The organism is Mesorhizobium sp. BH1-1-5 (assembly GCF_020165615.1).
In the GTDB taxonomy this organism is placed as follows: domain Bacteria; phylum Pseudomonadota; class Alphaproteobacteria; order Rhizobiales; family Rhizobiaceae; genus Mesorhizobium.
This window is the reverse complement of sequence record NZ_JAIUIM010000012.1, coordinates 113,042-170,712: the sequence shown is the minus strand read 5'-3', so window position 1 is coordinate 170,712 and position 57,671 is coordinate 113,042. Positions and strand designations below refer to the sequence as shown.

49 protein-coding genes (2 of these 49 running past the window's edge) are annotated in these 57,671 nt (G+C 63.3%); 20 read left to right on the top strand and 29 right to left on the bottom strand.

Annotated elements, in window-relative coordinates:
- The 8 genes from LB572_RS17990 to LB572_RS17955 form a co-directional block, all read right to left on the bottom strand.
- Window positions 1-1,093, bottom strand: partial view of an SMP-30/gluconolactonase/LRE family protein gene (locus LB572_RS17990; RefSeq protein ID WP_224668633.1) — the 5' portion only. The gene continues 23 nt to the left of window position 1, outside the view; 1,093 of the gene's 1,116 nt are visible here — the first part of the coding sequence; its start codon is at window positions 1,091-1,093; its stop codon lies off the left edge, out of view.
- Window positions 1,094-1,121: 28 nt separating this feature from the next.
- Window positions 1,122-3,254: an ABC transporter permease gene (locus LB572_RS17985; RefSeq protein WP_224668632.1), complete on the bottom strand. Its 2,133-nt coding sequence runs from the start codon at window positions 3,252-3,254 to the stop codon at window positions 1,122-1,124.
- Window positions 3,255-3,320: 66 nt separating this feature from the next.
- Window positions 3,321-4,349: a sugar ABC transporter substrate-binding protein gene (locus LB572_RS17980; protein ID WP_140802224.1), complete on the bottom strand. Its 1,029-nt coding sequence runs from the start codon at window positions 4,347-4,349 to the stop codon at window positions 3,321-3,323.
- A gap of 59 nt (window positions 4,350-4,408) precedes the next feature.
- A complete protein-coding gene (locus tag LB572_RS17975; protein WP_224668631.1) occupies window positions 4,409-5,443 on the bottom strand; it encodes an ABC transporter permease in 1,035 nt (344 codons plus the stop codon).
- A gap of 39 nt (window positions 5,444-5,482) precedes the next feature.
- Entirely contained in the window at window positions 5,483-6,811 is a 1,329-nt protein-coding gene (locus tag LB572_RS17970; protein ID WP_224668630.1) for a pyruvate dehydrogenase complex dihydrolipoamide acetyltransferase, read from the bottom strand.
- Window positions 6,812-6,844: 33 nt separating this feature from the next.
- On the bottom strand, window positions 6,845-8,953 hold the full coding sequence (locus tag LB572_RS17965) for a pyruvate dehydrogenase complex E1 component subunit beta (RefSeq protein ID WP_224668629.1): 2,109 nt from the start codon (window positions 8,951-8,953) through the stop codon (window positions 6,845-6,847).
- A 520-nt stretch (window positions 8,954-9,473) separates the two neighbouring features.
- The gene (locus LB572_RS17960) at window positions 9,474-9,923 is read right to left on the bottom strand and encodes a VOC family protein (RefSeq protein WP_224668628.1); all 450 of its coding nucleotides are present in this window, start codon (window positions 9,921-9,923) and stop codon (window positions 9,474-9,476) included.
- A 17-nt stretch (window positions 9,924-9,940) separates the two neighbouring features.
- A complete protein-coding gene (locus LB572_RS17955; protein WP_224668627.1) occupies window positions 9,941-10,690 on the bottom strand; it encodes an SDR family NAD(P)-dependent oxidoreductase in 750 nt (249 codons plus the stop codon).
- 178 nt (window positions 10,691-10,868) lie between these two features.
- Between LB572_RS17955 and LB572_RS17950 the strand changes: the two genes are divergently transcribed.
- The 6 genes from LB572_RS17950 to LB572_RS17925 all read left to right on the top strand — a co-directional run bounded on the left by LB572_RS17950 (window position 10,869) and on the right by LB572_RS17925 (window position 19,418).
- Window positions 10,869-11,825 (top strand): LysR family transcriptional regulator, encoded by a 957-nt coding sequence (locus LB572_RS17950; protein ID WP_224668626.1) that lies wholly within the window; start codon window positions 10,869-10,871, stop codon window positions 11,823-11,825.
- A 344-nt stretch (window positions 11,826-12,169) separates the two neighbouring features.
- A complete protein-coding gene (locus LB572_RS17945) occupies window positions 12,170-12,961 on the top strand; it encodes an enoyl-CoA hydratase-related protein (RefSeq protein WP_224668625.1) in 792 nt (263 codons plus the stop codon).
- 1 nt (window position 12,962) lies between these two features.
- Entirely contained in the window at window positions 12,963-14,480 is a 1,518-nt protein-coding gene (locus LB572_RS17940; protein ID WP_224668624.1) for a 3-hydroxyacyl-CoA dehydrogenase, read from the top strand.
- A 20-nt stretch (window positions 14,481-14,500) separates the two neighbouring features.
- Window positions 14,501-16,678, top strand: a complete 2,178-nt coding sequence (locus LB572_RS17935; RefSeq protein WP_224668623.1) for a dehydrogenase E1 component subunit alpha/beta — start codon at window positions 14,501-14,503, stop codon at window positions 16,676-16,678.
- A gap of 27 nt (window positions 16,679-16,705) precedes the next feature.
- Window positions 16,706-18,316, top strand: coding sequence for an ABC transporter substrate-binding protein (locus tag LB572_RS17930; RefSeq protein ID WP_412033570.1), 1,611 nt, complete (start codon window positions 16,706-16,708; stop codon window positions 18,314-18,316).
- A gap of 142 nt (window positions 18,317-18,458) precedes the next feature.
- The gene (locus LB572_RS17925; RefSeq protein WP_140802234.1) at window positions 18,459-19,418 is read left to right on the top strand and encodes an aminotransferase class IV; all 960 of its coding nucleotides are present in this window, start codon (window positions 18,459-18,461) and stop codon (window positions 19,416-19,418) included.
- Window positions 19,419-19,505: 87 nt separating this feature from the next.
- Here LB572_RS17925 and LB572_RS17920 read toward each other — a convergent pair whose 3' ends face one another.
- Window positions 19,506-20,075: a malonic semialdehyde reductase gene (locus tag LB572_RS17920; RefSeq protein ID WP_224668622.1), complete on the bottom strand. Its 570-nt coding sequence runs from the start codon at window positions 20,073-20,075 to the stop codon at window positions 19,506-19,508.
- A 139-nt stretch (window positions 20,076-20,214) separates the two neighbouring features.
- On the bottom strand, window positions 20,215-21,432 hold the full coding sequence (locus LB572_RS17915; protein ID WP_224668621.1) for an aminotransferase class III-fold pyridoxal phosphate-dependent enzyme: 1,218 nt from the start codon (window positions 21,430-21,432) through the stop codon (window positions 20,215-20,217).
- Window positions 21,433-21,783: 351 nt separating this feature from the next.
- On the opposite strand from LB572_RS17915, the gene LB572_RS17910 reads away from it, so the two are divergent.
- The 4 genes from LB572_RS17910 (at window position 21,784) to LB572_RS17895 (ending at window position 25,767) form a co-directional block, all read left to right on the top strand.
- Window positions 21,784-22,842: a polyamine ABC transporter substrate-binding protein gene (locus tag LB572_RS17910; RefSeq protein WP_224668620.1), complete on the top strand. Its 1,059-nt coding sequence runs from the start codon at window positions 21,784-21,786 to the stop codon at window positions 22,840-22,842.
- Window positions 22,843-22,992: 150 nt separating this feature from the next.
- Window positions 22,993-23,832, top strand: a complete 840-nt coding sequence (locus LB572_RS17905; protein ID WP_140802238.1) for an ABC transporter permease — start codon at window positions 22,993-22,995, stop codon at window positions 23,830-23,832.
- Window positions 23,829-24,635, top strand: coding sequence for an ABC transporter permease (locus LB572_RS17900; protein ID WP_224668619.1), 807 nt, complete (start codon window positions 23,829-23,831; stop codon window positions 24,633-24,635). Before LB572_RS17905 ends, LB572_RS17900 begins: the two co-directional genes overlap by 4 nt.
- A 1-nt stretch (window position 24,636) precedes the next feature.
- Window positions 24,637-25,767 carry an ABC transporter ATP-binding protein gene (locus tag LB572_RS17895; protein WP_140802240.1) on the top strand — a complete coding sequence of 377 codons (1,131 nt, stop codon included), beginning with the start codon at window positions 24,637-24,639 and terminating at the stop codon, window positions 25,765-25,767.
- A 143-nt stretch (window positions 25,768-25,910) separates the two neighbouring features.
- Here LB572_RS17895 and LB572_RS17890 read toward each other — a convergent pair whose 3' ends face one another.
- From LB572_RS17890 to LB572_RS17880, 3 genes are read right to left on the bottom strand one after another with little or no spacing between them, the layout of a single operon-like run.
- Window positions 25,911-26,558, bottom strand: a complete 648-nt coding sequence (locus LB572_RS17890; protein ID WP_140802241.1) for a class II aldolase/adducin family protein — start codon at window positions 26,556-26,558, stop codon at window positions 25,911-25,913.
- Window positions 26,555-27,895 (bottom strand): 3-oxo-tetronate kinase, encoded by a 1,341-nt coding sequence (gene otnK, locus LB572_RS17885; protein ID WP_224668618.1) that lies wholly within the window; start codon window positions 27,893-27,895, stop codon window positions 26,555-26,557. Before otnK ends, LB572_RS17890 begins: the two co-directional genes overlap by 4 nt.
- A gap of 45 nt (window positions 27,896-27,940) precedes the next feature.
- On the bottom strand, window positions 27,941-28,741 hold the full coding sequence (locus LB572_RS17880; RefSeq protein ID WP_224668617.1) for a shikimate dehydrogenase family protein: 801 nt from the start codon (window positions 28,739-28,741) through the stop codon (window positions 27,941-27,943).
- Between the two features lie 271 nt (window positions 28,742-29,012).
- Here LB572_RS17880 and LB572_RS17875 point away from each other — a divergent pair, with 271 nt between their 5' ends.
- On the top strand, window positions 29,013-30,329 hold the full coding sequence (locus tag LB572_RS17875) for an LLM class flavin-dependent oxidoreductase (protein ID WP_224668616.1): 1,317 nt from the start codon (window positions 29,013-29,015) through the stop codon (window positions 30,327-30,329).
- Window positions 30,330-30,482: 153 nt separating this feature from the next.
- Here LB572_RS17875 and LB572_RS17870 read toward each other — a convergent pair whose 3' ends face one another.
- Together LB572_RS17870 and LB572_RS17865 are read right to left on the bottom strand one after the other, a co-directional pair.
- Entirely contained in the window at window positions 30,483-31,160 is a 678-nt protein-coding gene (locus LB572_RS17870) for a TetR/AcrR family transcriptional regulator (protein ID WP_140802244.1), read from the bottom strand.
- A gap of 163 nt (window positions 31,161-31,323) precedes the next feature.
- Window positions 31,324-32,358: a LysR substrate-binding domain-containing protein gene (locus LB572_RS17865; protein WP_224668615.1), complete on the bottom strand. Its 1,035-nt coding sequence runs from the start codon at window positions 32,356-32,358 to the stop codon at window positions 31,324-31,326.
- A 214-nt stretch (window positions 32,359-32,572) separates the two neighbouring features.
- Here LB572_RS17865 and LB572_RS17860 point away from each other — a divergent pair, with 214 nt between their 5' ends.
- From LB572_RS17860 to LB572_RS17850, 3 genes are all read left to right on the top strand, one after another.
- On the top strand, window positions 32,573-33,091 hold the full coding sequence (locus LB572_RS17860; RefSeq protein ID WP_224668614.1) for a flavin reductase family protein: 519 nt from the start codon (window positions 32,573-32,575) through the stop codon (window positions 33,089-33,091).
- 155 nt (window positions 33,092-33,246) lie between these two features.
- Window positions 33,247-33,591, top strand: a complete 345-nt coding sequence (locus LB572_RS17855; RefSeq protein WP_224668613.1) for a hypothetical protein — start codon at window positions 33,247-33,249, stop codon at window positions 33,589-33,591.
- 80 nt (window positions 33,592-33,671) lie between these two features.
- Window positions 33,672-34,328 (top strand): DsbA family protein, encoded by a 657-nt coding sequence (locus tag LB572_RS17850; protein ID WP_224668612.1) that lies wholly within the window; start codon window positions 33,672-33,674, stop codon window positions 34,326-34,328.
- 70 nt (window positions 34,329-34,398) lie between these two features.
- On the opposite strand, the gene LB572_RS17845 is transcribed toward LB572_RS17850, so the two are convergent.
- The 8 genes from LB572_RS17845 to LB572_RS17810 all read right to left on the bottom strand — a co-directional run bounded on the left by LB572_RS17845 (window position 34,399) and on the right by LB572_RS17810 (window position 43,086).
- A complete protein-coding gene (locus LB572_RS17845; RefSeq protein WP_140802249.1) occupies window positions 34,399-35,382 on the bottom strand; it encodes a transketolase family protein in 984 nt (327 codons plus the stop codon).
- 1 nt (window position 35,383) lies between these two features.
- Window positions 35,384-36,268 (bottom strand): transketolase, encoded by an 885-nt coding sequence (locus LB572_RS17840; RefSeq protein ID WP_224668611.1) that lies wholly within the window; start codon window positions 36,266-36,268, stop codon window positions 35,384-35,386.
- Window positions 36,269-36,328: 60 nt separating this feature from the next.
- On the bottom strand, window positions 36,329-37,636 hold the full coding sequence (locus LB572_RS17835; RefSeq protein ID WP_224668610.1) for an LLM class flavin-dependent oxidoreductase: 1,308 nt from the start codon (window positions 37,634-37,636) through the stop codon (window positions 36,329-36,331).
- A 195-nt stretch (window positions 37,637-37,831) separates the two neighbouring features.
- A complete protein-coding gene (locus LB572_RS17830) occupies window positions 37,832-39,097 on the bottom strand; it encodes a CaiB/BaiF CoA transferase family protein (protein WP_224668609.1) in 1,266 nt (421 codons plus the stop codon).
- Window positions 39,098-39,139: 42 nt separating this feature from the next.
- The gene (locus LB572_RS17825) at window positions 39,140-40,174 is read right to left on the bottom strand and encodes an ABC transporter ATP-binding protein (RefSeq protein ID WP_140802253.1); all 1,035 of its coding nucleotides are present in this window, start codon (window positions 40,172-40,174) and stop codon (window positions 39,140-39,142) included.
- Complete coding sequence (locus LB572_RS17820; RefSeq protein ID WP_224668608.1) at window positions 40,167-41,219, bottom strand: ABC transporter ATP-binding protein; 1,053 nt, start codon at window positions 41,217-41,219, stop codon at window positions 40,167-40,169. Before LB572_RS17820 ends, LB572_RS17825 begins: the two co-directional genes overlap by 8 nt.
- Window positions 41,216-42,031 carry an ABC transporter permease gene (locus LB572_RS17815; RefSeq protein WP_412033573.1) on the bottom strand — a complete coding sequence of 272 codons (816 nt, stop codon included), beginning with the start codon at window positions 42,029-42,031 and terminating at the stop codon, window positions 41,216-41,218. The genes LB572_RS17820 and LB572_RS17815 overlap by 4 nt, the downstream gene beginning before the upstream one ends.
- Window positions 42,032-42,072: 41 nt before the next feature.
- Window positions 42,073-43,086: an ABC transporter permease gene (locus LB572_RS17810; RefSeq protein WP_140802256.1), complete on the bottom strand. Its 1,014-nt coding sequence runs from the start codon at window positions 43,084-43,086 to the stop codon at window positions 42,073-42,075.
- Window positions 43,087-43,283: 197 nt separating this feature from the next.
- Between LB572_RS17810 and LB572_RS17805 the strand changes: the two genes are divergently transcribed.
- The 5 genes from LB572_RS17805 (at window position 43,284) to LB572_RS17785 (ending at window position 49,238) form a co-directional block, all read left to right on the top strand.
- Window positions 43,284-44,135: an IclR family transcriptional regulator gene (locus tag LB572_RS17805; RefSeq protein WP_224668606.1), complete on the top strand. Its 852-nt coding sequence runs from the start codon at window positions 43,284-43,286 to the stop codon at window positions 44,133-44,135.
- Window positions 44,136-44,154: 19 nt separating this feature from the next.
- Complete coding sequence (locus LB572_RS17800) at window positions 44,155-45,459, top strand: acetoin dehydrogenase dihydrolipoyllysine-residue acetyltransferase subunit (protein ID WP_224668605.1); 1,305 nt, start codon at window positions 44,155-44,157, stop codon at window positions 45,457-45,459.
- Window positions 45,460-45,548: 89 nt separating this feature from the next.
- On the top strand, window positions 45,549-46,709 hold the full coding sequence (locus LB572_RS17795; RefSeq protein WP_140802259.1) for an acyl-CoA dehydrogenase family protein: 1,161 nt from the start codon (window positions 45,549-45,551) through the stop codon (window positions 46,707-46,709).
- Window positions 46,710-46,860: 151 nt separating this feature from the next.
- A complete protein-coding gene (locus LB572_RS17790; protein WP_224668604.1) occupies window positions 46,861-48,246 on the top strand; it encodes an aminotransferase in 1,386 nt (461 codons plus the stop codon).
- An 89-nt stretch (window positions 48,247-48,335) separates the two neighbouring features.
- Window positions 48,336-49,238 (top strand): DMT family transporter, encoded by a 903-nt coding sequence (locus tag LB572_RS17785; protein WP_224668603.1) that lies wholly within the window; start codon window positions 48,336-48,338, stop codon window positions 49,236-49,238.
- 33 nt (window positions 49,239-49,271) lie between these two features.
- Here the strand turns inward: LB572_RS17785 and LB572_RS17780 are convergent, their stop codons facing one another.
- From LB572_RS17780 to LB572_RS17760, 5 genes are all read right to left on the bottom strand, one after another.
- Entirely contained in the window at window positions 49,272-50,543 is a 1,272-nt protein-coding gene (locus tag LB572_RS17780; RefSeq protein WP_224668602.1) for a four-carbon acid sugar kinase family protein, read from the bottom strand.
- 122 nt (window positions 50,544-50,665) lie between these two features.
- Window positions 50,666-52,108 (bottom strand): NAD-dependent succinate-semialdehyde dehydrogenase, encoded by a 1,443-nt coding sequence (locus tag LB572_RS17775; protein WP_412033569.1) that lies wholly within the window; start codon window positions 52,106-52,108, stop codon window positions 50,666-50,668.
- Window positions 52,109-52,312: 204 nt separating this feature from the next.
- On the bottom strand, window positions 52,313-53,185 hold the full coding sequence (locus tag LB572_RS17770; protein WP_318014044.1) for an SMP-30/gluconolactonase/LRE family protein: 873 nt from the start codon (window positions 53,183-53,185) through the stop codon (window positions 52,313-52,315).
- A gap of 132 nt (window positions 53,186-53,317) precedes the next feature.
- A complete protein-coding gene (locus tag LB572_RS17765) occupies window positions 53,318-54,364 on the bottom strand; it encodes a threonine/serine dehydratase (RefSeq protein WP_224668600.1) in 1,047 nt (348 codons plus the stop codon).
- Between the two features lie 82 nt (window positions 54,365-54,446).
- Window positions 54,447-55,262, bottom strand: coding sequence for an SDR family NAD(P)-dependent oxidoreductase (locus LB572_RS17760; protein WP_224668599.1), 816 nt, complete (start codon window positions 55,260-55,262; stop codon window positions 54,447-54,449).
- Window positions 55,263-55,404: 142 nt separating this feature from the next.
- Between LB572_RS17760 and LB572_RS17755 the strand changes: the two genes are divergently transcribed.
- Window positions 55,405-56,685 carry a cytochrome P450 gene (locus LB572_RS17755; protein WP_224668598.1) on the top strand — a complete coding sequence of 427 codons (1,281 nt, stop codon included), beginning with the start codon at window positions 55,405-55,407 and terminating at the stop codon, window positions 56,683-56,685.
- A 115-nt stretch (window positions 56,686-56,800) separates the two neighbouring features.
- Here the strand turns inward: LB572_RS17755 and LB572_RS17750 are convergent, their stop codons facing one another.
- On the bottom strand, window positions 56,801-57,671 hold the 3' portion of the coding sequence (locus LB572_RS17750; RefSeq protein ID WP_224668597.1) for a hypothetical protein. It continues 488 nt past the right edge of the window; 871 of the gene's 1,359 nt are visible here — the last part of the coding sequence; its start codon lies off the right edge, out of view — the gene reads right to left on this strand; it ends in the stop codon at window positions 56,801-56,803.

The following is a 57,671-nucleotide window of genomic DNA, read 5'->3' as shown; positions in this document are numbered from 1 at the left end:
CCTGCATGATCTTGCCATTACCCTTGGAAGCGACGAACACCTGGTGCCCGTCCGTCGCCACGCCGGTGATGCCGTGGCACGTCCCGCCGACGCGGCTGTGCAGGCTTGATTCCGGCTCGAGCTCATCGTCGAGGAAGACGACCAATCCGTAGGAGCGTGGCGGCGCCCACGCCTTCAGGCTGCCATGTTTCTTCAACCCGCCGCCCTGGACCGGTTCCAGGTAGTGCCCCTCCGACCGCAGCGCGGGCGCGATCCAGAATGCCGGCTCGATCCGCTCGATCATCTTGCGCCGGTAGGAGTCCTCGGTCAGCACGAAATCGACCAGTTGCGTGCGTAGCGCGAACATGGCGAGGCAGTAGCCGGTCCCGCAGGGAACGATCCGTGCGGGATAGCCGGGAAGGTTCTGCTGCACCGGCACGGGACGCGGCCTCGCTCCGGCAGGCCCCATTGGCAGTCTGAGCAGGTCGTGCGTCCAGGCTTCGGACACGATCAGCGAGGAGCCGTCGAGCGCCACGCAGATTCCGTTCGGATAGCCTAGCCCGTCGGCGATCACGTCGACCTGCCCGCCGCCGGCGCCGATACGCAAAACGCGGCCGGAACGCCGCTTCTGCATCAGGTCATAGGCCCAGCGGTCAGGCGTGTTGTCGCGCGAACCGTCACAGACGTAGATGTCGCCCTCCGGGCCGACGACAAGCGCCGTCGGGCATTTCAACCCGCCCTGGCCCTCGATGCCAAGCATGCGGCCTTCGTCCGGCCCGCCGATCAGGGCAATGCCCTGCCCCACCACGCATACCGCCACGCCGCCCGCCGGATGGGCGGCGATGCCGGTGGCCGGTCCGTCGAACTCGGCGACCACCGTCGGATTGGAGAAATCAGCGCCGTTGAAGCGGTGGACGCCGCGGCCCGCGGTCACATAAACGCTGCCATCCATCGCCACGGCGATGTCGTCAGGTTCGGCGATGGCGGTGCTGAGCACCGGGCATTCCTCCAGCGCCGAGTTCGGCCGCATTGGTCCATCAAGCACCGGATTGGCGCGACGGTCCCGATTGCGGAACACAAGCTCTTTCAGGATGTCGACGACCACGCTGCTCATCGGGGTTCTCCGTGTGCCTCGGTTGCGCTCATGACCGCTTGCCCCAGTAGGAGGCCGGACCGTTCCAGCTCTCGTCGACCCCGCTCAGCTTGACGCGGCCGATACGGTCGTTGGAGAGGCCGCCGATATAGAGGTAACCGCGCTCCTCGCGCATCGAGGTGACCGATGGATGGGATTTGCCGCCGATGTCGCCCAAGGTTTCGAGGATGGTGCCTTGCTCGTCGAATTTCACCACACAGCCATTGTTGATGTTGGGATAGAGCCATTCGTCGTTGGGAATGCGCTTGATCATGCGGGTCCGGAAACCCGGATCCTCCATGGCAAGGTCGTAGGCCGGGGTGCGCAGCCCGACGAGCGCCAGCCAGTAGCAGCCATCGGATGCCCGGTTGATGTTGTCGGGCATGCCGGGCAGGTCGGCAATCAGCGTCTCCAGCTTGCCCGCCTTGGGGCCGGCGATCCAGTAGCGCTCGATGCGGCATGCCCATGTGAGCGCAAACAGCACCGATTGACCGTCATGGGCGACGCAGACACCGTTCGGGAAGATCTGGTTCTGCAGCAGCGTCCTGGTTTTCCTGGTTGCCGGATCGTAGACGATGATGCGGCCGTTGCCCCGCCCTTCCAGCGCGTCGGTGGCCCAGGTGTGGGCGGTGTAGCGCAGCGTCGCCTCGCTGAAATAGATCTTGCCGTCCGGCGCGATGTCGAGGTCGTCGGCCAGCACCAGCCGCGAGTCATCGATGACCTTGCCGAATGTACGCGTCGTCTCATCGGTCAGCTTGTAGACGGAACGGTCCGGACGCACGCCGTAGACGCCCATGCCGGCCACGCAGATGATCAGGTTGCCGTCGCGGTCGAAGGCCATGCCGAGCGGTCGGCCGCCGGTGCGGGCGAAAACCTCCTGGGTCTGCAGGTCCTTGCCGCTGAACCGCCAGATGAACCCTTCGCGCGTGCCGCAGTAGAGGTTGCCGTCCCTGTCGAAGATAACGTCTTCCGGTCCGTCGAGCTTGCCAAGGCCGATCGCCTCGGCGTCGCGCAGCCGGTTGTTGAGCGCATAGGGCGAAGAGCTCTGCGGCGCGATGTCGTGGCGCTTGCCGAGCTTGAAATAGGTCGGCACGACATAGATCTTCTCGATCGCCTTGTTGCGGTTGCGCGCCCATTTGACGTCGATGCCGACGGCAAGCAGCATCATGAAACCGAGGAAGGCGGACGTGGCGCCGCCGACCAGGCCGAAGCGCACCAGGCCGTTGATCAGAACGAGGACGATGGTGGCGCCGATCAGCGACTGACCGATGGACCCTCTGCCGCCTGAGAGATTGACGCCGCCCAGCACCACCGCCGTCAGCGCCAGCACTTCCATGCCGACGCCGGTATCCGAGCTCGGGCTGTTGAGGCGCGCCGCGTAGAAGACGCCGCCAAGGGCGGTCAGCACGCCGGAAATCACATAGGTCAGGAACAGATGCCGCTCGACCGGTATGCCGGCGTGACGGGCCGCCTTGCGATTGGCGCCGATGGCGGCGATGTACCATCCGGGCCGCCCACGGCTGAGGAAGATGTGGCCGACGATGGCGACGAGCGCCAGGATCAGGATGTTGGCGGGGATGCCGAGCACGCTGCCGCCGCCCAGCCAGTCCCAGATGCGGCTGTCGCCCATCGAGATCGCCATCTCGACGGAATAGCGCAGGATCAGCAGGTTGAGGATGGCGCGGAAGATCAGCATGGTGACGAGCGTCGTCAGGAAGGCGCCAAGGCCCACATAGCCGATCAGGATGCCGTTGACGGCGCCCATCAGCGCGCCGGCCATCAGCGTCACCAGTATGGAGACCGGCGCGGACACTTCGTACATGTTGAACAGCATCAGCGCGATGAAGTTGGCCATGGCGAAGATCGAGCCGACCGAAAGGTCGATGCCGCCGGAGATGATGACGACCGCGATCGCGATCGCGACGAAGCCGAATTCACCGAATTGGCGGCCGGTGGAGACGATGTTGCCCACCGTCAGATAACCGGGGATGAGGAATGCGAACGCCAGCACCACGAGCACGGCGGCGGTGAAAGGCACCACCGGCTCCATCCAACGCTTCTGCAAAAGCTCGGCGATGAACTGCTGGAACGACCATTTGTAGCGGAGACGGATCAACGTCTCCCTGAAGCTGGTGTCGGCCACCCGATCCTCCTCCCTTGGATCTTTCGGGCGGCCCGTCGGGGCCGCCCGTGTCGTTATCGCGAGCGGTCAGCTCTTCTTGGGAATATCGGTGCAACGCGCCTGGTCGACATTGTCCTTCGTCACCCAGAAATAGGACGAGAACGACGCGACGCTGTGCGAGCCCGGAGGTTCGCCGGCCATCAGCAGGTTCTTCGCCATGACCATGACCTCGCGGCCCTGGTTCCAGGCGTCCCAATCCATGTAGCGATCGATCAGTCCGGCGCGCACGGCGTCACAGCCTTCCTTGTAGCCGCCGCCATTCGAGTAGACGATCACCTTGCCGCTGAGTCCGGCCTTCTTGACCGCCTGCGCGCCGCCGATCGTCATGATGTCGTACGGGCCGAAGATCGCGCAAACATCGGGGTGCTGCTGCAGCACCGCGGTGGTGATGTCATAGGCCTTGGTGGCGTCCCAGTTGGTCGCCTGGCTGGACACCACCTGGATCGCCGTATCCTTGGCGAATTCCTTCATCAGCGCGTTGGTCATGTAGACGTTCTGCGCCGATGTCAGCTCTCCCTGCAGGATCACCACCTTGCCGGACTTGCCGCTGCCGGTGCCGCATTGCTTGACGATGTCCTTGCCGGTGACCTCGGCCTGCTCGATCCAGTCGCCACCGACGTAGCCGTCGCTCAGCGTGTTCGACATCATCGAAAGCTGGATGACGTAGATGCCTGCTTCCTGCGCCTGCTTGATCTGCTTGACGAGGAGCTGGACATTCGGGTTCTGGACGATGATCACGTCCGGCTTGTCGGCGATGGCGCCCTCGAAGGCCTGGGCAAGCGCCGTGCTGTTCCAGGCCGGATCCTTGACCGAGTACTTCATGTTGCTGCGCTCGGCCTCGGTGCGGATGACATATTCCCAGGTGTCCATCAGCGGCGCGCCCAGGGTCATCGGCAGGAAGGCGATGGTCTTGCCTTCGATAGCCTTGGTGTATTGCTCCTTCAGCTGGGCACCGCCGTCGGCGGCATTCGCAGGCACGGCAGCGATGCCGAGCATGGCGGTGAACATCAGCGCAATCGGCTTCGATAGCCGGCTGCATTTACTCATCAACGTCATCTTTTCCTCCCGAGATGATGCGCCTTGATTGTTGGATCGTGTCGAGGAAGGCGTCGCCTCTACAGATCTCCCTGCCTGGCCGTTTCCTCGTCGCGAGGATGCAGCTTGCGATCGAGTGTGATGGCGCCAAGAAGCACCACGCTCTTGACGATGTTCTGGACGTCGCCCTGGACGTCCAGCAGGATCATGGCATTCAAAAGCGTGCCGATGAGCGCCGTTCCGGCGAGCACGCTGGCAATGGAGCCGCGGCCGCCGCTGAGGCTCACGCCGCCCAGCACGACGATCAGCAGCACGTCGAAGATCAGGCTGGAGCTGAACACGTTGGTATTGATCGAAGCGACCGAGCCTGCGGTGACCAGCCCGGCCAGAAAGGCGACCGCGGCCGAAAAGGCATATTGGCCGATGGTCAGCACGCGCACCGAGACGCCGGTGAGCCTTGCCGCCTCGGCATTGTCGCCGAACGCATAGACGAAGCGGCCGGCAGAGGTGCGCGACAGGATGAGATGGCCGATCATCGCGACCACCGCGAAGATCACCAGCGGCACCGGGATGCCCAGCAATTCTCCTTGTCCGAGCGCGAGCAGGAACGGCTGGTTCTCGGGCGCATAGGTGATGATGCCGTCGAGCATCAGCCATCGCCCGACGCCATAGACCAGAGTTCCCGAGGCCAGCGTGGTGAACAAAGCGGGGATGCCAATGATGGATATGGCAAAGCCATTGAACGCGCCGATCGCGACGGCCAGTCCCAGACCCATGGCGACGCCGGCGGCAAGCCCATAGCCCAGTCCGATCAGCTTCAGCGACCAGGCGGCGCAGATGGCGAGCACCGCAACCTGCGACAGATCGAGGCCACGTCCGATCACGACCACCGTCATGCCGACGCCGAGGATGCCCAACACCGAGACGCTGCGGGCCAATGTCGAGATGTTCGGCAGGGTCGCGAAGCCGTTAACGAAAAGCGCGCACGCCGCGAAGATCACGATCGTGGTGGCGAAGACCAGCGTTTCCTGGCTCAGATTGCTGAGGCTGAACTTGCCCTCGCTCTTCTTCACAGCAGCGGCTCCCCTGTCCTTTATCGCAACTGCGTCTGCCATCGGCCCTGTCCCCGTCAAGCGTCCAATACCTGTCGATCCCTAAACCAGCATCGTCATCGGCTGCTCGATCAGCGCCTTGAACGCCGACAGCAGCTCGGCGCCCGTCGCGCCGTCGATCGCCCGGTGATCGACGGAGAGCGTGACCGTCATCAGGGTTCGCACTTCGGGCTTGCCGTCCCGGGCGACCACCCGCTCCTCGCCCGCCCCGACAGCAAGGATCGATGCCTGCGGCGGATTGATGATGGCCGCGAAGTCACGAACGCCGTACATCCCGAGATTGGAAACGCTGGCGGTGCCGCCCTGATATTCATCCGGCCGAAGCGAGCGCGTCCTGGCGCGCGCGGCGAGTTCCTTTATCTCATTCGATGTGACCGCAAGCGTCTTTGTCTCGGCCTTGCGAACGATCGGTGTCATCAATCCACCGGGAATGGCGACCGCGACGCCGATGTCGGCATGGCGGTGGCGCAGCAATGCGCCTTCGGTGAACGAGACATTGGCATCGGGCACCCGATGGAGAGCCAGCGCCAGCGCCCTGATCACGAAGTCGTTGACCGAAAGCCTGTAGGCACGCGCGCCGTCGCGGTGCGTCGGCGCCGCTTCGTTGAATTGGCGACGCAGGGCCGCAAGCGCGTCGATCTCGCAATCGGCCGTCAGGTAGAAATGCGGGACGGTGCGCTTGGCCTCCGACAGCCGGCGCGCGATGGTCAGCCGCATCGAATCGTGCGCGACTTCCTCGAAGCTGCCGGGCTCGAACAGGTTCTTCAGGCGGGCATCGGCTTCGGCCAGCGCCTGGGCCGGGATTGCAGCGGAAGGCGCGGCCGGAATGTCGGCCACCGCGGGCTTGCCCGGTATTTCGGCCTTGGCTTTCGCAGCACGGGCTTCGATGGCCTGCTTGACATCGCGCTCGACGATCCTGCCGTGAGGGCCGGTGGCCGTGACGTGCGCCGCCTCGATACCCGCTTGCGCCATCAACCTGCGGGCGATCGGCGACGCGAAAACACGGCCTTCGTCCTGGCCGTTGGACATGCTTGCGGCAGGAGCCGGCACGGCTTCGGGCAGGACTATCGGCATTGACGGCTCTGCTGGAGCCGCCTGCGCGGTCGCGGATACTGCCCCAACCGTCTCGCCGTCCGCCGCGAGAGCACCAATCGTCTGGTTGACGGGAACGTCGATCGACCCGGCCGGCACGGCGATGCTGATCAGCACGCCGTCGACTGCAGCCTCCACTTCCATGGTCGCCTTGTCGGTCTCGATCTCGGCCAGGACGTCTCCGGCGCGTACCGGATCGCCAACCGCCTTCAGCCATTGGATAAGGTTCCCCTTCTCCATGGTCGGCGAAAGCGCTGGCATGAGGATGTCTACGGGCATAGCTCTTCGAGGTCCCAGGTGCCGGTTCCGGCTTCAGCGGTAGCAGACGCGGCGGACCGCGTCGGCGATGGCGTTCTGGTTGGGTATCACTGCCCGCTCCAGCTTGTCGTTGTAGGGCATCGGCACCTCCATGGAGCCGAGCCGTTCCACGGGAGCATCCAGCCAGTCGAAGGCGCGCTCGTTGATCTGCGCGGCGATCTCGCCACCGAGGCCGCCGGTGCGCCAGGCCTCGTGCACGACAACGCAGCGATGCGTCTTCTTCACGCTGCGGATGAAGCAATCCATGTCCAACGGGCGCAGCGTGCGCGGGTCGATGACCTCGACGGAAACATTCTCGCGCGCCAGCATGTCCGCCGCCTGCAACGCGCGCTCGACCATGACCTGCGTGGCGATGACGGTGACGTCGGTCCCCTCGCGCTTGATGTCGGCCTTGCCGAGCGGAATCTCGTAGGGCGCTTCCGGCACGGGCGCGGTCTGGCCGAGATAGAGCATCTTGTGCTCCAGGAACATCACCGGGTTGTCGTCGCGGATGGAGGCGATCAGCAGGCCCTTGGCGTCGTAAGGGGTCGATGGCGCCACCACCACGAGGCCGGGCACATGCGCGAACCATGCCTCCAGCGACTGCGAGTGCTGAGCGGCGAGGCGGATGCCGCCGCCCTGTGGCCCGCGGAACACCACCGGCACGGTCGGAGAACCGCCGAGCATGTAGCGCAGCTTGGCCGCCTGGTTGACGATCATGTCCATCATGAAGGTGACGAAGTCGAAAATCTGGATCTCGGCAATCGGTCGGCGCCCGCAGACGGCCGATCCGACAGCGGCGCCGGCGATACCCATCTCGGAGATCGGCGTGTTCATCAGCCGGTCCTTGCCGAAGCGCTGAAACAGGCCGCGCGTCACGCCGAACGTGCCGCCGATCGGCCCGACATCCTCGCCGATGACGAAGACGCGCTCGTCGCGCTCCATCTCCTGCGCCATCGCCTCTTTCAGCGCCTCCAGATAGGTGAGTTCCCTCGTGCCGGGCGCAGGCTCGACCGCGCCGGCCGATTTGAACGGAGCGGAGACGGCCGGCGCCAGGCTTTCGACGTCGGGCTCGGGCGAATTCTTGGCGAACTCGACGGCGCGCTCGATCTCGGCATCCGTCTCGGCGACAAGCGCCTCATATTCAGCGTCGGTGAGCGCACCACGCTCCTTCATCATCGCAACGCAGCGGTTGATCGGGTCCATGGCCTTCCAGCGCTCGACCTCTTCATCCTCGCGGTAACCCGGCAAGTTGGCGCGCATGGAGTGATCGCCGTGGCGATAGGTTATGGCTTCGATCAAGGTCGGGCCTTCGCCCGCACGGGCACGCGCGATGGCCTCGTCGACCGCCGCGTAGACGGCGACGACATCGTTGCCGTCGATGGTTTCGCCGGGCACGCCGTAGCCGGCGGCGCGCGCCGAGATCGAACCGCCGGCGGTCGATTCCAGGAAGGAGGTCGAGAGACCGTATTGATTGTTCTCGCACAGGAAGACGATCGGCAATTTCCAGATCGCGGCCATGTTCAGCGCTTCGTGGAAGATGCCTTCGTTGGCGCCGCCGTCGCCGAAGATCGCAACGCCGGCATCCGTCGACATGCGCTGCTTGGCGGCAAGCGCCGCGCCGATGCCGAGACCCATCGAAGCGCCGACGATGCCGTTCGCGCCGATGATGTTGAGACCAATGTCGGCGACATGCATGGAGCCGCCGAGACCGCCGCAGATGCCGTCCTTGCGGCCGAGCAGCTCAGCCATCATGCGCGAGACGTCGGCGCCCTTGGCGATGCAGTGTCCGTGTCCACGGTGATGGGTGGCGATGAAGTCGCTGCGCAGCAACGGGTAGCCCGCCCCGGCAGCGACCGCCTCCTGACCGACGGAGGAATGAGCAGTGCCCTTCACCAATCCGCTGTGGAACAACTCCGTGGTGCGCGTCTCGAAGGCGCGGATCACAAGCATCGTCCTGAGCAGTTGTTTCAGCTCCGCCGCGTCAAGCCTGGGCGCGTTGCGGGTCGCCAGCCGATGAGAGGATCCGCCATTGGCAAGGATGGCGCCACCGATCGCGTTGTCGCTGATCTTTGCCGCGCCACGCGTCGAACGGCCCGCTCGGGCCAAACCGGAATTCTTCATCTTGTCCCATCCATTGCCGGCCCCTCCGTCGCGCTGGCTGGCGGCGGAAACATCAAAGTGCCGGTGTGCTGGCGTTCTTCCCTTTGGCATCTCTTGCGGGATGCCTTGAATGAAGACTTCCACGATCCCGACCTCAAAACAAACACAAAGTTCCTATGGAAGAAATGCATTTTGGTTATGGGTGACGGCAGGGCCAAAAAGAATGTGCGCCGCCCTGCGGACAGGGCGGCGCACGTGCAACTTGAGAGCCGGTCACGCGGCCTGCTTGGAGGCCGAATGAGTGCTATCCATCAGAGTGGAGAGAAGATTGCCGGCCGGCGCGATCGGCCGGACAAAAGCATAGCGCAGATATCTGGCCGGCATCGTATGCCGACCGCGGCTCGCGGGCCGGACGACGAGTACGTTTCACCGTTTCACGGAAACGGCGAAACGTCCTATCTCTTTGTTTTTACGCAATTCCGGACGGAAGGTTACGGCGAAGGCGCCGAACTTAACCGCTCACACTTTTCCTGGAATTGCTTTAGATCCGTTCGATAAGCTCGACGGTCACCTTGTCGGGGGTCGTCAGGTATGACACGCGCACGCCGGCGTTAGGCCCGCCACGCTTGTTGACATAAGGCGGCGAGATCGGCACCGCGCCATAGGGCGCCAGATGGGCTATCACGCCGTCCAGGTCGGTAACGTCGAACGCGATATGGGCGAAGCCGACGTCGCAGGGCCTCGCCTCGAGCGTCCTGCGATCCGCCGGAGCGCTGTATTCGATCAGCTCGACCGTATGATCCGGCCGGCGCAGGTAGGCTATCTCGACCTCGGCTCCAGGGACGCCGGTGATGGTCTGGATCGAGGCGGGATCGCGGCCGGCGCGCGAGGTCAACTCGAAGCCCAGGCCGTCGCGGAACAGCGCGATCGCCCGGTCAAGGCTTTCGACCGTGAAGCTGGTGTGGTTGGTCGCGCTGATCGCGTGGCGCATGCCGGATCCTTCCCTGTCTAGTAGTCCGTGCGCCCGCCAGACATGTCGAAGACGGCGCCGGTGCTGAACGAAGCCTCAGGGGAAGCGACATAGGCCACCATGGCCGCAAGCTCCTGCGGCAAGCCGAAACGGCCCATCGGGATCTTGGCGAGCAAGGATGCCACATAGTCAGCCGGCCAGCGGTCGAAAATCGCCGTCCTGATCGCCGCAGGCGTAATGCAGTTGACGGTGACCTTGGTGTTGGCCAGCTCACGGCCAAGCGTCTTGGTAAAGCCGATAACGCCGGCCTTGGAGGTGGCGTAGGCGCTGATCAAGGGACTGGCTTCCTTGCCCGCGACCGAGGCTATGTTGATGATGCGGCCGTAATTCGCCTCGATCATATGCGGGGCGACCGAGCGGCAGCACAGGAAGACGCCGGTCATGTTGACGTCGATGACCCGCTGCCATTCGTCGAGCGACAGGTTCCAGACATTTGCATGGGGCCCGGAGATGCCGGCGTTGTTGACCAGGATGGAGATGCCGCCGAAACGCTCCAGCGTGGCGTCCCGCGCCTGGTCGACCAAGCTCTCGGAAACAACGTCGACCACTGCGGTATGCACCCGGTCGGTGGCCGCGAGCGTCTCGGCGGCGCGCGCCAGAGTTTCCGGCTCCCGGTCCCACAGGCTTACGTTGGCGCCATCGGCGAGAAGCCGGGTGGCTATGGCCAGCCCAAGACCTTGCGACCCACCCGTCACCACGGCGGTCTGCCCATCCAAACGCGCTGCCATCTGTCCTCCCCAGGCACCCCGCCGCTCTTTCGGAATACTTGGATCCGTGGCGGCGTGTTCAATCTGCTTGAAGCCAGTAGTAGCGCGTGCGAGATATCAACACTAAGACAAAAGCCAAATTGCAACCATTAGATTTGGTTATGGCTTGTTCTGCGTATGGCGGCGAGGAGGAAAACTGATGGACGTCAGGCAGCTCGAATATTTCATGCATGTGGCGAACACGTTGAACATCACGCATGCGGCGATGCGGGCGCATGTGTCGCAACCGGCGCTGAGCCGTCAGATCCGGCTCCTGGAGCAGGAGCTCGGCACCAAGCTGTTCAAGCGCAAGGCACGCGGCGTGGTGCTGACCGAGACAGGACAGCGGCTGGTCGACCGGACACGGGTGCTGCTCTCAAATGTCGGCCGCATCAAAAGCGAGATCATGTCTTCCGCCGACGAGCCGGTGGGCACGGTGAGGCTTGCGGCATCGAACTCCCTCAGCGGCCTGCTCACGTCCCGGGTGGTGGCCCGCTTTCGCCGAACCTATCCGCAGGTCTCGGTGCATGTGACCGAGAACACTTCGATGATCGTGCGGGAATCCATCGCCAATGACGGGGCGGACGTGGCGCTGTTGTCGGACCGCGAATCCTTCACCACGCTGACCAAGATGCCGCTGGTGACCGAGAGCCTGCTGCTGATCGCTCCGCTGGAGGTGGGGCTCGACCTGTCCCGCCCGGTTTCGGCCAAATCCCTGACGGGCCACAATCTCATCCTGACGCCGTTCCCCAACGGATTGCGGCGCGCCGTGGACGAGATCCTGGTCAGGGCCGGCCGCGTCGCCGAACCGAAGCTCGAGGTCGATACCAACTCGCTGATGACCAGCCTGACCAAATATGGAACCGGCTATTGCGTGCTTCCTTATAGCGGTGTCCATGAGCTGCTGGTGCGCAAGGAGGTATCGGCCGCGCCGATCCGCAATGTCCGGTGGGGCTGGGTAACCGCGGTGTCGCGAGAGCGCGCCATGTCGACGGCCACCAAGAAGCTGATAGAAATGATTGCCGAAGAGGCCCAGATCCTGACGAGCAACGGCACCTGGAAAACCGCAACCCTGGACCTGGCTCAAGACAGCGGGAAGCACATCGGACTGGACTGACCGGGCCCTTTGTCGGCCATGGACGGATCCGATCCCACGATCGACCATCGCGATGGCATCGCGCAGACGCGGGCAAGCCAGGGGCCAGCCGGTGCCGCCCGCCGGCGTTCTCTGGCGCGCCGGATTGCTTGCGAACTTATGCAGCGAAGCGGCAGCCGCGGCCGCTCTTACCTCCGCCCCCGCTTCGGCGCCGAACCGGTCAGACGCTCTTCGAATACTCACAGAACCATCGTTTCCGAGCGGTGTGGAGAATAGTCGTCCGGACGCCCACGTTAGCCTTGCAGGCTTCGCTGACGCTGACTATAGTCGCGGATATGAAATTAAATTCCATGTGCTAGGTACGAATGCGTCCCGCGAGCGATCAATCTCTTGTTGTGGTGGAGAGCCGCCCGTTCGCCAATGTGGGGTTGGTCGAGATCAACCGCCCCGAAGTCCGCAACGCAATCAATCTCGAAGTACGGGAGAAGCTGGCCGCTGCCGTGGCAGGCTTTTCAGAAGACGCGGAGATCCGGTCCATCGTCATTGCCGGACGCGGCGCCAACTTTGCTGCCGGCGCCGACGTCAGAGCGTTTGAAAAGCTCGGCTCCGCCGACGTGCTTCTGCAACGCACCCATCGCTACTGGGACGTGATCGCCAAATGTCCGAAACCGGTCATTGCCGCGGTCGAGGGCTTTGCGCTGGGCGGCGGCTGCGAGCTTGCAATGCATGCCGACATCATCGTGGCGGCACGCACAGCCACTTTCGGTCAGCCGGAGGTCAAGCTTGGCCTCATGCCCGGCGCCGGCGGCACACAGCGGCTGCTGAGAGCGATCGGCAAATACAAGACGCTGATGCTCGTCCTGACCGGCGATATGTTTGCGGCGGAAGATGCCGAGCGCGCCGGCCTCGTCAGCATCCTCACGGATGAGGGCGAGGCCCTGCAGCAGGCGCTGCAGATCGCCCAAAAGATCGGCCGCCTGCCGCCGTTGGCCGTCGAGCAGATCAAGGAAGCCATCGTCAATGGCGAAGACGCTCCCTTGGAAACGGCGCTGCGCCTCGAGCGCAAGGCATTTCAATTGCTTTTCGATACGGCCGACAAACAGGAAGGCATCGCCGCCTTCCTGGAAAAGCGCAAAGCGTCATTTATGGGGCGCTGACTTGGCGGACGCGGGAGGGGTGTCGAGAAGTCGGATCGAGAAAGCCGGTGTCGTGGGCGCCGGGGTGATGGGTTCCGGCATAGCGGAAGTTCTGGCCGCGGCGGGCGTCGACGTGGTGATCGTCGACGAAGCGCGGGGGAAAGCCGCAGCCGCCGTCGAGCAGATCGCGTCGCGCCAACGCGCTCGGGCAGCCGCGGGCAAGGTCAGCGCGGAAACGGTCGAGAAACTGCTTGCCCATATCGAGCCCGTCGAGACTCTGGACCGCCTGGCCGGCACCGATCTGGTCGTGGAAGCCATAGTCGAACGTCTCGAGCCGAAGCGTCAGCTCATCGAGACGCTGGAAAAGATAGTCGGGCCGAACGCGATCATAGCGACCAATACTTCTTCGCTCTCGGTGACGGCGATCGCGTCAGCCGCAAAGCGGCCGCAGCGGGTCGCCGGCTACCACTTCTTCAATCCCGTCCCGGCGATGAAGCTGGTCGAGGTCATCTCCGGCGCTCATACGGCGCCCGAGGTCGAGCACGCGCTGGTCGAACTCGCGGCCCGCTTTGGCCATCGCCCCGTTATCGCCGCCGACACGCCCGGCTTCATCGTCAACCACGCCGGCCGCGCCTTCGGGACGGAAGCCCTGGCGATGCTGCGCGAGGGCGTCGCATCGATCGGCGACATCGATACCATCCTGCGGGACGCCGCCGGATTCAGAATGGGTCCGTTCGAGCTGATGGACCTGACCGGGCTCGATGTCTCGCATCCGGTCATGGAAAGCATCTACAACCAATTCTACCAGGATCCGCGCTACCGCCCGTCGGTCGTTGCCGCCCGGCGCGTGGAGGCAGGTCTTCTCGGCCGCAAGACCAAACGTGGGTTCTACGACCACGGCGATGCCCGACCGATCTCCTCCTCGGGACCGGTAGAACCGGCCGGCGCGGAGGCGGCTTTGCCGGGCCGCGTCACCGTGATCGCCGACAACGAGGTCTCGGGTATGCAGGAGCTCGTCGACTCATGCGCCGCCGAGCGTACAATCGACGGCGACCACCTCATTCTGATCGGCCTGGAGGGCGAGGACGTGGCAGGCGCGGCGGTGCGGCTCGGTGTGCCGGCTTGGCTTTGCGTGGGCTTCGACCCGTTTTTCGGCATCGACCGCCACGTGACGCTCGTGGCCTGTGCCGCGACGTCCGATCGGACCAGGGAAGCGGCTTTGAGCCTGGTCCGCCGCGCCGGCCGCAAGGCGACCATGGTGGAGGATAGCTGCGGGGCGGTCTGCCAGCGCGTCATCGCCATGATCGTCAATATCGGCAGCGAAATCGTCGGGCAGAAAATCGCTTCGGTGCCGGATCTCGATGCAGCGGTCAGGCTTGGCCTGGGCCACCCGCTGGGGCCGCTGGAATGGGGCGACAAGATCGGCCCCAAACGCATTCTGCGCATCCTGGACACGATTTATGACCGCACCCGCGACCCTCGCTACAGGGCAAGCCTATGGCTGCGGCGACGCGCGGAACTAGGCCTTTCATTGCAATAGGCCGAGCGGGAGGAGACGAGTTGGCCCAAAGACATGAACTGAAACCATCGGCGCCCTGGTACCGGATCGAAGCAGGCGAGTCCGACTGGTCGAGCCTGCCCGCGCGCGATCTCGTTCGCCTCTATACCCAGATGAAGCTGATCCGGCGCTTCGAGGAAAAGATCCTCGACCTGGAGAAGGCCGGTCTCATCCATGGCCCTGCCCATGCCAGCATCGGCCAGGAGGCGGCAGCTGTCGGCGCTGTGTCGATGCTGCGCGCCAACGATCAGATCAATGGCACGCATCGCGCGCACCATCAGGTGCTGACCAAACTGGTCAATGCGCAGACAGAACCGGACTTCGATATACTGAGCCAGGACTTCACGCCGCCGATGGACGATGCCGTCTACCGCTTCATGGCGGAAATCATGGGGCTTTCGCCAGGCTATTGCGAAGGCCGCGGCGGCTCGATGCATATGCGCCATGCCGAGTCCGGCGTCGCCGGCACCAGCGCCATCGTCGGCGGCAACATTCCGCATGCCGTCGGATACGCCCTTGCCGACAACGTGCTTAGCCGGGACGGTATTTCGGTCGCCTTCTTCGGCGATGGCGCTTCGCTTCAGGGCGCGGCCTATGAATCGATGAACATCGCGGCCGCCTACAGGCTGCCGGTCATCTTCTTCGTCGAGAACAATCTCTATGCCGTTTCCACGCATATCGAGGATGTGACGGCCGAGCCCAGGATCGCATCGCGCGGCCCCATGCTCGGCTTCACCGGCATCGAGTGCGACGGCATGGATGTGGTCGCCGTCCATCGAGCGATGTCCGACGCGATCGAAACGATCCGCGCGGGGCGCGGTCCCGTCGTCATCGAGGCGAAGTGCTACCGCCATCACCATCAGAGCGGCAGCAAGACAGGCAGCGAATTCGGCTACCGCAGCAGCGAGGAAGAACAGGAATGGCTGAAGCGCGACCCGCTGCGGCTGGCGGAGACACGTCTCGGCAAGCTCGGAATCCTCGATAGCGCGGCTCTGGCCCTGATCGACGAGCGCGTAAGCGCGGTCGTCCAGTCGGCCGCGGCACGGCTGACTGAAACGGCGCCGGGCAGCAACCAGCTTCGCATACAGGCAGGCCTATGGCCTTCCGCGCAGTCGGTGGACATCGGCATCCTTGCACCCCCCGCCGAGGCCGAGGGACTCAAGTACCGGGAAATCGAGGACTTCGCGCCCGATGAGTTGGTCAAAAGCCGTTTCGTCACCGCCGCCGGCGAAGCGCTGGGGGCGGCGATGGCGGCCGACCCGACCATCATCGTGCTGGGCGAGGACGTCCATCGGCTGCGTGGCGGCGTGAGCGGCTTTACCCGCTCCGCCCTCGAGCAGTTCCCAGGACGCGTGCTGGCCATGCCGATCGCCGAGAACGGCTTTACCGGCGTCGCGCTCGGCGCCGCGCTGCGCGGGCTGCGGCCGGTCGTGGAAATCATGTTCGGGGATTTCTGCTTCGTTGCGGCCGACCAGATCGGCAACGGCATCGCCAAGGTGAGGCACATGTTCGGCGACGGGTTTCCCGTGCCGCTCGTCATGCGGGTGCGCGTTTCCCCGCACACCGGCTATGGCTCGCAGCATTCGAGCGACCCGGCCGCGCTGTTCAGGCTGTTCCCCGGCTGGCACGTGGTCGAGCCGACAACCGCCTTCGACTATGTCGGGCTGCTGAACACGGCGCTCAAGACCAACGACCCGGTCGCGATCATCGAACACGTCGAATTCTACCAGCGCGAATCTCTTATGCCGCGCGACCAGCGCGACTATTGCATCCCGTTCGGCAAGGCCAAGATCGTCCGGCCGGGATCGGCATGCACGGTCCTTGCGACATCCGTCATGGTCCCCGCGGCTTTGAAGGTCGCGGAAGAGACCGGCATCGATGCCGAAATCATCGATATGCGCAGCGTCGGCCAGCTCACGACCGACTGGCCCCTGGTCCTGTCGTCCATCGCCAGGACAAACCGCGTCGTCATCGTCGAGCAGGTTGCGAGCGGCCTGTCGCTTGGGCGCCATTGGATCGCGGAGATCCAGGCGCGCGCCTTCGATGATCTCGATCACGAAATACTCCACGTCACCGGCAGCCTTTCGGCGCCCGTCGTTTCGGCCGTGTTGAACAAGGCCGCGCTGGGCTCTCCCGAGAAGCTGCGGCAGGCGCTGGAGTTGATTACCAGTAGCGCTTGAACCGAAAATGCCAAAAGGAGCATGATAATGAGACTGGGGAACTTCAATCATATTGCCAGACATTGGAAAGGCCTTGCCGCGGCGACAATGCTTGCGGGCGTGGCTGCCACGGCGGTGCCGGCGGAGGCCAAGACGCTGGTCATCGCGCGCGACATGGACATCAACTCCCTCGATATCGACAGAAGCTGGTGCGACACCTGCATGATCTACAATGCCGCGGTCTATGACGGCCTTCTGGCGCTCGACAAGGACAACAAGCTCGTTCCGGTCATCGCCGAGAGCTGGACGGTCAACGACGACCAGACCGTGTTCACCTTCAAGCTCAACCCGAAAGCCACTTTCTCCGACGGCTCGAAGATCGAAGCGAAAGACGTCAAATGGTCGTGGGAGCGACTGAAGAACATAAAGGGCAGCCCGTCGGACCTCGCCTCGACGATTTCATCGATCGAGACTCCCGACGCCGAAACGGTGGTCGCGAAAACCGCTGAACCAAATTCGGAACTGCTGAACGTCCTGGCCGCCAGCTATTTCGGCGTCATCAACAGCGATGTCGCCCAGGCCGAGGGCAAAGCCACCGCGGCGGCCGACGCGGCACAGTCAGACCCTGCCGAGCCGTGGTTCCTGGCGCATTCGGCCGGCGCTGGCCCATTCGTGCTCGACTCCTACCAGCCCGGAGCGGAACTCAGGCTGAAGCGAAACGAAAAATATTGGCGCGAACCGGCCAAGGTCGACGAGATCGTCATCCGTCAGGTCGGCGATGCCGTCGCTCAGGCCCAGCTTCTGCAGAGCGGCCAGGCCGACGTCGCCATGAACATCGATCCCGAGACTGCCAAGACGCTGACCGGGCCGAACGTCAAAACGGAATCGGCTCCCTCCAACAACTTCGTCTACATTGCGATCAGCCCGGGAGCCGTCGCCAATCCCTTCCCGATGACCGCCGACATCCGCGAGGCGATCTCGCTGGCCGTCGACCGCAAGTCGCTCGTCGACTTCACCTTGGGCGAAGGCAATGGCCGGTTGATTTCGGTCCCCTTCCCGCTGGATTTCCCGGGCGGCGCGGGACACTCGATACCGGAATTCGACCAGGCCAAGGCCAAGGAACTGCTTGCCAAGGCCGGCCACGCCGACGGCTTTACGCTGGAAGCGACCTATCCGAAGCTGAACGTCTATGGCGTCGACTTCACCCTTGCCATGCAGAAAATCCAGCAGGACCTGGCGGCGGTCAACATCAAGCTTGACCTCAAGCCCGTCGAGTTCCCGAACTGGCGCGAGGCGGCGAACAAGGATCACATCCCGCTGACCTTCGTCTTCTTCGCCCCGGACTTTTATGGGACGTCGCAATATGTGAACTATTTCGGCCTGGCGCCGGATTCGACCTGGGCCAAGCGCGCGGGTGCCGCAACCGACCCGTCCTTCGTCATCAACGACACCAAGCCGATGCTGGCCGAAGCCCTGAAGTTGGCGCCCGACAAGGCGGAAAAGATCTATTTCGACATCGGCGAGAAGATCAAGGCGCAGAACGTCATCATTCCGATGATCAGCCCGAACACCATCCTTGCCTATGGCAGCAAGGTCCATGGCGTGCGGAACTCGCCGAGCTCGAACGTTCCTCTCTACGAGATCTCGCTCGACGACTGACCGCGCCGTTCCGTCCTCCGCGGGGCGCATGAAACGCGCCCCGCGGATACGGCCCGAAGGCCAAAACAGGATTTCTGCCAGCAAAGAGATCGAGCCACTCGCCCTTTCCATGAAACGGGAGAGGCTCTGATGGAGGATAACCGTGCCCTATACCGATTTCATTTTCGATGGTTACCGCAAGCGCCTCAGCGAGCTCGAGGCCAGCGACAACCCTTTGTCCAAGGGCGTGGCCTATATCGAAGGTGAGCTCTATCCCATCCATGAAGCCCGCATTCCGATCCTGGACCAGGGCTTCCTCCATTCGGACCTGACATATGACGTGCCGGCCATCTGGGATGGCCGCTTCTTCCGCCTCGACGACCATTTGGACCGCTTCGAGCGCAGCTTGAAACAGTTGCGGCTGCGCAGCTCGCTCGATCGTCATGGCATTCGCCAGAAGCTCGTGGAATTGGCCGCCAGGAGCGGCATCCGCGACGCCTATGTCTGCATGATCGTGACCCGGGGCCTGAAATTCATCCGCCAGTACAGTCCGGATGAAATCGAAAACAACCTCTATCTCATGGTGCAGCCCTTCGTGTGGGTCATGGGCGAAGAGCTGCAGAAGACCGGCGGCTCCGCCGTCATCGCCCGCGATGTCCGACGCGTGCCGCCAGGCGCCATCGATCCGACCGTGAAGAACCTGCAATGGGGCGACTTCGTGCGCGGCATGCTGGAGGCGCGGGACCGCGGCGCCAACTACCCGATCCTGACCGACGGCGACGGCAATCTGACCGAAGGTTCAGGCTTCAATGTCTGCATCATCAAGGACGGCGTCTTGCGCACGCCGAAGCGCGGGGTGCTGGAGGGCGTCACGCGCAAGACCGTGCTGGAAGTCGCCAAGGCGAATGGCATCGAATGCCATGTCGAAGACGTGCCGGTCAGCGCGGCCTACGATTGCGACGAATTGCTCTTTGTCACCACCGCCGGCGGCGTCATGCCGATCACCAAGCTGGATGGGGTCGCGATCGGCAATGGCGAAGTCGGGCCGCTCAGCAAGACGATCTGGAAGGCCTACTGGGAAGCGCATTACGACCCGATGCGCAGCTTCGCGATCAACTATTGAGGCGTATCGAGAACCGGCCGAGCAGGACCGGCTAGAGCGAGCCGCCGCGAACCGATGCGGCGGCTTTTCCTTTTGGTCTGGCGGCGATCAGGCGATCTTGCAGGCGCCGTCGAAGTCGAGGCGCGGAAGCCTGGCGAACAGGCCAGCCGGGTCGCCATATCCTAGATTGACCAGGAAATTGCTTTTCCAGCTTGTCCCGGCGAAGAAGGCCTCGTCGACGAGTTGGTTCTTGAAACCCGACATCGGTCCGGCATCGAGGCCGAGCATGCGCGCGGCGATGATCAGATAGCCGCCCTGCAGCGTGCCGTTGCGAAACGCGGTTTCGTGCGCGACATCGGGGCTCGACGTGAACCACGAGCGCGCGTCGGCATGCGGAAACAACTGCGGCAACCGATCGTAGAAGGCTTCGTCATAGGCGACGATGGCGGTGACCGGCGCCGCCATGGTCTTGGCGGAATTGCCGCTGCTCAAGGCCGGGCGCAGCTTTTCCTTGGCCTCCGGCGACTTGACGAAGACGAACCGGCCCGGCGAGCAGTTCGCCGAGGTCGGCGCCATTTTCAGAAGGTCGTAGAGCCGGCGAAGCGTTTCGTCGGACACAGGCTTGTCTGTCCACTTGTTGTGGGTACGAGCCGTCGTGAAAATGCTGAAGTCGTTCATCGCGACCCTTCAATCCCTGAACATGAAGTCGATGGAACACGTCGCCTCAAGCCGCGCGAGAGGCGCCGACAGTCCCATTGTTGCCATCGCGGCACGGCGGTCGGCCGTGGGCGGATCGCCGCCGGCCGGCGAGCGGCAGTCAGCGCGCGATCTTGAGCCTGGCCAACACCAGCGGGTTTTCGTTCGCCGGGATACGCGTGCGTTCCGCCTTCAGCTCCGCAAATGCACGCTCGCTTGCCTTCAGCGTCTCGTCGATATCGGCGGCCGTCATGGCGGCATTCAGGAACATGTTGTGGTAGGGATGGAAGTACACGCCATGCTTGAGCGCGCTTGCGACCCAGGCATAGCCGAGGCGCATGTCGGGATCTTCGTGGAACAGGATTTGCGGCATCTGCACCGGACCGGTCTGGCGCAGGGAGAACCCGAAGGCCACGGCTTGTTCCTCGAGCCCTGCCCTCAGCTTGTTCCCCAACTCGACCGTGCTTTCCAGGTACCTGGTCTCGCGGATCAGCCGAAGCGTTTCTATGCCTGCCGCCATCGGCACGGCCGAAAACCAGAAGGAACCGGTGGCGAAGATCGATCGCGCGGCGGCGTAGAAGCGCTGCGAGCCCATCATCGCCGAAATCGGATGACCGTTGGCGATCGCCTTGCCCCAGCAACTGATGTCCGGCTCGACGCCCAGGATCGACCACGAACAATCGCGGGTCAGCCTGAAGCCCGCACGAACATCGTCGACGATAAGCGGCGCATCGAGATCGTCGCAGATCTTTCGGACAGCCTTTGCGAAACTCTCGGAAGGGATAAGCTGGTCGGCAAAGACCTCATGCTTGAAGGGTGTCGCGAAAATCCCAGCGACGTCGCCCTCGGCCGCGCGCACCGCCGCCTCGAGGCTTTCCAGGTTGTTGTATTCGTAGGTGAGGATCTGCTTGCGCTCGTCGTCGACGATGCCGGTGCGGTTCGGCGTGCACCACGGCTGCGAGCCATGGTAGGCGCCGGTGGCGACCAGGATCTTGCGACGCTTGGAGTAGGCCCGCGCTATCGTCATCGCCATGGAGGTCGCGTCGCTGCCGTTCTTGCAGAACATGGCCCAGTCGGCATGCGAGACCATCGAGACCATCGCCTCGGCCAATTCGACCATCAGATAGGACGGTCCGGTCATGGTGTCGCCGAGTTCCGCCTGCCTGCGTGCGGCGGCCTCGATATCGACATTTCCATAGCCGAATAGATTCGGCCCATACGCACTGAGATAGTCGATATATTCATTACCATCGACGTCCCACAGTCGCGTGCCGCTGGCGCGACTGAAGAACTGCGGGAAGTCGGGCGGCAAAAGTGCTGTGGATTCATGGCCATACATTCCACCTGGTATAACGCGCCTGGCGCGTTCCAGAAGTTCTAAATTGCGGCTGTTCGACCAAGGCATGGATATGTGACCCCTGTTTTCGAGGCAGGCTATAGCAATAAAAATATCTGCTATCAATGATGAATCCGATAGATTGCCGCTTCTGTTTCGGCTACAAATATCGAAGGTGGGATGCGTCAGCCGGCAAGGCTCGCGCAGACCAGCCTGCAGCGCCGAACGTACAAGGAGATGCCGATGGCAGGGTTGATCGAAGGAGAAGCCGGATTTGCCCAAGGCAATCCCGGTTCGATCGGCCGGTAAAAGCGGCGCCACCAAACAGGAAATCAAAGCCAAAAAGGGGAATACATGGACACGATCAGGAATGGTCTGAGCAGACGCAGCGTTCTCAAGCTTGGGGCCGGCACGGCCGCGGCATCATTTCTTGCAATGCCGGCCATCGGCCGGGCGGCTCCCACCTCGCTTTCGGTCGCCAATGGCGGCGGCGCGCTGGGTGACGCCTTCAAGGCGGCGTGCTTCGATACGTTTGAAAAGAAGACCGGCATCAAGATCATCAGCGCCCCCTACATGGAAGGCGCGCGACTGAAGGCAATGGTCGAGGCCGGCGCGGTCGATATCGATGTCACCGATACGGATTCCTCGGAAGCGGCGCCGCTGGCCGTCGCGGGCCTTCTGGACGAGATCGATTACAGCGTCGTGCCGAAGGACAGCCTGATCGACGGCGCGGCCAGCAAATACTGGACGTCGTGCTACATCGCCGGTTGCGTTCTGAGCTGGAACACGGATTCGGCCAAGGATGGCCGGCCGAAGAACTGGCAGGAGTTTTTCGATCCCAAGTTCAAGGGGCGCAGGACGCTCTGGAAGAACGCCGCACAGACCATGGAAGTGGCGGCCCTCGGCGCCGGCCAGACGCTGGACAAGCTCTATCCGATCGACATCGACCGGGCTTTCGCAATGCTGGACGGTATCCGGTCCTCGATCACCTGGTGGACGTCCGGAGCCCAGAGCGCGCAGCTTCTGGCCAATGGCGACGCCGATTTCGGCATGTGCTGGAACGGTCGCGTCGACCCGGTCAAGCAACAGGGCGGCCCGATCGACTACACGTTCGACTACTCGCTCCACACGCCGGGCATCTGGAGCCTGCCGAAAGGCGGCCGCAACCGCGACACCGCCATGAAGTTCATCGCCCACTGCATGGACCCCGAAGTCCAGGCTGCCTTCTCCAAGCTGATCCCCTACGGACCGACGAACGACAAGGCCTTCGACATCCTGTCGGCGGAAGAGCGCGCGCGCATGCCGAGCTCTCCGGAGAACCGGAAGCTTTCGATCGCCATCGACGGCGACTACTGGCTCGAGAACGGCACGAAGATCTACGACCGCTTCAACACCTGGGTCGTGACGAAATAGGCTGACCATCCGGCTTGGAACTGCGCGAGCGATTCTGTCGCTCGCGCAGTTCTGCCGTTGAAATTCGTCACCGCTCGCTTGCGCAAGAGCGCAACGATCTAGTGAAATGGCCCCGACATACGGATCCACGAGTCAGGACTTGTCCACGCCATGAAGCATCGCAGCTTCCTGCTTTATCTTCCCGTCGCGCTGCTGCTGACGCCCTTCTTCCTCGCGCCGATGGCGGTGATCGGGACCGAGAGTTTCAGCGGTCAGCACGGCGTCGGGGCCGAGTACGTCAAGGTCGTGACCGATCAAGGCATCCGGACCGTCCTCTACAACACCTTCTACGTTGCCGCGATGGTGACAATCCTGTCGCTGCTGATCGGATATCCGATCGCCTATGTCCTGGCGCGGCTCAAGGGACGATGGGCGACGATCGGCATATTTCTCATCTTCCTGCCTTTCTGGGCCAGCACCGTCATCCGCTCTTTCGCATGGATGATCCTGCTCGGCCGCAAGGGGCCGGTGAATTCGATCCTTCTGGGCATCGGCCTGATCGAGGACCCTATCCGCTTCATCGACAACGGGCTGGGGCTGATGATCGCCATGACTTACATCATGGTGCCGTTCATCGTCGTGCCGATCCTCAACGGCTTGCGCGCCATCGACCCCAACCTGCCGCGCGCCGCCGCCGTGCTCGGCGCAAATCCCTGGCGCCAGTTCCTGGCCGTCACCCTGCCGCTTTCGATGCCCAACATCGCGGTCGGCTGTACGATTGTCTTCGTCACCTCGCTGGGCTTTTTCGTAACGCCTTCGCTTCTGGGAGGCGATTTGACCGTGGTCTCTATGCTGATCAGCGAACAGGCCAACAGGCTCTTGGATTGGCCGCTTGCATCGGCTCTGGCCATCATCGTGCTTCTGCTGACGATCGTCATTTTCGCGCTTCTGCGGCTCAGCCAGCTGGCTTCCCGGCGCAGGGACAAGGCGCGGTCGGGAGTGTTCGCATGAGCGTTTCGGAGAAAAAACTATGGACTGCCTGGAGCCGATTTCTGACCGGGCTTGTGGGCGCGATCCTGATCGGATTTCTGGTGCCCATCCTGGTCGTGGTTGCGGTGTCCTTCCAGAGCAAATCCTATCTCTCGTTTCCGCCGACCGACTTTTCGCTGCGCTGGTACCAGCAGTTCATCGGCAACGACGATTACCGGTCGGCAATCTTGAACAGCATGATGATCGGCGCGTCCGCCGCGGCGCTTGCGACCATTGCCGGCATTTCGACGGCGCTCGCGGTCGTGCGCGCCAGGGCGCCGGGCTCGGCGATCGTCAGCGCGCTTTCGATCGCGCCCGCGGTGCTGCCGCAGATCGTTCTTGCGATCGGGCTGTTTCCCATCAGCGTGTGGCTGGGCCTTCAGGGGACGCTATGGGCTGTCATCCTGGCGCATGCCGTCATCGGCCTGCCCTTCCCTTTCATCACGGTTTGCGGTGCGCTCACGTCCTATTCGAACCGCATCGAGATCGCCTCGATGACCCTGGGGGCGAACGCCTTCCAGACTTTCAGGCTGATCACCTTTCCGATGATCCGCCCGGCCGTCATCGCCGGCTTCATCTTCGCGTTCGCGGCCTCGCTGGACGAGCTGGTGCTGGCTCTGTTCCTGAGCAGCCCGTCGACCCGCACGCTGCCGCTGCTGCTGTGGGAGCAGCTCAATTTCCAGGTCACACCCGAAATCGCCGCCGCGGCCAGCGTCATTCTTGCGGTGACAAGCCTACTCATTCTTGCGGCAACCCTGTTGCCGCGTCTCGACAAGGACAATTAGGATGCTGCAGATGGTAAGCCGATCGGCAACGACAGCGGAAAGCCGTGCCGCGGGAGGAGCCGCGGTTTCGATCCACAATCTTTGCAAGCGCTACAACAATTTTGAAGCCGTCGTCCCGACATCCGTCGAGATCGCGTCAGGCGATTTCTTTGCCATCATCGGACCGAGCGGCTCGGGCAAGTCAACGCTGCTTGGCATGATCGCCGGCTATATCGATCCGACGGCAGGGCGGATCGTGGTCGATGGACGCGACATCGTTCCCGAACCGATCTATCGCCGCAACATCGGCATGGTGTTCCAGAACTATGCCCTGTTCCCGCACCTGTCGGTCGCTCAGAACGTCGCCTATCCGCTGAAGATCCGCGGCGTCGCCAAGCATGAGATTGCAAGGCGCGTACGCGAAAGCCTGGCCATGGTCCGGCTGGAAGCCTTCGCATCGCGCATGCCTTCGGAACTCTCCGGCGGCCAGCAACAGCGCGTCGCGCTGGCGCGAGCCTCGATCTATCAGCCGTCGATCCTGCTGATGGACGAACCGCTCGGCGCACTGGACAAGAACCTGCGCGACGAGATGCAGGAGGAGATCAAGCGCTTCCAGCAGGAGCTTGGCGCGACCGTCATCTATGTCACCCATGACCAGCAGGAAGCGGCATTCCTGGCAGACCGCATCGCCATCATGCGTGACGGCGCCATGACGCAGATCGGCAGCCCGCGCTCGCTCTACGAACAGCCGAAGAGCCGCTTCGTCGCCGAATTCCTCGGCGAGGCTTCCATTTTCCCGGTCAAGACGGCTTCGGGGAAACTGACCGACCAGACCTGCCGCATCACGCTCGAAGACGGGACCGAAACGGTCATTCGAACCGGCGAGGACGGCGGGCCGGGCCGCTTCGCATGCATCAGGCCGGAACGCATCACCATCGGCCCGAAGGCTCGAGGCCTGGCGAATGCTTACACGGGTGTCGTGCGTGAGAGCCTCTATACGCCCGGCAGCATCCGGTATCGCGTGGAACTGAAGGATGCCGGTTGCCTGCTCAAGGTCCGGGCGCTGCCTCAGCACAACACCGAAGTGTTCGAGACCGGCAGCTCGGTGGACATCGGCTGGTCCGTCGACGACATGACCATCCTGGCGGAGTAGCCACGGCCGCTTGAAAAAGTCAGCCAGGCAGCGCGCTTGGCCTAGGGCATTTCAGCGTTCACAGAAACGGGGGAATGCCTTGTCGCTTTTCTTTTTCAAGCAATTCCGGACGGAAAACCGCTCACACTTTTCCTGGAATTGCTCTAGGCCGGCCGCTGCTGGCCATAGGTCTTGTAGCGGTCCTTCACCACGCTGAGTTCATCCGCCGTCAGCATCACCGGGCGCCCGACCATGCTGGCAATCATGTACTGCCTGGCGAGCGTTTCCAATTTCTCGGTTCGCGCGAGCGCGGTGGCAAGATCCGGCCCGTAGGCGATCATGCCGTGATTGGCGATAAGGCAGGTGTTGCGTTCGGCAAGCGCGCGCACCACGGCGCTTGCAAGATCCGCCGTGGCGAAGGTCGCATAGTCCGAGCAGGGGACGTCATCGCCTCCGAACGAGGCGATCATGTAGTGGAACGCCGGCAGGCCCTGCCTGAGGCACGACAATGCCACGCAATGGTCGGGGTGGGCGTGCACGACGGCCTGAGCCTGGGGGAAGGCTCGGTAGATTCCCGCATGCATGTTCCATTCGCTCGATGGCCGGAAATCCCCGCCCCATTGGCCGTCGAGCGTCATTTCGACCATCGCGTCGGCATCGAGTTTTTCCGGAGAAATCCCGGTCGGGGTGATCAGCATGGCGCCGTCTCCGAGCCGCAGGCTGATGTTGCCCGAAGTTCCGCTGTTCAATCCCTTCGAAGCGATCGAGCGGGTCGCGTCGACGAGCGATCGACGCGCGGTTTGATCTTTCATTGTGCCCTCGTCGTTGGCGGCCATTGCTCGAGATACAGTTCGGTCCTTGCCGGCCGGCGCATCTCTTCGAGCACTGTTGAAAAAACGTCGATCCCGCCGAGCTTGCCCGATTTCAGCATCAGCGCGACCTGAAACGGCATTTCGGCGATCATGCGTCCCGTGCCCAGGCCCTGGTACGGTCCGACGATGAAGCGGTTGATGGGCAATCTGGGCACGATGGCGCCAGCCGTCTCGCCGCCGGCGACGACCAGACGCCTGACACCGCCCTCGAAGATCAGCCGCTGCGCGAGTTCGGTGAGAAAATTCTCAGCCGCGCGCGCCACGACGTCGCGGCCGTATTTGCCCTGCAAACGTTCGACCTCCTGCTGCGGCGCCATTGTCGCGATCGCGATCGGCCGGTTGGCCGCGATCGCCCGGTTGGCCGACGCAAGCACAGGCGCGCCGAGGTCTTCGCCTTCCATGAGCCGCGCAAGGTCGACGCTGACGATCTCGTTTTCCCGGCCGAAGTGATCGAGTTGCTCGGCGGTCCGCGGCGCGACACTTCCCGCCAGGACGACGGCCGGGCCCTCGACGCCCGGCAACTCCGCCGCCTGAGGATTTGCAAGCCTGCCGCTGCGGCGCCAGGAGGTCGGCAGATGCGCCACCACCGAAGCGTTCCCGGTCATGAGCGGCATCTCGGCGGCGGCTTCGGCAATGGCGGCAAGATCGCGTTCATAGATCGTGTCGACCACCGCGAAACGTGTCCCCTCCTGCGCCAGCGCCTCGCAACGCTCGGCAATCGCCTTCGAACCGCGATCGACGACCGGATGCGCGACAAGGCCGACGCGGCTCCTGCTCTGCGCGGCGAGAACGCGCACGATGTTGGAATCCGTCATGGGAGTGAGAGGATCGAACCGCTTCGGCGATTCGGCGAGGATTTGAGAACCGCCGAACATATAGCCCTGGAACACGGTGCGCTGGGTCTCGCAAAGCGCCGGGCAGAACAGCACCAGCCTGGCGCCAAGCAGGTCCGCGAGCGCTTCGGCGCATGGTCCGATGTTTCCGGCCGGCGTCGAATCGAAGGTGGCGCAATATTTGAAGAAGATCTGATCGCAACCCGCCGACAGCAAACGCCGCGCCGCCGCGATGACGAGGTCGACCGCATCGGCGGCCGGGATGACGCGCGTCTTCAGAGCGATGACATGTGCAAGCGAATCCGGCGCGATCGCTGCATCGATGTGGGTGGAGAAACCGGTCGGCACGCCCCGCGCCACCAGCATGGCTGCCAGTTCGGAGCCTCCGGTCAGATCGTCGGCTATCGCGCCCAGCAGCAGCTGACGTTCTTCTTGCATCTTCATCGGGCTTCTCTCTGGAACCTTCGTCTTGCCATCGGTCGAATACACTCAGAGACCGAGAAAGTCGCGCATGAGGGCGAGCTGGCCATCCATCATCCGGCGGCCGAACAGTACGCGGCAGCCTTTCGCTTCTGCGGCCTGCAGCAATCTGGTCCGTTCCGGCTTCATGACGATGTCGGCGACAATCATGTCCGCCGACAGCGTTGCGAAGTCCAGGAGGTGGTCATCATCCTTGCCGGCCATCCCGACGGACGTCGCGTTGATGATCATGTCGAAGCCGGTGGCGTCGGCGGCGCCGGTTCGTACCGGCACGCCGGGATATGCGGCGGCTACCGCATCGGCAAGCCCGGCGACCTTGGCCCGGTCACGATTGCAGATGACCAGTTCAACCATGCCCGCCTCGGCCAGCGCAAAGGCCACGCTGCGGCCGGCGCCGCCCGCGCCAAGCAGGAGCACGCGAAGGCCGGCCAGCTCGACGCCCGCTTCCACCGCGCCGCGCACGAAGCCGGCGCCATCGACATTGTCGCCGATCAGCTTTCCATCGGGATCTCTGCGGATGCAGTTCACGCTGCCTATCGCCTGGGCCCGACCCGTCAATTCGTCCAGCAACGGCAGAACCGGTATCTTGTGCGGGATGGTCACCCCCGATCCGACACAGTTCCGATACGCTCGCAAAGCCTGAATGGCGCCGGCAAGGTCCTGCGGTCCGACGTGAACCGGAACGCAGACGAAATCATGACCGGCGGCCCGCATGAAAGCCGTGATGGCTTCCGTTCCAACCACGTGCGAGACGGGGTCGGCCAACAGAAGCATGATTTTCGTCTGCCCGGTTATGCGGCGCGCGTCCATCGATTCCTCCCGGGGAGCTGCTGCTGAGTTAATATGATAAATATCGGTTATCTTTTTGTTCCGGCAACGAACCAGATACAAACCGACATCACCGGCATTTGCGCTTGTTTTCCCGTAAATTCAAGCGATTTCAGTGATCGCGGAGCCAATGCCCGGATCGAATGGCGCGGCAATTATTTGTCGCATATGCCAGTTGATAATAAATAAGTTTATCTGTAATCCTAGCCCTCTCTCACATTATGAATGGCTCGGCCACGCAGGGGATTTTTCCATGTCGAAGCGGCAAATGCATCTCATAGGTTACGTGCTGGCCGGCCCCACCTGGCATCACTACGGAGCATGGCGGCACCCGGAAAGCGACGGCCTCGATATGCTCGACCCCGCCCGCTACGAGGAGATTGCCCGCACTCTCGAGCATGGGAAATTCGACGGGCTTTTCTTCGTCGATTTCCTGATGCTGTTCGACTCGTACGCCGGCGGCTATCGCACGAATCTGAAGGAAGGCGGCCAGCAATGCATGATGGATCCCATGCAGCTCCTTTCGGCAATGGCGCGTGTCACGTCGCATATCGGGCTGGCGTCGACGATGTCGACGACGTTCTACCACCCCTTCCACATTGCGCGGGCATTCGCGTCGCTCGACCACATCAGCAAGGGCCGCGCCGGCTGGAACGTGGTGACATCGGCGATGGAACGTGAGGCCAAGAATTTCGGCATGGATGCGCTGATGGACAAGAACAAGCGCTACGACATGGCGGACGAAGTGCTCGAGGCCTGCGACAAGCTTTGGCAGAGCTGGGAGCCCGGGGCGCTGGTCGGCGATCGCCAAAACAATGTCTTCGCCGACGCCGACAAGGTTCACTACGTGAACTACGAGGGCAACTATGTACGCACCAGCGGCCCGCTGACGGTGCCGAGCTCGCCACAGGTCAGGCCGGTGATCATGCAGGCGGGTTCCTCCCCTCGCGGCCGCGAATTCGCAGGGCGCTGGGCCGAAGTCATCTTCACGCTGCAGAACTCCAAGGAGCACATGCAGGCGTTCTATCGCGACATCAAGGACCGCGTCGTCGCCAGCGGCAGGAAGCCGAACGAGTGCGCCATCGTTCCGGCGGTCGACATCGTTCTCGGCGACACGGAATCGATCGCCAGGGAACGCGCCGAGGCCATCAACGAATATGCCAGCCCGACGCTCGGCGTTGCCGAGATCTCGAACGCGCTCGGCGTCGACATGTCCAAGGAGCCGCTCGACAAGCCTTTGGAGGACCTGGAATTGAGCCAGGGCTGCCGCGGCATCCTCGACGTGATGCTTCAGGGCACGAAGAAAGACGGACTGACACTCGGCCAGGCCGGCAAGGCCTGGGCAACCAGCCAGATGACGCCTCAGCTCGTCGGCACGCCGAAGATGATCGCCGATCACCTGCAGGATTTCTTCGAGGCGGAGTGCTGCGACGGCTTCATGATCTGCCCGTCCATCAGCCCGGGCACTTACGTCCAGTTCGTCAAAACGGTGGTTCCGGAGCTGCAGCGCCGCGGAATATACCGCAAGGAATACCAACACTCGACCTTCCGCGAAAACCTGCAGAACTGAGGCGGCCACGGAGCGTCCTGGAGCGGTTCATCGTTTCACGAAAACGGCGAACCGCTCTATCTCCATCTCTTTGTTCTGACGCAATTCCGGACGGAAAGCTGCGAAGTTACCGAGCCCAGCGGCTCGCACCAGAAATGCTCCAAGGACGCTCCGCTACGCGCCGACTTCGCGCGTCGCGAGGATCTCCGGAAGATAGCAGCGCAGATAGGCTATGCCTGCCAGATGCGCTTCGGCGATATAGTCGTCGCGGATGTAACCGTTTTCGCTGTAAGACAGCGAGAAAACGCCATCTATCATGGCGAAGTATGTCGCAAGACGGCGCTCCCATTCCGGCATCGCCGGCACGTGGAAATAGTAGGAAAGCAGCTGCGACCTGCCGTCGACGAGGCGGTGATACTGCGATATGTCCGCGCTCTTGACCTCCACACTGATGTTGGCGCCGAGAAACAGCCGGAGCGCGGCCGGATGGCTGTTGTGATATTCGGCCGCGCTGATCACCTTTTGCCGGAACAGATCCTGCCAGCGCGCCGGCCGAACCTCCAGCGGCAGCATGGAGAGTTGCAGCAAGGCGTTGTGGTGAACTTCGGCGAGCGCAAGCAGGGCCGCTTCCGTGCTCGGGAAGAAATGGTACACCGACGCGGTCGGGACCTTCGCCTTGGCGGCGATCTGATAGAGCCCGATATCCTGGACATTGCTCGTCGCAAGCAACTCGTCCAGGGCGTCGAGCAGCTTTCGGAAGCGCACTTGCCCCGGCTTGCGTTGAGGACGCCGCGCCACGACGCGCTTCGGCTGGCGGTCCGCGGCGGACTTATCCTCGACATCGTTGCTCATCGTCACCTCGAATTGCGAAAATCTCGATTCCGAGACAAGAAGAAACGCTCCGGCAGGTCAAGACACATCAAGACAATAAACCCAGTCTTGGCGGGCGCGCCTGCCTAATAGCGGCGATTTGGCGACCCGTGGCCCGCCGATAATGTCTGGCGCCGGCCGGCTGTCATCTATGCGATTTCTGGGCTTCCACCAGTAGATGCTCATTGTTCGTCATCGCCGCGTCCCGGCGCATCCGGTCGTAAAGCCAGGAACAGAACTTCTCGCAGCTCTGCTTGCGCAACTGCCCGGCCGGTTCGACGACGTAATAGTCCGAGCCCCTCACCCTGTATGGAGCGAGCTCCAGCGCCGGCACGAGGACCCCGCTTGCGAAGAGGTCGTCCACAAGCGGACTGCCGCCCAAGGCTATTCCCTGACCGCTCAGCGCTGCCTGCATCAGAACCGAGAAATTGTTGACCGTGATCTGATGCTTGCCTTTGGTCGTTTCGACGCCATGGGCCTGGAACCAGTCGCTCCAGCCGCCGCCCTGCACCGAGCGTCCTTCGATGCCCAGCAACATCTCGCCAAGCAGATCGCCAGGACTTGCCGGACGCCTGCGGTCCTCCCAGTAGGACGGGTGGCAGACCGGCGTCACTTCGCAGCCGATCAGGAACCGCGAAGACATGGACGGCCACGACCCGCCGCCGAATCGAATGGTCATGTCGATCCGCTGCTTCGAGATGTCGACGAGCTCGTCGTTGACCGCCAGGCGCAGATCCACGTCCGGGTTGAGCTTGCTGAATTCGGCAAGCCGTGGCGCCAGCCAGTAGGTGCCGAACGCATGGGTCGTGCCGACGACGATAGCCTGGGGATCGCTCAACTCTCTCACCCGGTCGGCAAGCGAAGCGATCGCCGTGAGATGCAGCGGCAGCGACGCATTCAACATGATGCCGGCAGCGGTCAGCTCGATCGAGCGATGCCCGCGTTCGAACAAGGGGGTCTGCAGGAAATTCTCCAGCTCCCGGATCTGCCGACTGATGGCCGCCTGAGTGATGTTGAGCTCGTTGGCTGCCTTGGTGAAACTCAGCAGCCGTGCGGCCGCTTCGAACGAGATCAGGGATATGAGCGAGGGGATGCTGGTACGCAAGGAAGACATAACAAATCTTAATGCCAATCGGGCGTGAGCCGCAAGCAATGCCGCCGCGACGGCAAGTGATTTCAATGCGCTTTCGTGGATGTGATGGCGGAAACCGCGGAATTCGGATCAAGTCAACTCAGCTCGATAATTCAATGCTTTAAGCGATATGACCGTCGCCGGCCGTCTGCGGTTGGCAAAACAAATTGTTATGGGTGTCCAAGAATTTTGCGCGTTTACGGCCAACGCCGGCTTCGGCATGTTGACGTTACTGAAAGCGTGATCATAGGACCAGCACCACATGAACGCTCCCATCGTCGGCACCCCCGCCCATGCGCCTTTGGCGGCCGGCCGTGACCTGTTCAAGACCGTTTCAAGTCACTGGCCGTCCGGCGTCGCGGTGATCACCGCGGTCGCCGATGACAGGAGCCTGCACGGCTTGACGATGAGCGCCGTGATCGCGCTCTCGCTGGACCCCATGCAATATCTGATTTCGGTCGACAGGACGTCCAACACTCTGCCGGTGCTGAAGGCCACAAGGCGCTTCTGCATCAACTTCCTGAGCAGCCAGCAACAGAATGTCTGCATGCTGTTCGCCAGCAAGGCAGCGGACAAGTTCGCATCCGTCAGCCACCGCCTCTCCGACAGCGGGCTCCCGTTGATCGAGGGCGCGGTCTCGCACATCATCTGCGATATAAATTCAGTCATTGCGAGCGGCGATCATGAGATCATGATCGGCGATGTCCGTGATATCGAGCATGCCGGCGGCGACCCGCTCATCCACTTCAAGCGCTCCTTCCATACGGTGCAGCCAGGCTGATCCGTCCGCGCGTGCCCATTCGGGCGTAGGCCTTCGGTCCGCTCCCGGCGTGGACCGCCACACGGCCGGTGCCTTTCGCGTTTGCACGGAATCGCCACCGCATACTTACGGAAACTTGTTCCCACTTTCGGCGGACATGCTCTAGGATGAGGCCGATGCGGTTCTGTATTTCCGTGACGGCGTTGGGATTCCTGCTGGTGGCGATCGCCGCCGGCATGTGGCCGTCTTGGGCGCTGGCCTGGTCGCTGTCGCGACCCACCATTGCCGTCGCAGTCCAGTCGTCGCCCGACACCACGCAGCCTTCGGCCTTCAAGCCCTGCTATCATACGGTGCGGACGTCGAGCATATCCTGCTTCCCCCAGATCGGCCTGCCGGAAGGCGCGACCGGTGGCGAGACGCGAAATTCCGGCCATTGCATTCCTGCCATAAGCCCGCACGCGACGAAGCTCATCTTCCGCGAAACGGAACCGCGCCCGCCACGACCCTCCTTCGTCGCTTGAATCGGTGCGCCCGGGTGGACAACCGCCTGTGTGCTTCTTTCATCCATGAAGGGCGGCGATGCCGCTCCAGAGGTCATCTTATGCTCAACGAAAATCCGATCGGCCGCCGGCGCTTTCTGCTTGGCGCCTCCGCCCTGGCGGCGACCGCGACGCTCCTGCCTTTCCTGCCGGCTAGCGCCCAGGAAGGCCTGACACCCGAACAGGTCCTCAATGATCCCGACATGCCGTTCGTCGGCGCCAAGAATGCCGACATCACGATTGCGGAGTTCATGGACTACAACTGCCCCTATTGCCGCAAGAGCCATCCGGAACTGAAGAAGCTTCTCAAGAGCGACCGCAGGGTGCGCGTCGTCTACAAGGACTGGCCGGTGTTCGGTCCGGTTTCCGAATATGCCGCCCGCATGGCGCTCGCGGCCAAGTGGCAGGGGAAGTACGAAGCCGCGCACGACGCGCTTATGTCGTCACCAAAGCGTTTCCAGCAGAATAAGGAAGTCACGGCCGTGTTGACCAGGGCCGGCATCGACATGGCGAGGCTGAACAAGGATGCCGCGGCGCACAAGGCCGATATCGACAAGCTGCTGGCACGAAACGCCCTGCAGGCCGACACGATCGGCCTGCAGGGCACGCCGTCCTGGCTGGTGCAGTCCTTCATCGTCTTCGGCGGCCTCAGCCACGCTCAGTTGCAGGAGGCCGTGGCGGAGGCGCGCCGCAGACAAAAGGCGCCGAGTAGCAAGTAGGCTTCCGTGCCTTCACGGAGGTTGCCGGCCATGCGGCATGGCAACCTCCAGCGTGTCCTTCGGCCAAGCCTTAGGCGATGAACGCCTCGGCCACGCTGCGAATGCCTGCCGCATCGAGCTTGTAATGGGCGTAGAGATGGGTGGGCGGCGCGATCAGGCTGTACTCGTCATAGATGCCGTGGCGTTTGAGCTTCACGCCAATCCCCTCGTCGGCGAGCACTTCAGCCACCGCGCCGCCAAGCCCGCCCAGGACATTGTGCTCTTCGACCGTCATGATCTTCATCTTCTTCGAGCGGGAGGCCGCTTCGAGAATGGCGTCGCGGTCGAGGGGCTTGATGCACGCCATGTCGATCACGCCGACGGAGTGCCCCTCCGCATTCATGGCACTCGCGGCCTCGAGCGCACCGTGCACGGCCATCCCGCAGGCGATGATCGTCAGCTCGTCGCCTTTCAGGTGCTCATGCGCCTTGCCGAATTTGAATGTCGGCGTCTCCTTGTAGACGACGGGATCGCGGCCGCGGCCGATGCGGAAATAGATCGGCTTGTCGTAGTCCGCGGAAGCGCGGATGGCCGCTTCCAGCTGCGGACCGTCCGCCGGCGACACCACCGCGAGATCGGCGATCGAGCGCATGATGGCGATGTCTTCCGTGGCGTGGTGCGAGGTGCCGTAGAAGCCGAGCGAGATGCCGGTGTGATGGCCGACGAGCCGGACCGGCTGCGCGGAATAAGCAATGTCCATCCTGATCTGCTCGCAAGCAAGCAGAGCCAGGAATGAAGCGAAGGTCGCCACGAAGGGCACCACCCCGCAGGTCGCGATGCCCGCGGCCGTGCTGACCATATTCTGCTCCGATATGCCGAAGGAGATATAGCGGTCGGGATAGGCGGCCGCGAAGCGGTTCAGGCCGTTCGAATATTGAAGATCGGCCGATCCGGCCATGACGTTGTGGCCTGCCTTCACGAGATCGATCAGCCCGTTGGACAGATGATCGAGGCCTGGATTGACGGCGTTCAAGCCGCGATACTGCCACGAATTGGGAGAGAGAGGACCGTTCATTTCAAGCATCCAGCGCGTTGATCTCAGCGACGGCCTTTTCGGCATCGGACGGGTCGAGATAGCCCAGGTGCCAGCCGGGCTCGGTCTCCATGTAGGAAACGCCCCTCCCCTTGCTGGTCTTGGCGATGATCACGCAGGGCTTGTCGCGCTCATCATCCGCCCTCACCCGCCGCAGGAGCTCGGTGACCTTCGCCACGTCGTGGCCGTCGACGGTATGGACCTCCCAGCCGAAGGCGCGCCATTTCTCGTCGAGCGGCTCTATGTTCATCAGATCGTCGACGCGCCCGTCCAGCTGGTAGCCGTTGCGGTCGATGATGGCGATGAGATTGCGGGCCCGGTGCTGCGCGGCGTTGATCGCGGCCTCCCAGACCTGTCCTTCCTGCATCTCGCCATCGCCCATCATGCAGAAGACCCGATAGTCCTTCTCGCCGGTCCAGCGCTGCGCCAGCACCATGCCCAGCGCATTCGAGAGCGCATGGCCGATCGACCCCGACGAGAAGTCGACGCCGGGCACCTTCCTCATATCGGGATGATCGCCAAGCGGGCTGCCGAGGCGCGTGTACCGGTCGAGCCATTCCTTCGGGAAAAAGCCGAGATCGGCGTAGATCGGAAACAGGCCGACCGCTGCATGTCCCTTGCCGATCGTGAAGCGATCCCGCCCCGCCCATTTCGGTTCGCCCCGGCGCAGCCGCATGACGTCGTAATAGAGCGCGGCGAATATCTCCGCAGCCGAGAAGACGGACGTGTAGTGGCCCGTCTTGGCAATCTCGATCAGCCGGATCGTCTCCAGCCGCACGAAGCGGGCGCGCTCCTTGAGCATCGCCACCACGTCCGGCGTGGGTTCGAAACTGTTGCTGCGCGCCTTGTCCGTTGAAGAACCGCTCATATCATCCTCGATCAAGTTCATGGCTCCGCGGCGCTGGCATCGAGCCGCGCCGCGACTGCGTCAGGAACGCAGATTTTCCCGGAACGTGCTTCCGGTGTAGTCCCGGCGATAAATGCCCCTGCGCTGCAGCTCGGGCACCACCGACTTCACGAACTGGTAGAACGAGCCGGGGGTGATCGACGGACAGATGACGAAGCCGTCGCACGCCTCGGCCTCGAACAGCTCGTGGATGTGATCGGCAATCATCATCGGCGTGCCGACGAGCTGCGGCGACATCTGGGTGGTCGCATATTGATGGCCGGCATCGCGCAGCGTCTTGCCCTTGCCGCCGCTCATGATGATATCGAACACCCCGCGCGCGCCTTGCGTGATCTCCATCTCGCTCAGCGGCTGGTCCATCGGGAAGCCCGAGAGGTCGATGCCGATATGGTTCGACATCTCGGAAAGGCCAAGCTCGGCATTGGCGAGGGAATCGATATAGTCCGCCCGCTCGCGTGCGATCGATTCCGTTTCGCCTATGACGATATCGGTCGCGGGCAGAATGGCGCAGTGCGAAGGATCGCGCCCGGCATTCGAGACGCGGTCCTTGATGTCGCGGTAGAAGGCTTGCATGTCCGCCTTGTTGTTCTGCAGCGTGAAGACGATCTCGGCCCAGCGCGCCGCAAACTGACGCCCGCGGTCCGAAGACCCCGCCTGCATCAGCACGGGGCTACCCTGCGGCGAATGCGGCGTCATCAACGGGCCGCGCGTCCTGACATATTTGCCGGCGTAGTTGGCGTAGCGCACCTTCGACGGATCGCCGAAAATGCCTGCCTGCCGGTCAAGCACCAGCGCATCCGGTCCCCAGCTGTTCCAGAGCGCCGTGCAAGCCTCGACCACCTCATCGGCATGGTCATAGCGCTGAGCCTTGTCCAGCAGCCGGTCCATGCCATAGTTCTGCGCTTCGCGATCGGTCGCCGAGGTGACGATGTTCCAGGCCGCCCTGCCGCCGCTGATATGGTCGAGCGAGGCAAAGGCACGGGCGATGTGGAACGGATGATAAAGCGAGGTCGACATCGTTGCCGAAAGGCCAATGTGGCTGGTCACCCGCGCCATTGCCGTCAGCATCTGCATCGGGTCGAGCATGCACATATGCCCGCCATATTTGACGCAGGGATCGATGACGCCGCCATAGGTATCGTAGAGGGTCTGGACGTCGACGAAGAACAGCCCGTCGAATTTTCCGGCCTCCAGGATACGGGCGATGTTCTCGTAGCGTCCGGGGTCCAGGAAATCGGTCCCGTCGCTTTCGTCATGGCGCCAGCTGCCGTTGTTGTGCCACGAAGGGCCGATCGTGCAGTAGCCGACGAAATGTAGCTGGCGCCCCATTGAAACCACCCAGGATTGGCCCGTATCGGGCCTTCAAGACATTGCCCCGGCAACCGTTACGCAGCGAAGATTTCAGGCATGACGGCGCCGATCGACCTCTGCTTTAGGCACTCGAAGCCGCGCCGTGCACTGGCAAAAACCTTTGGCTTGAATAACCTTTCGTTATGCGACACGGCGCGCGCCCCTATCCCCAAATCACGCCTCGAGCGACGGGCCCGTATACTGGCGGACGACGCCTTGGCCGATCAGCGCCTCGACTTCCTCCGGCGTGTAGCCCAGCGTTTGCGACAGCACGGCGGCGGTGTCCTCGCCAAGCATCGGCGGCGCCTTGTACTTCGCCCCGCGCTGGGCGCTCAGGCCCTGCGCCGGCCTCACAAGGGAGATCGGGCCGATGTGCTGGCTGTGCAGTGTCTGGACGACTTCCCTGGCCTTCACGGTCGGGCTCTCGAAGGCTTCCGGAACGGATTTGACCTCTCCGGCCGGCACGCCATGGCGCAGGCAGGCCTCCATCCAATAATGGCGCGGCCGGGTCCGAAATGCCGGGCCCAGCGTTGCGAGCAGGCTTTCCCGATTGAGGGCCCTTGCCGCCGCGGTCTTGTAAAGCGGGTCGCCGGCGAGGTGCGGCACGCCGACGACCTTTTCGCACAGCGCGGTAAACTGCTTGTCGTTGCCGACGGCAAGCGCGAAGCTGCCGTCGGAGCACTCGCAGATCTGATACGGAACCACCGTGGGGTGCGCGTTGCCATAGCGCCGTGGAATGACGCCGGCATTGAGGTACCCGCTGCCGACATTGATCAGCGTGTTCAACGCGCATTCCAGCAGCGAGATGTCGATATATTGCCCCTGCCCGTTCTGCCGGCGCTGATACAACGCCGCCAGTATGGATTGGGCCGACACCATGCCGGCAATGATATCGGTCATCGCCACCCCGATGCGCTGCGGCTCGCCGTCAACAGGCCCGGTGATGGACATCAGGCCGCTTTCCGCCTGCACGACGAAATCATATCCCGGGCGGTCCCATTCCGGACCGGTCTGCCCATAACCCGATATCGAGCAGTAGATGATGGCCGGATTGACGGCTTTCAGGGTTTCATAATCGATCTTGAGCCGCTGGACCGTGCCGGCTCGAAAGTTCTCGATCACGACATCGGCCTCGGCGGCCATGCGATGAATGATTTCACGGCCCTTCGGATGCTTCAGGTCCACCGCTATGCTGGATTTGCCGCGGTTGGCGCAGAGATAATACGTGCTGATCCCGTTGTAGTTCGGCACGGACCATGCCCGGGTGTCGTCGCCGCCGTCGATATTCTCAATCTTCCAGACTTCCGCGCCGAGATCGGCCAGGCTCATCGTCGCCCAAGGACCAGCCAGCACACGCGAAAGATCCAGCACCTTGATGCCTGCCAAGGGCAAAGCGGGTGCGCTTTCGCCGGTGGGCGTCTCGCCGATGGTTTCCGACATACGTCCTCGCTTCCTTGCTTGAAATCGCCGGCTACCGGGCGCTCAGGCCGACGGCCCGATATCCACGGGACCCGGAAAATGACACGCCGCCAGATGCCCCGGCTCGACCTCGATGAGAGGCGGCACGATCTCGGCGCACCTGTCTTGCGCCTTGAAGCAGCGGGTCCTGAATGGACAGCCCGACGGCGGATTGATCGGGCTCGGCACGTCGCCCTTGAGCAGGATCTGCTTGCGGCCTCGCTCCAGGTCCGGGTCGGCGACCGGCACGGCCGACATCAGGGCTTGCGAATAAGGGTGGAGCGGCCTTGCATACAGTTGCTCGGCCGGCGCGACTTCGACGAAGCGGCCGAGATACATCACCGCGACCTTGTGCGAGATGTGACGCACGACCGAAAGATCGTGCGCGATGAACACATAGGCCGTCCGCATCTTCTCCTGGATTTCCTGGAGAAGATTGAGCACGCCTGCCTGGACCGACACGTCGAGCGCCGACACCGGCTCGTCGAGGACGAGGACTTCAGGCCTCAGTGCGAGGGCGCGGGCAATCACGACACGTTGGCGCTGGCCACCTGACAATTGGTGTGGGTAGCGCCTGCCGTGCGCGGCGCTGAGACTGACGAGATCCAGCATCTCCAGCACCCGCTCACGCCTTTGCGAGCGGCTCATCGTCGTAATCCGCAGCGGCTCCGCGACGCTGTCTTCGACGCGCATGCGCGGATGCAGCGATCCATAGGGATCCTGGAACACGAGTTGCAGATGTCTGCGCATCCGCCGCATCTGCTCCGCACCGAGCGAGACGATGTCCGTGCCGTTCAGCGTCACGCTGCCGGACGTCGGCTCGATCAGCCTGAGCAGGCATCGCCCGAGCGTCGACTTGCCACAGCCGGACTCTCCGACCAGCCCCAGCGTTTCGCCGGGATCGAGATCGAACGAGATGTCCGTGACGGCCTTCAGCTGCGCGACCTCGCGGCGCACCAGGCTGCCGCCCATGATCGGGAAGACCTTGGAAAGATTGCGCACGGACAAGGCGCCGCCCGCCGTCACGCCGTCCGCAGCTGGATTTGGGGCTTCAGCCATGTGCGGGCTCTTCGGATTGCGCCGCCCGGGCCGGCTCGCCCCAGGGCGGCAGCGTCTCGGCGAAATGACAGGACGCGCGGTGGCGCCCAAGCTCGACGGTCGGAGGCGCAACTTTCCGGCACACGTCCTGGGCAAAGCTGCAGCGCGGGTGAAAGGCGCATCCCTCGGGCAGCGCGCCAAGCATCGGCGGTGCGCCGGGGATCGAATAGAGCTTGTCCTTTGAAGCCGTCAGCTTCGGAATGGAGGCGATCAGCCCCCGTGTGTAGGGGTGACGCGGATTAGCGAAGAGCTCCCGCACTTCGGCCTCCTCAACCACCAGTCCGGCATAGATGACAGCGACCCGATCGGCATGCCCGGCGACGACGCCGAGGTCGTGGGTGATCAGGATGAGGGCCAGTCCGAGTTTCTCCTTGAGATCGCGCAACATGCGCATGATCTGGGCCTGGACCGTGACATCCAGGGCCGTCGTCGGCTCATCGGCGACAAGCAGTTCGGGATTGTTGGCGATCGCCATGGCGATCATCACGCGCTGGCGCATGCCGCCCGAGAATTCATGCGGATATTGATTGATCCGCCGGTCCGGCTGCGGGATTGCCACCAGTTGCAAGAGCTCGAGCACCCTCGCGGTCGCTTGCGCCTTCGTCATGCTTCTGTTGTGGAGAACAAGCGCTTCGCGGATCTGATCGCCGACAGTCATCACCGGATTGAGCGACGACAGCGGATCCTGGAAGATCATGCTGATCTCCGAGCCGCGAAGCGCGCGCATCTCGCGGCGCGGACGGCCGATCAGTTCCCTGCCCTTGAAGACGACTGAGCCGGTCACCACGGCATTGCGCGCCTGCAGCCCGAGCGATGCCAGCATGCCGAGCGATTTGCCCGAGCCGGATTCTCCGACGATGCCGAGAACCTCACCCTTGGACAGTTCGACGTCGAGGCCGCGCACCGCCGGCAGCATTTTGCCGTGCGAGGAAAAGCCTACCTTCAGATCGCGTATGCGCAGCAGCGGCGCCGTGGAAGCAGGACCGGTCGTCTCGGCGACACTCATTTGGACGACCTCGGATCGAAATAGTCGCGCAGGCCGTCGCCGATGAAATTGAAGCCCAGCACCGCCGTCAGGATGGCCATGCCCGGCCCGAATGCGATCCACCAGCTGTAGAAGTATGTGGCGCCGTCCGAAATCATGGCGCCCCATTCCGGGGTGGGCGGGGTTGCGCCAAGCCCGATGAAGCTGAGCGACGCGGCAAGCAGGATGACCTGGCCGAGATCCATCGTGGCGCTGACCAGGATCGGCGTCCAGCAGAGCGGCAGGATGTGCTTGGTGAGGATACGGAAATGACCGGCGCCGGCGGCGACCGCGGCTTCGACATGCTCGCGCTCGCGCACCTCGAGCACCTGGGCGCGCATCAGCCGTGCATAGACAGGCCACCAGACCACGACCATCGCGATCGCCGCATTGCCAAGTCCCGGACCGAGCGAAGCCGCGACAGCCATCGCCAGCAGGATCGGCGGGAAGGAAAGCGTGATGTCGACCAGGCGCATGATCGCGGCGCCGATGATGCCTCCCTTGTAGCCCGAAATGGCGCCGGCGGCCGAGCCGATAAGGACAGCGCTGGCAACGACGAGGAGCGCGATCGGCAGCGAATGCTGCGCGCCATGGATGGTGCGCGAGAACACGTCGCGCCCCAAGGCGTCGGTTCCAAGAAGATAGGTGGCATTGGGCGGCTGAAGCCTGCGGCCGGCCAGCGACAGCGGATCATAAGGGGCGATCCAGCTCGGCACCAGCGTGGCGGCAAGCCAGAAAAGGACGACAAGGCCGCCGACCACAAAGGCCGGGGAAGCCCATTGGGGAAGACGGATGCGGGTGGGCGATGCTTGAACCGAAGACAATGGCATCTCTCTCAGTTCAGGCGCACGCGCGGATTGGCGAGCACGTAGGCGATATCCGTGAGAAGGTTTGTGATCAGGAACATCACGCCGCCGACGATGGTCACGCCGATGATCGCCGGGAAATCAAGCGACCGGGCTGCCGTCACGGCGTAGCTTCCCATGCCGGGCCACGCGAACACGGCTTCGGTCAGCACGGCGCCGGTGATGAGATAGGCAAAGGAATAGCTGATCACCGTCAGCACCGGCACCAGGATGTTGCGAAACGCATGGCGAAGCACCACCCGCAATTCTCCCGCGCCCTTGGCGCGCGCGGTGAGGATGAATTCGCGCTCCATCACTTCGAGCATATTGGCGCGGACCAGGCGCGAGATCGTTCCCGCCACGGTCCAGCCAAGCACGATCGAGGGCAAGATGAGGTGACTGAGCGCGTCCTTGAAGGCGGTGAAGTTTCCGGCCAGCAAGGTATCGATGGTCATGAAGCCGGTCACCACGGGCGGCGGCGACATTCTGGGGTCGATGCGGCCCGGCCCCGGCAGGATCTGGTATTTGACCGAGAACAGGAAAAGCAGCGCGAGGCCCAGCCAGAAGATCGGGACGGACGATCCGAAAAGCGAAAATATGCGTGCGCCCTGATCGATCGCGGTGTCGCGGTAGTATGCCGCCAGAAGCCCGAACACGATGCCGATGACGCTGCCGATGATCATCGCCGAGATGACCAGTTCGAAGGTGGCCGGCAGCCGGGCCATCAGATCGGTCGTGACCGGGCGACGGGTGACGAACGACGTTCCCATGTCCCCTTTCAGCAGGTTGCCGACATAGATGAGATAGCGTTCCGGCAAGGGACGATCGAGACCCCATCTTTGCCGCGCGGCCGCGACGATCTCGGGGTTGTTGAGCTGCTGCTCGCTGACCACGGCCGTGAGCGGGTCACCCTTGGTGATGGCCGTCAGCAGGAATGCCATCGTAACGATCCCCAGCAAAATGAAGGGCATCGCGATGCTGCGTCTGACGATGTAGTTGAGCATCCGTCGTCTCGTGGCGTACCGTTTCGCTCCACGCTTTGAGCGAGAGTCCGGCGATATTGACAAGGTGGCCAACACCAGTCAATAGAAATGAAATTAAGTTCCAAATTTCGTTGCGAGGCCTGTCGGCCGCCCGTTGCGACTGATAGGGTGGGCTCCCGACCAAGAGCCTAGGGCCATATTCGCTGTTGGGAGGCAGCATGCGAAAACGCAACAAACCCATACCGGCGCCATCGAATGAAGATCAGGGACAGCATTCGTCCGCCCTGGTGCGCGGGCTGCAAATCCTGCGCGCGTTCACGCCGGCCGACATATCGCTCGGCAACCAGGAACTGATCGAACGAACCGGCTTGCCCAAGGCCACGATCTCGCGCCTCACCTACACCTTGGTCGGCCTCGGCTATCTGCTTTACGATCCGGTTCTGGGCCGATACTCCATCGGGCCGGCGACCGTATCGCTCGGCTACTCAGGCCTTAGCAGCAGCGCCGTGGTGTACATGGCCAAGCCGCTGATGCAGACCCTGGCCTTCGAAACCGGCGTCGCCGTCGCCATGGGCATGCGCGACGGGCTCGAGATGGTCTACGTCTCGAATTGTCGGCCCGAGACGCCGGTCACGCTGCGGCTCAATGTCGGTTCGCGCCTGCCAATCTGGCAGACATCGATGGGGCTGGCCTATCTGGCCGCCATGGAGGAGGGCCTGCAGGGCCGCGTCATCGGCCAGTTGATCGAGAACAGCCCGGACAACAGGGAAAAGATACGCCGCGCCATCGACGGCGGGCTCGAAAGCTACGCCAAGCATGGCTACGTGGCTTCGTTCGGGGACTGGTACAGCTACATCAACGCCGTCGGCGTGCCTTTCAGGCCGAGCGATGGGTCCCAGCTCGTGGCCATCACATGCGGCGGCATCAAGGACCTTGCTCCCGTCGAGGCATGCGTCTCGATTTTCGTTCCCAAGCTGAAGTCGTTGCTCGCCGAACTGCAGAACCGGCTGACCGGCGCAACGTTGCCACCGACGGGCGAGTATATGGCGGCGATGGTCCAAAGGGACTAGCCAACTCAAGGATAATTCCATGGCCATTGCCGTCATTTTTCCAAAGGTCAGCCTGGAGACCGACACCGGCACCATCGGCCGCTGGCTGAAGGACGACGGCGCGGAAGTCGCGCAGGGCGACGCGCTGTTCGAGATCGACAACGACAAGGCCGCGGTCGAGGTCGAGGCTCCGGTGTCCGGCTTCGTCGCGCACGCTCGCGCCGCCGGCGAGGAAGTGCAGGTCGGCGAAATCGTCGGCCATATCCTTGAAAGCGGCGAGCAGATCGAAGTCGCGAGCAAACCCGCCTCGGCGCCGTCGGCCGGTCCCGACCGCAATGGAACGCCGGTGCCGCCGCAGGCGCCCTCCTCGACGCGTATCGTGGCAACACCCCTGGCAAGGCGGATCGCCGCCCAGCATCGGATTGACCTCCACGGCATCCGCGGCTCCGGCCCGAAAGGGCGCATCCAGAAACGTGACGTGCTCGGCGAGCGACCGGTCGTCGATGCGCCGGCTGTCGTCTCAAGCTTCCGTTCCGCCCAAGACGTCGATGGGCGCGAAAGCAGCCTGCAGGGCGGCGGATTGCACGCCGCATGGCTGCAGCGCGAGGGCGCCGAAACGCTCGTCGCCCTGCACGGCTTTGCTTCCGACCATAATGCATGGCGCGGCCTTCTGGCCGCCGGCCGGCCTAAGGCACGAATGCTGGCCCTCGACCTGCCTGGACATGGACGGTCGCCGAGGACAATCCCAGAGGATCTCGACGCAATCTGCGTGATGGTCGAGCAGCGTCTGGCTGCCGAAGGCATCGAGCACGCCACGATCGTCGGCCATTCCTTCGGCGCCGCCGTCGCGGCCAGGCTGGCCACTCGCGGACTGATAAGAGCCAACTCGCTTTTATTGATTTCGCCCGCCGGCCTTGGCCCTGAGATCCGCCACCAGTTCATCCATGGCTTCGTCGCGGCCAGGCAGCCGTCCAGCCTTCTGCCCTGGCTCCAGGAACTTGTCTTCGACCCCGGACAGATTTCGGAGGCCTTCATTCGCAGCGTCGTCGACCAGCGCCACGACGACAGCCTGTCCAGCGCCCTGGCCAATCTTGCCGAGCGGTATTTCTGCGACGGCACGCAGACCTTCTCGATCCGCCGCGACCTGGAACGGCTCCGCATCCCCACGCGCATCGTGTTCGGCATCCAGGACAGGATCATCCCGTTCGCCCATTGTCATTCGTTGCCGGAGCGCGTCGGCCTCCACGCTTTTCGGCAATGCGGCCACCTGCCGTATTTCGAACAGCCCGAGCTCACCCTGTCGATCGTCGACGAGATGCTGGCGCTCGGCCGCAACGATCGCTGACGCCGTCACGGCGGCAATAGAGGCAAATGTCGCGGCTGGGCCGCGCCTATGCGAACACCGAATGCGCGAACATCCGAGACAGCAACTCCATGGCCCTTGAAGCAGACCTCTTCGAGCAACTCCGGCAGACGGTGCGGCGCTTCGTTCGCGAGCGCCTGGTTCCGATGGAAGCCGAGATCGCACGGGCCGACAATATCTCCCCGGAGATCAGGCAAGAGATGCGCGACCTTGGCCTGTTCGGCCTCTCCATCCCCCAGGATTATGGCGGGCTTGGCCTGACCATGGAGGAAGAAGCCCGCATCGCCTTCGAGCTTGGCCACACGTCGCCTGCATTCCGCTCCGTCATCGGCACCAACAACGGCATCGGCTCGCAGGGCCTGATCATGGACGGAACGGAAGAGCAGAAATCCACATATCTTCCGAAGCTGGCGACAGGCGAGATCATCAGTTCGTTCGCGCTGACGGAGCCGGAGGCCGGATCGGATGCGGCGTCGTTGCGGACGACCGCGCGCCGCGACGGCGAGGAATACATCCTCAACGGCACCAAGCGCTTCATCACCAACGCGCCCTATGCCGATCTGTTCACGGTCTTCGCGAGAACCGGCACAGGCGACAAGCCGGGACGGGACGTAACCGCGTTCCTGGTTGAACGGACGGCGCCCGGCCTGTCCTTCGGCAAGATCGACAAGAAGATGGGCCAGGCCGGCTCGCACACCTGCGACGTGGTTTTCGAGGATTGCCGGGTGCCGGCTTCCGGAGTCCTGGGCGGCAAGGAAGGCCAGGGGTTCAAGACGGCAATGAAGGTCCTGGACCGAGGCCGCCTGCACATTTCCGCCTTCTGTGTCGGCATGGCCGAACGGCTTATCGCCGACAGCCTCGCCTATGCCTTGCAGCGAAAGCAGTTCGGGCAGCCGATCGCGGAGTTCCAGTTGATCCAGGCCATGCTCGCCGACAGCCGGGCGGAAAGCTACGCCGCCAGATGCATGGTGCTGGAGACGGCGCGCGCAAAGGACCGCGGCGAAAATGTTTCCACCGAGGCTGCGTGCTGCAAGATGTTTACCAGCGAGATGGTCGGTCGCGTCGCCGACCGCGCCGTCCAGATCCATGGCGGCGCGGGGTACATGGAAGAGTACGGCATCGAGCGGGCGTACCGCGACGTCCGGCTGTTTCGCATCTACGAGGGGACGACGCAGATCCAGCAGATCCTGATCGCCAGGAACATGATCAAGGAAGCGGCGGCCGCGGCTTGAAAACGGCCGCCTGCGCATCGTCCAGGCATCTCAATTCACTGCCCTCGCGGAGTCTTGCGTGGATCAAGCATTTGCCGTGGCGTGATGATTGATAATGGATTTTTTTTGATTAATCTGCCGAAAGCTTCCACACCAACAGTCGAGCTGCCCCGTGCTTTCCAACACGCAATCCGAGACCAACGCCACCGATCTCGCCTATCATCTGCATTCGCAGACCAATCCTCAGGCCTTGACTCGCGAGGGCGCCTATATCGTCGTCAAGGGCGACGGAACCCACGTCATCGACGAGAACGGCAAGCGCTATATCGACGCCATGGCCGGGCTTTGGTGCGCGTCGCTGGGTTTCAACAACCAGCGCCTCGGCCGCACCGCGGCGACACAGTACGAGGAGCTCGGCTACTACCACAGCTTCTATGGCCGGACGAATCCGAAGGCGGCAAACCTCAGCAAGAAGCTTGTCGAATTGACAGGCATGGCGGGCGGCAAGACGTTCTTCGTGACCTCTGGCTCCGAAGCCAATGAGACCATGGTCAAGCTGGCCTGGCTTTACCATGCGTCGCGCGGCAAGCCGACGAAGCGAAAGATCATCGCCCGCGACAAGGCGTTCCACGGGTCGACAATCGTGGCCGGATCGATGTGCGGGCTTGAAATGATGCACCGCGAGTTCGGCTTACCGCTGCCCGGCTTCATCCACACGCTTTGCCCGAACAATTATCGTGTACGCCTGCCCGGTGAAAGCGAGACGGAGTTCGTGAGCCGCCTGGCCGGTGAGCTGGAGCGCATGATCCTGCGCGAAGGTCCCGACACCATCGCGGCCTTCATCGCCGAACCGGTGATAGCCGGCGGCGGCATCATCCCGCCTCCGGACGACTATTTCGAAGCCGTTCAGAAAGTACTGGCAAAATATGACATCCTCTGTCTCGACGACGAGGTCGTCTGCGGCTTCGGCCGCACCGGCAACTGGTTCGGGCGCGAGACGGTCGGCATGACGCCCGACATGATGTCGCTCGCCAAGGGCATCACTTCGTCCTACTTTCCCCTCGCCGCGGTGGTGGTATCGCCGAAGATCCTCGAGGCCGTCGAACGCTACAATGAGAGCGGCACCTCCTTCGGCCATGGCTTCACCAACGCGGCACATCCGGTGGGTGCCGCCGTCGCGGCGGAAACCATCGCGATCTACGAGGAACTCGATATCGTCCCGCATGTCCGCAGGATCGGCGCGCGCCTGCACCAGAGGCTCGCCGAGGTGACGAAGGACTCGCCGATCGTCGGAAACCTGCGCGGCGTCGGCCTGATGTACGGCATGGAACTGGTCGAGGATCCTTCGACCGGCACGCCTTTCGCGCCCGCGCGCCAGATCGGCGCGCGCCTGGCCGCCATCGCTTATGAAAACGGCCTCGTCGTGCGCGCGATGCGCGACACTGTCGGTTTCTGTCCGCCATTGATCATCGATGACAATGACGTCGAGGAGATCGGCGCCAAGTTGCAGAAGGCCCTGCGTGAAACCGAGAAGGCGGTTCAGGCGAAGTCGATCTGAGACCGGCAGGCATACCGCCATCCGGCCGGCAGGTCCGATGGCGGCCGGCCGGCGACCCCCGGCATCCAATCGACACGCAGGCGCATTCGATGCCGGTTCGGCAATCCGTTTTCACCAATGTCTATATTTGCGCCTTCGCGGCCTATGCCTGCTTTTCGACCTCCGACGCATTCACAAAGGCTCTGCACGGACCGCTGAGCGTCTTCGAGATCGGGTTTTTCGAAAACCTCTCGGCATCGATGGTTCTTCTGGCCACTCGCCACGAGAACGAGCGCTGGCTGGAGTTCTGGAAGATGAGCCGGCCCTGGCCGATTCATTTTCGCGCTCTATGCGGCGTCCTGTCGAGTTTGTGCGCGATCTACGCCTTCACGACCATCCCCCTGGTCGATGCCTATTCACTGATCTTCCTGGCGCCGTTTTTCGTTACGGTGATGTCCGTCCTGGTCCTGAAGGAGCATGTCGGGCTCTGGCGGTGGTTCGCCGTCATGCTCGGATTTGCCGGCGTCCTGCTCGCGGTCAAGCCGGGCTTTCAGGCGTTTCATCTCGGACATCTGAGCGCCGCGGTCGCCGGCCTTTCAACCGGCACGTCGATCATCATAATGCGCAGCCTGGGCTCGTCCGCGAAGAAGACGAGCATTCTGGGGATGCTGTTCCTCTACCTGGTTTCGATCAACGGCCTGGGGATGCTGCTCAGGGGTTTCAGCACACCCTCCCTGCATGACCTGCTTCTGATGGCGCTTTCAGGTCTTTGCGTCGGCCTCGGCCAATGGGCCTTCGTCAGCGCCGCGCGATACGGCAGCGCCACACAGATCGCGCCCGTCGCCTATTCACAGCTTGGCTGGGCGATGCTCTTCGGCATCATCGTCTTTCATGAGTATCCCGACTTGCTGGCTATCGTCGGGGTTGGCGTGATCGCGAGCGCCGGCCTGCTGACCGTGCTGCGGGAACGCGTCCGCCGGATCAGGCCGGCCAACCCGCCAGGAATCCGTTGACGCGAACGCTACGGCGGTGGCTTCCTGGGCCGTTCAGGGCGTGCGCATCTTTTCCAGGGCCGCCGAGAAGACGTCCTCGGCCCCGATCTTCCCTGGCTTCAGGAACAACGAAATGCGCCGCGCATCGCGAGAGACGCAGGAACCGGCGCCAAGCTCGTCGAATGGAAGAACCTGCATGCTCTGAATGCCGAGGGCTTCGACGATCGCGCCCGATGTTTCGCCGCCTGAAACGACGAACTTGCGGACACCTCTTTCGCCCAAGCCCTTGGCTATGCCGGCCAGGATGGCTTCGGCCTTGCGCGCCGCGCCCATTATGCCGAACTTGGCCTGGGCATCGGCAACCGACACAACATCCCCGGCGACCGAAAAGCCTATCGGTTGGCCGGCGCCGAGCTTTTCGTCCGCCCAGGCAAGCGCCCGCGCCGTCAGGACATCTTCATCCGCCTCGCGAATATCGATGTTCAGCATCGGATTGCGCTCCGCGAAATGATCGCGCTGTCGCAACGTGACGCCGCTGCAGCTTCCCACCAGCACGACTTCACCGCCCTGCGCACGAGCCACCGGCGACGCGATCCGACGGCCGGTCCCGGCATCCTCGGACGTCCATTGCGAAATCAGTTCGATCGCCAGCGCGTCCGCCCCCGTGGTGATACGGTCGTGCCGGAAAATCGTCGCGCCGACGGTGACATCGTCATTATCGACGCAGTCCATGAGGAAGTAGCGCACCCCCTTCTGCTGCTGACCGTCCACATAGTCGCGCGCGAATTCCACACCGCGATGCAGGACGCGATGCGGTAAAAGCCCGACGGTCTCGGCGGTCTGGCGCTGCAGCACCCTGGCCATGTCGGGGTCGCTCATGGGCGTGATCGGATCGAAGCGCTTGATCGATTCCGAAATCAGCCGATCCTTGTAGAACATGTACCCTTCGTGCACGTAGGTACGAAGATCAGGATAGCCCGGTCCAAACACCAGGCGCTGCTGCCCGTACTTCCTTGCGAGCAGATCGCCGCAAGGGCCGATATTGCCTTCGGCGGTCGAATCGAAAGTCGAGCAGTATTTGTAGAAGATACGCTCGACGCCGATCCGGTCGAGCATGCTCGTCAAGCTGTCGAGCGTCGCGACCGCCTGCGCCGGCGGCATAAATCGCAGCCGGGTCGCGATGACGAGAACCTCGCCATCGGCCGCCTCATTCAGAACGGCCGTGTCGCACACATAGAAAACCGGAATGCCGAGCTTTTCCAGATTGCTGGCGACAAAAAGCCCGCCGGTGAAGTCATCGGCGATTACCGCGATCCTGACGCTCATCGAGCACCCTGTTGTTCATGGCTGCCGCCAGCACTTCCTGCAGTTCCACCACGGCGTCGTTTGCGGTACGGCCGGAACCATAGTCGCAATCTGCCCCTGTCGCCGCGCCCCCGGCGGCCGGATCATCCCACCTGCAGGTGGCTGACGAACTTGGTGTTGAAGTAGGGCTCGAGCGCATCCGCACCGCCTTCCGTGCCGTAGCCGGAATCATTGATTCCCCCAAAGGGAACTTCCGGAAGCGCCAGACCGAGATGGTTGATCGAGACCATGCCCGACCGGACACCGCCGCTGATGCGCGCGGCATTGTCGGCGGACCGGGTGAAGGCGTAGGCGGCGAGGCCGTAGTTGAGCCGGTTGGCTTCCGCGATCGCTTCGTCGAGGCCGTCGACGGGAACCATGAGCGCCACCGGGCCGAAGGGCTCCTCGTTCATGATGCGGGCCGTCTTCGGCACGCGCGAGAGCACCGTGGGCTCAAAGAAGTAACCGGCATTGCCGATCCGTTTGCCGCCGGTGACCAGTTCGGCGCCGGCCTGAACTGCATCCTGCACCAAGGCGCTGACCGCTTCCACGCGCCGCTCGCTGATGAGAGGCCCCATCGTCGTGCCCTCTTCGAGACCGCTGCCGACCTTGATCGCCTTGGCCGCGGTCGTGAAGACGTCGACGAACCGATCGTAGACGCCGTTGTCGACGAGGAAGCGGGTCGGCGAAACGCAGACCTGGCCGGCATTGCGGAATTTCGACCCGGCCATGACCTTCGCGGCCCGCTCGACATCGGCATCCCGCAGGACGATCACCGGCGAATGGCCGCCGAGCTCCATGGTGGAACGCTTCATATGCTGCCCGGCGAGCGCCGCCAGTTGCTTGCCGACCGCGGTCGATCCGGTGAACGAAATCTTTTTGATGACCGGGTGCGGGATCAGATAGGACGAAATTTCCGCCGGCACGCCATAGACGAGGTTGACCACGCCTGCCGGCAAACCGGCATCGACGAACGCCCTGACCAGTTCCGCCGGTGAGGCCGGCGTATCCTCCGGCCCCTTGATGATGATCGAGCATCCCGTCGCCAGGGCCGCCGACAATTTCCTGACCACCTGGTTGAGGGGAAAATTCCATGGCGTGAAAGCCGCAACAGGGCCGACCGGCTCCTTGACCTCGATCTGGCTAATGCCTCCGGCCCTGGCCGGGATGACCCGGCCGTAGGCGCGGCGGCCTTCCTCGGCGAACCAGTCGATCAGGTCGGCGGCCGACAGCGTTTCGCCTTTCGCTTCGGCCAGCGGCTTGCCCTGCTCCGTCGTCATGATGCGCGCGATCGCGTCGGCGCGCTCGCGCACCAGCGCTGCCGCCGCCCGCATCAGCTTGTAACGTTCAAACGCTGGCGTCCTGCTCCAGATCTTGAAGCCGCTGTCAGCGGCGGCCAGCGCTTCGTCCAGATCGGCGGTCTCGGCATGCGCCAACCTGCCCAGCACCGTCTCGCTGGCCGGGTTCACGATCGGCAGCGTCTTGCCCGAAGCGGCGGATTTCCATTCGCCATCGATGTGCAGCAGCACCTGCTCGGGGTAGGACATTTTCAGCCAGTCTCCTGTTTGATGCTTGGGTCGGCAGAGCGCCGATTTGGCTTCAAGGTCGAGACGACCTCATGACGCGCGAGGCCGGTTCTCAAGGCACGCTTGATACGGCACGGCGGAGGGATTGACTACGGCGCTAGTCGATTTTCTTTTCACTTTCGGATAGGCCAGCGCCTTCAGCGCCGGGGGTGGAAGCAGGATCTCTCAAAGCGAATGGTGAAGCTTCAAGCCCGCTTCGTGCCAGTCCAGCGCGACGAGCCTTGCATGATGCGAAAGCGTTGCGAAGCAGGTCCGCCGATCGACCCCGCCGAAACACAGATTGGTGACGAGGAGGTCGGGCACGGGATGCACTATAGGCTGACTGCCAAGCCCTCTGAACTCCAGTATGGCGCATAGATCGAGCGCCGCCGCGCAGACCGCGCCGGACTCGGTGACGGCGAGCCCATCGAAGCGGGCGAGCCCTCCGGGACTGGCGAAGAGCGTTCCTCCCGCCGGCGAGGGCCATGAACGTTTGCCTACCCGACCCGGGCCTTCGATCGCCCATGACCAGATGCGTCCCGTATAGGTCTCAGCCACGTAGAGCGTCCTGCCGTCGGGCGACAAGGCGATACCGTTGGGCGAGATGAGACCGGCGATGACTTCCCTGATCTCGGAACCGTCGCCGGCGGCCCAGTAGACCGCGCCGAGATCCATGTCCCGCTGCCGGCGCTTGCCCATATCGGTGAACCAGAAACCACCCGTGCCGTCGAACACCAGATCGTTCGGCCCGCGCAGCGGATATCCGCCGCATCGGTCATAGAGGCGCTGCAGTCGCCCGCTGGCCAGGTCGACGACGTCGATGCTCCCGGTCTCATAGTTTGCGCGCTGCGGGCCACTGCGCAGCCGGCCGGGCTCAACCTCGATCCAATCGACGCCACCATGGTTGCAGATGTAAATCCTGCCGTCGGGGCCGAGCGCGGCGCCGTTTGGCCCTCCGGGCACTTTGGCGATCACCGACACCTCGCCGCTGGCGGACACCCGCTTCAAGCTTTCGTCGGCGATATCGACCACAATGACGGAGCCGTCGGGCATGGCCACTGGGCCTTCCGGGTATACCAGCCTGTCAGTAACGACGCGCATTGGACCTCGACAACCTGCAAATGGGACAGCGCCACGCCGATGTCGGCCGGGGCGCCTGGATCGAGCGCCGGGCGATGGCCCAGCACGGCTTCATATTGTCCGCGCGGCTTCCGTCAATTGGCGCGCGAAAAGGTCTTCATCAACATTGCGGCCGCTGAGGACGACGACGAAGGTGCGTCCTTCGGTCCTGTCGCGTGCGGCCAGCAAGGCGCCCAGGGCAACCGCGCCGCTCGGCTCCGTCACCAATCCGAACTCCTTGAACGCGGCGCGCATGCCTTGCCTTGCATCATCATCCGTCGCGGTGATGATCCCCGACAGCCGCCTTCTGTTGATCTCGAACGTGAACTCTCCAGGGGTAAGCGACAGCAGCGCGTCGCAGATTGTTTCCCCGGATGCGGACACGCTGACGCGTTCGCCACGAACCAGACTCTGCGATGTGTCGTCATAACCCGCCGGTTCGACGCCCCAGATTTCAGTCGCCGGTGACAGGACACCCAGCGCAAGCGCGCTTCCGGCGATCAGCCCGCCCCCGGAACATGCGGCGGCGAAGCCGTCGATCCGAACGCCCGATGCCGCAGCCTCCTTGGCAGCCTCGTAGGCGACCGTCGCGGCGCCGGCGACTATATGCGTGTCGTCGAACGCCGGAACATAGACGAGCCCCTCGCTTTCGCGCCAATGCCTGACAAGGTCGGCCCTGTCGGCCGAGCGACGATCATAGGCGACGATCTTGGCGCCCAGCGCGCGCGTCTGCTCGATCTTGTTGAGCGGCGCGTCCGCGGGCATCAGGATGACGGCCCGCGCGCCGACAGCCCGTGCGGCCCAGGCAACCGCGCGCCCGTGATTGCCTGACGACAACGCCAGCACACCGCGCGCGATCTTATCGGAAGACAATCGGGATATGCGGTTCCAGGCGCCGCGCACCTTGAAGCTTCCGGTCGGCTGCAAAGTCTCGGCCTTGACCAGAAGCCGACCGCCGACGCGATCATTCAGCCCCCCGCTCTCCATGAGCGGGACCTTGAGCAGGATCGGAGCCAGCCGGCGGGCGGCGTCCTCGATCGCGGCGATGCCGGGGATCTGTCCTTCGGCAATCACAACGGGACTTCTTTCGGCGGATATGTCGGCAGCATCAGCGATCACGATTTTGATCCATCATAAGCGGGTTTCCGGGATTCCGGAGATTGACGGCGGGCGCGGCTGCGGCGGCCGAGATCCCGATCGATCACTTCGGCCTGGCTCGCCGCGACGCAAGCATCGTCGCGCCGATCCGCTCGTTCTTCTCGACCAGCTCGAAAAGCCGGCGCGGATTGGCGCCGATCGCTTTCACGACGCGGCCCCGGGCGGCCGGTATGCAGACTTCCGTCTTCTTGTCGCGTATCGCCTTCAAGACGATTGCGGCGATCTCTTCGGGGGCCGCGGGCTCGCGGGAAAAGGCCGCCGCCACCCCTTTCTCGGCTTCCAGCTCGAGCATCGCCGTTTCGGTGGCGCCGGGGTGGATGATCGTGAAATCGACGGGCGAGCCGCGCTCTTCCAACGCCAGGCCGAGATGCATCGCGCGCAGCGCATGCTTCGAGGCCGCATAGCTGACGAGCCCCGGAAGGGTCAGAAACGCCGTCATCGAGCAGACCGTGGCGATGTGCCCCGATCCCTGTGCCCGGAAATACGGCAGGACGGCAAGGCTTCCGAGCATCGGTCCAAGCGCATTGACCTTCATTGTGTGCTCATGCGCTTCGAGCGGCACGTCCTTGGTCGGACCGGGGTGAGCCACGCCGGCATTGTTCACCAGAACATCAAGCCGGCCGAAATGACCGCATGTTGCCTCCACCGCCGCCTTCCAGCGCGCTTCGGAGCATATGTCGAGATCAAGGGGCAGCGCGTTGTCGCCGAGCGACGCCGCCAGCTGCCTTGCGGCGGCGATATCGACGTCCGCGATCGCAACCCTGTGGCCATGCTTTATTGCGAGCCTGACGATCGCAGCCCCGATACCACCAGCGCCACCGGTCACGATCATGACCTTCGGCAAATTTCCCTTCGTCACGCCCGTTCCTCGATTTAATTTTGCCAATAATGGAAATCGTGTTGGTTGGACCTTGTCATACGAACGTGCGTCCCTTCAAGTGGCGTTCGTGCGAAGCAGCCCGTTCCATGCACATCGATCGAGCTAACTGGCGGACCGAACCATGAATGACCATTTGGACATTGCGAACCTACCTTCCTTGGCCGAGGTGGGGTTTTTGGGCGGCCGCGATAACTTCCGGGAGTTCTGCAGGACCATTTTCAGACTGCCCGACCCACGGTTCCTGCGTAACGACCAGAACCAGCTCGTGGTCTTTCGACATGAAGACCTGCAGGCGTTTGGAACCGCGCCGGAAATCGGCAACCTGCCGATCGGCAAGCTCTACCCCGCCAGATTTGCCAGCGACGGCAGCCCTGCAAGAGGGCCAGGTTCCGACGTCGCCGACGTCATCTCCAGCCAGGTCTTTACCTTCAATCCACCGCTCCACGGTCCTGCCCGGCGGATATTGATCGACTGGCTTGGGCCGATGCAGATGACGGTGCTCGAGAAAGTGGGCCGCCAGGCGGCGCAAGCCGTGCTCGACCAGATCCAGCATTCCAGCCCGCTGGATTTCGTATCCGCGATCGCCGAAAGGCTGACGATCTCGTTCTGGAGTTCGCTGCTTCACCTGACAGAAAGCGAGGCAGACACGATCGGCGCTTGCACGCGGGAGATGACGAGGCTTTTCCACCTCGGCCGCAGTGCCGACGATCTCCAGGCGCTCGATCTCGCCTTTGCCGAATACGCGCGAGTACTCGATGGCGTCGCGACCCGCAGATTGGCAGCGAAGGATCCCGATCTAACCGCAATAGCCGAAAAACTCGCGATGCTGCATTGCGACGACGATCCCTTCGCGGTGGGCGTGGCGCCAAAATCCGTCGGGCAATTGCTCGCCGGCAATCTGGTCGACGGCTTCCATACGACGGCGCTGGCAACGGCCAATACGTTCTGCGTTCTGGCAAGAGATCCGAACGCCATGGCCCACGTTCGCGACTCTCCGCAGCTTGCCGCCAAGGCGATCGCCGAGGCTCTGAGGATAGAACCGCCGATCATCCTCCTGAAGAGATACGCGCTCGAAGACTTCACATATCGGGGCAAGACGATACCGGCAGGCAGCATCGTGACGATGCTCTGGGCGGCAGGCAACTACGATCCGTCGGTGTTTCCGGACCCGGAACGCTTCGACATCAACCGGCTCCACGCCGGATTGACCACCTTCGGCAAGGGCATCCACATTTGCCCGGGAAGGCACCTGGGAGTGATGCTGATACGGGTACTTCTGGATGTCTTTCTGGAGAACGATATCGAGGTTGAGCTTTCAGGTGATCGCGTCACCTGGATTCCTCGCCATATGGTCAATCAGCTCAGCCTTATGCCCGCGATGGTCAAGAGGCGCGCGGGGTGAACACCACCGCGCCAATGCAACCTTGGCCGACGGCTTAAGTTCAGGAACCCGCCGGCCTGGCCGCCAACACCGATAGTCCTCGACGCCCCCACGGGATGTCGACGGGAGCGACCCATTAGACAGGAATTCCATCAATCCAGGTCTCGGATGGTTGAAACGCCCCGGTTCCGGACGCTGCCCGTTCAAGCAAAGTGAAATCGGCATTACGGGCCGTCGAGATCGAGCCCGCTACGTCCTCGAGGCCGAACCGGCGGGCAGCTCCCCGCGTCACCGCAAAGACCTGTTGGGCGATGTCGCAAGCCAAGAGAGAAGAATGCGTCTCGGCAGGAGAAGCTGCCGCCGGGCTCTCGATACAAAAATCGGGTTCCAGATCCTGAACCAGGCGCGCGACGGACGGGTCGATCGGGAATCGGATTTCCAGACGATGACGCCGATGAGGTGGCCGAGGTTTCAATGCGGTACAGGTCTTCACGATGTTCTCGAGTTCGCCTGGGTCGTTGGCAACCAGGGCCAGTCGCCAGCCCGCGCGATCGAGCAATTGCGCTTCTTTCGCGACCTCGTCCGATGCCTGACCCGCTTCGATGAGGGCCGTATCAACGCTCAGCAGTTCGGCACGGGTTGCCGCCGGCAGACGACCATCCCATTCCTCGCGCAGACGGCGATGCGCCACCGCATTGATGCGAACCTGCCGCCTGCCGCCAAGCAGCGCCGCGACGGCTTCGATTTCGACACGCCCGCCGTGGGCTCCGATGGCGCGGTCTATGACCGTGGTAAAGCCCCCGTTGCGCGCGTTCGCAACGCTGTTGGCCAACATGCGCGTGTGCGACGACACCGTATGATGCTTGCGCATCGCGAAGGGCCGAAGCACTGCAGCCAGGTCCATGGCGCCGGAGCAGCGCTCGCCCGCATCGGCTGTTGCGCCGGCGAGAGCATACATCGCACGGTTTGCCAGGCCTCTTCCGACCCCCTCTGTCTCGATCGCTATC

What these genes read in the sequence shown, in the direction of transcription:
- LB572_RS17980 (WP_140802224.1), bottom strand. Translation starts at nt 4,349, where the DNA reads ATGACGTTGATGAGTAAATGCAGCCGGCTATCGAAGCCGATTGCGCTG.
- LB572_RS17975 (WP_224668631.1), bottom strand. Translation starts at nt 5,443, where the DNA reads ATGGCAGACGCAGTTGCGATAAAGGACAGGGGAGCCGCTGCTGTGAAG.
- LB572_RS17970 (WP_224668630.1), bottom strand. Translation starts at nt 6,811, where the DNA reads ATGCCCGTAGACATCCTCATGCCAGCGCTTTCGCCGACCATGGAGAAG.
- LB572_RS17965 (WP_224668629.1), bottom strand. Translation starts at nt 8,953, where the DNA reads ATGAAGAATTCCGGTTTGGCCCGAGCGGGCCGTTCGACGCGTGGCGCG.
- LB572_RS17960 (WP_224668628.1), bottom strand. Translation starts at nt 9,923, where the DNA reads ATGCGCCACGCGATCAGCGCGACCAACCACACCAGCTTCACGGTCGAA.
- LB572_RS17955 (WP_224668627.1), bottom strand. Translation starts at nt 10,690, where the DNA reads ATGGCAGCGCGTTTGGATGGGCAGACCGCCGTGGTGACGGGTGGGTCG.
- LB572_RS17950 (WP_224668626.1), top strand. Translation starts at nt 10,869, where the DNA reads ATGGACGTCAGGCAGCTCGAATATTTCATGCATGTGGCGAACACGTTG.
- LB572_RS17945 (WP_224668625.1), top strand. Translation starts at nt 12,170, where the DNA reads ATGCGTCCCGCGAGCGATCAATCTCTTGTTGTGGTGGAGAGCCGCCCG.
- LB572_RS17930 (WP_412033570.1), top strand. Translation starts at nt 16,706, where the DNA reads ATGAGACTGGGGAACTTCAATCATATTGCCAGACATTGGAAAGGCCTT.
- LB572_RS17920 (WP_224668622.1), bottom strand. Translation starts at nt 20,075, where the DNA reads ATGAACGACTTCAGCATTTTCACGACGGCTCGTACCCACAACAAGTGG.
- LB572_RS17915 (WP_224668621.1), bottom strand. Translation starts at nt 21,432, where the DNA reads ATGTATGGCCATGAATCCACAGCACTTTTGCCGCCCGACTTCCCGCAG.
- LB572_RS17910 (WP_224668620.1), top strand. Translation starts at nt 21,784, where the DNA reads ATGGACACGATCAGGAATGGTCTGAGCAGACGCAGCGTTCTCAAGCTT.
- LB572_RS17905 (WP_140802238.1), top strand. Translation starts at nt 22,993, where the DNA reads ATGAAGCATCGCAGCTTCCTGCTTTATCTTCCCGTCGCGCTGCTGCTG.
- LB572_RS17900 (WP_224668619.1), top strand. Translation starts at nt 23,829, where the DNA reads ATGAGCGTTTCGGAGAAAAAACTATGGACTGCCTGGAGCCGATTTCTG.
- LB572_RS17895 (WP_140802240.1), top strand. Translation starts at nt 24,637, where the DNA reads ATGCTGCAGATGGTAAGCCGATCGGCAACGACAGCGGAAAGCCGTGCC.
- LB572_RS17890 (WP_140802241.1), bottom strand. Translation starts at nt 26,558, where the DNA reads ATGAAAGATCAAACCGCGCGTCGATCGCTCGTCGACGCGACCCGCTCG.
- otnK (WP_224668618.1), bottom strand. Translation starts at nt 27,895, where the DNA reads ATGAAGATGCAAGAAGAACGTCAGCTGCTGCTGGGCGCGATAGCCGAC.
- LB572_RS17880 (WP_224668617.1), bottom strand. Translation starts at nt 28,741, where the DNA reads ATGGACGCGCGCCGCATAACCGGGCAGACGAAAATCATGCTTCTGTTG.
- LB572_RS17875 (WP_224668616.1), top strand. Translation starts at nt 29,013, where the DNA reads ATGTCGAAGCGGCAAATGCATCTCATAGGTTACGTGCTGGCCGGCCCC.
- LB572_RS17870 (WP_140802244.1), bottom strand. Translation starts at nt 31,160, where the DNA reads ATGAGCAACGATGTCGAGGATAAGTCCGCCGCGGACCGCCAGCCGAAG.
- LB572_RS17860 (WP_224668614.1), top strand. Translation starts at nt 32,573, where the DNA reads ATGAACGCTCCCATCGTCGGCACCCCCGCCCATGCGCCTTTGGCGGCC.
- LB572_RS17855 (WP_224668613.1), top strand. Translation starts at nt 33,247, where the DNA reads ATGCGGTTCTGTATTTCCGTGACGGCGTTGGGATTCCTGCTGGTGGCG.
- LB572_RS17850 (WP_224668612.1), top strand. Translation starts at nt 33,672, where the DNA reads ATGCTCAACGAAAATCCGATCGGCCGCCGGCGCTTTCTGCTTGGCGCC.
- LB572_RS17845 (WP_140802249.1), bottom strand. Translation starts at nt 35,382, where the DNA reads ATGAACGGTCCTCTCTCTCCCAATTCGTGGCAGTATCGCGGCTTGAAC.
- LB572_RS17840 (WP_224668611.1), bottom strand. Translation starts at nt 36,268, where the DNA reads ATGAGCGGTTCTTCAACGGACAAGGCGCGCAGCAACAGTTTCGAACCC.
- LB572_RS17835 (WP_224668610.1), bottom strand. Translation starts at nt 37,636, where the DNA reads ATGGGGCGCCAGCTACATTTCGTCGGCTACTGCACGATCGGCCCTTCG.
- LB572_RS17830 (WP_224668609.1), bottom strand. Translation starts at nt 39,097, where the DNA reads ATGTCGGAAACCATCGGCGAGACGCCCACCGGCGAAAGCGCACCCGCT.
- LB572_RS17825 (WP_140802253.1), bottom strand. Translation starts at nt 40,174, where the DNA reads ATGGCTGAAGCCCCAAATCCAGCTGCGGACGGCGTGACGGCGGGCGGC.
- LB572_RS17820 (WP_224668608.1), bottom strand. Translation starts at nt 41,219, where the DNA reads ATGAGTGTCGCCGAGACGACCGGTCCTGCTTCCACGGCGCCGCTGCTG.
- LB572_RS17810 (WP_140802256.1), bottom strand. Translation starts at nt 43,086, where the DNA reads ATGCTCAACTACATCGTCAGACGCAGCATCGCGATGCCCTTCATTTTG.
- LB572_RS17805 (WP_224668606.1), top strand. Translation starts at nt 43,284, where the DNA reads ATGCGAAAACGCAACAAACCCATACCGGCGCCATCGAATGAAGATCAG.
- LB572_RS17800 (WP_224668605.1), top strand. Translation starts at nt 44,155, where the DNA reads ATGGCCATTGCCGTCATTTTTCCAAAGGTCAGCCTGGAGACCGACACC.
- LB572_RS17795 (WP_140802259.1), top strand. Translation starts at nt 45,549, where the DNA reads ATGGCCCTTGAAGCAGACCTCTTCGAGCAACTCCGGCAGACGGTGCGG.
- LB572_RS17785 (WP_224668603.1), top strand. Translation starts at nt 48,336, where the DNA reads ATGCCGGTTCGGCAATCCGTTTTCACCAATGTCTATATTTGCGCCTTC.
- LB572_RS17780 (WP_224668602.1), bottom strand. Translation starts at nt 50,543, where the DNA reads ATGAGCGTCAGGATCGCGGTAATCGCCGATGACTTCACCGGCGGGCTT.
- LB572_RS17775 (WP_412033569.1), bottom strand. Translation starts at nt 52,108, where the DNA reads ATGTCCTACCCCGAGCAGGTGCTGCTGCACATCGATGGCGAATGGAAA.
- LB572_RS17755 (WP_224668598.1), top strand. Translation starts at nt 55,405, where the DNA reads ATGAATGACCATTTGGACATTGCGAACCTACCTTCCTTGGCCGAGGTG.